Genomic DNA, 56,630 nt, shown 5'->3' with positions numbered 1-56,630 from the left:
CGGCGGTCGGCGACCGCTATGTGCTCGAGTCCATGCGCGCAAACGGCTATGCCATCGGCGGCGAGCAGTCGGGCCACATCATCTTTGCCGAACACGCGACGACGGGCGACGGGCTCATTACGGCACTGCAGGTACTCGCAGCACTTCGCCGCAGCGGAAAGAAGGCGTCGGAGCTGAACGCGATGATGACGACCTATCCCCAGCTGCTTGTCAATGTGCGCGTCAAGACGAAGGCGGGCTGGGAGGAGAACGCAGCGATCCGCGATGCGATTGCGGAGGGAGAGCGCATTCTCGGCAGCGAGGGGCGCGTGCTCGTGCGTCCTTCGGGCACAGAGCCGCTCATTCGCGTGATGGCGGAGGGCAGTGATCAGGCACAGCTTGAGGAGGTCTGCGGAGCGATCGTCGAGGTCGTGAAGCGGGAACAGGGAGAGGCATAAAATGTCGCACCTCTCGGCCGTCCTCTTCGTCCTCGTCGCAGGAACGGCGTGGGCGGCGAGCGGGACGGCAGCGCAGCATTTCTACACGCAGTCGGATCACATTCCGATTGAGCTGACCCAGGTGCGGCTCTTCCTTTCGAGCGCCATGTTTTTTCTGCTTGCATGGTGGACGGGAAGTCTTAGGCACGGGGTTCGTTTCGTGCGGCGCAGTCCTTGGATTCTCGTGCAGCTTGCGATCTTCGGTACGCTCGGCATCATGTTCGTGCAGTATTCCTACTTCGAGGGAATCGCGGCAGGGGATGCAGCGGCGACGACGGTCATCACGTACACGAGTCCTGCGATGATGATCCTCTATCTGGCTCTGCGTCATCGCCGTCTGCCGACAGGCGTCGAGGCGGGAACGGTCATCGTTGCTGTGGCAGGGGTGTTTCTCCTCGTGACGGGCGGGGACGTCGGACGACTCTCCGTGCCCGTAGCGTGCATTGTATGGAGCATTGTTTCGGCGATTGCCTTTGTCTTTGCAATGATCTATCCGCTGCGTCTTCTGCGTCATTTTGACCGCTTCTTTCTGCTTGCCGTCTGCATGCTGATCGGTGGGATCTCTCTGCTGCCTGTGACACGGGCAATCGCGGATGTCGGAACGTTTTTTACACCGGAGACATGGCTTGATCTCCTTGTCATCATCGGGCTCGGGACGGTGGTCGCATTCTTCGCGTTCAATGTAGGGCTGCGCTGGCTGAGTCCTGAGGAAACGGCGATCACCGCGACGATTGAGCCAGTGGCGAGCGTTATCTTTGCGTGGCTCATCTTTGACACGCATTTTGTCACCATGCAGATTGTCGGGATTGTGCTTGTTATCACTGCGATCCTGACGCCGAATCTCTTGAGGAAATGGGGGCATATATGAAGATACCCCTGCGCTATCAGATGTCGGAGTACGACTGCGGGCCGACGGCGCTGCTCAATGCGGTGAGCTATCTCTTTCCGCGCAGTGAGGTGCCGCCCGAGATCATCCGCAGCGTTATGCTCTACACACTGGACTGCTACGGGATGGATGGAACGGCGTGCAAGGCGGGGACATCACGTATGGCGATGATGTACCTCGCGAACTGGCTTGAGGGTTTTTCGCGTGCGACGAACTTTCCGCTTACCTGTCAGTATATCGCGGGGCGAGCGGTGCACATCGGTGCGCACAGCTACATCAACGATGCGCTCGTGCGCGGCGGCGTTGCCGTTGTGCGCCTCTTTTACGAGGTGGAGCACTATGCGCTGCTCACGGGCGCGTCAAAAGAGCATATCTATCTCTTTGATCCATACTATCTTGCGGAGGCAGCGTCGGAATTCGTGCATGCAGGGATTACGGTGACAGCGGATCATCCGCATGAATATAACCGCATTGTGCCCTTTGACTGCTTTAACCGTGAAACGAGGGATCTTTACGCGTTCGGCGCAATGGAGAGCCGCGAGGCGGTGCTGCTCTTTGATGAGCGGACGCGCCGCACGGCAGATGATACGATCGAATACTTTATCTAAGGACAGATGACGGGAGGTTTGTACTTGCAGGAAACGACGGATACGATCGAGTTCCGAGATCAGCAGGAGGCGTATGCAATTCTCGGAGAGCGCGACAGCCTCTTATTGGCGATGCAGGAGGCGCTTTCCTGTTCGATGGTGAGCCGTGGAAATGCACTCGTCGTGACGGGAACGGAAGAGAATGTCGCTGCCGTGCGCATCCTCGTGCAGGAGCTCCTCTTTTACCGGCGGCAGGGGGCGAATCTGACGACACATGAGGTGACCTATGGGGCGCAGCTCGTGCGTGCAGGGCGCGTGGAGGAATTGCATGCCCTCTTTGCCGATGTGCTGCTCGTGACGGCAAAGGGAAAGGAGGTACGCGCCAAGACCATCGGTCAGCGGGACTATCTCGCGAAGATTCGCCGGAATGCAGTAACGCTCGGTGTCGGTCCTGCGGGCACGGGCAAGACCTACCTCGCAGTCGTGATGGCAGTGGCGGCACTCCGAAACCGTGAGGTGAGCCGCATCATTCTCACGCGCCCCGCCGTGGAGGCGGGGGAACATCTCGGCTTTCTCCCCGGCGATCTGACGGAGAAGATCAATCCCTACCTGCGGCCGCTCTATGATGCACTGCAGGATGTCCTCGGCGCGGAGGGCTATCAAAAGCTCATGAGCCGCCAGCTCATCGAGGTGGCGCCGCTTGCCTACATTCGCGGACGCACGCTTGAGGATGCGTTCATCATTCTGGATGAGGCGCAGAATACGACGGGTGCGCAGATGAAGATGTTCCTCACGCGCCTCGGCTTCGGTTCGCGTATGGTGGTGACGGGCGATCTCGAGCAGGTCGATCTGCCGCGCGGTACGGTCTCGGGGCTGAAGCAGGCGTGTCAGATTCTGAAGAGAGTCAAGGGCGTCGGTATTGTGCGGCTTGAGCCCGTCGATATCATTCGCCACGAGGTCGTCACGCGCATTGTCGAGGCGTACGGCGCGTGGGAGAAAAAGCGGGGGCATGCGCATGGAGATTGAGATTCGGCAGGAGCCGGAAGAGCTTGCGGTGTCCGCAGAGGATATGGAGGCGGTGCGTCGTGCCGTTTTGACCGTCGGGCGCCTCTACGGTGCGGAGAATGCCGAGGTGAGCGTGACGCTGACGGATGATGCGCACATTCATGTGCTCAACCGGGAGTATCGCCATGTCGATCGACCGACGGATGTGCTCTCCTTTGCTCTCACGGAGAGTGAGGAGCCGGAGATCGTCGGCGCTGAGGGGAACGAGGTGCTTGGCGATCTCGTCATCTCGCTCGAGCGCGTGCAGGCGCAGGCAGAGGAGTATGGGCACAGCCCTCTGCGAGAGCTTTCTTTTCTGACGGTGCACGGCATGCTGCACCTTCTCGGCTATGACCATATGGAGGAGGCGGAACGGATTGAGATGGAGGTGGAGCAGCGTCATGTTATGGAGGAGCTTGGGATTGCACGATGAGTATGCATAAATCCGGATTCGCCGCCGTGATCGGGCGGCCGAATGTCGGCAAGTCCACGCTGATCAACGCGCTCATTGGACAGAAGATCGCCATCATGAGCGACAAGCCGCAGACGACGCGCAGCCGCATCCTCTGCATCCTGACCGAGGAGGATGCGCAGATCATCTTCCTCGATACGCCGGGCGTCCACAAGCCGAAGCACAAGCTCGGCGACTATATGGCAAAGGCGACGGAGGGGGCACTCCACGGCGTCGATGTCGTCATCTTTGTCGTGGACGTGACGGAGAAGCCGGGGGCGGGCGAGCAGTACATCCTAAAGCAGCTCGCGAATGTACGCGCGCCCGTCCTGCTCGCGGTCAACAAGGTGGACTGCATCCCGCGCGAGAAGGTGCTGCCCATCCTTGCAAACTACGCGAAAGTGTACGACTTTGCGGGGATTGTGCCGATCTCGGCACGCGCGGAGGAAAATCTCGAAGGTCTTCTTGCGGAGATCAAAAAATATTTGCCCGAGGGACCGCAGTACTATCCCGACGATATGGTGACCGATCAGCCCGAGCGCCTGATCGTTGCAGAACTTGTACGGGAAAAGGTGTTGGAGTTGACGCGGGACGAGATCCCGCACGCGGTCGCCGTCGATATCGAGGAGATGACGACGCGCCCGAAGGGCGATGTCTATATCCGCGCCGTGATCTACGTGGAGCGCGAATCGCAGAAGGGCATCGTCATCGGCGCGCGCGGCGCACTCCTCCGAACGATTGGGCAGCGTGCCCGTGCAGATGTGGAGACACTGCTCGGGACAAAGGTCTATCTCGACCTCTGGGTCAAGACGCGCAAGGACTGGCGCAATCGGGCGACTGCCCTGCGGGAATTCGGCTTTCAGGAGGATGACTGAGGAAGGGGGGACATGAGATCATGCTGCGGTTGAAGCGCGTCTATCGGCGCACGATGAAGCATGCCTCGCGCAGCTTTGTAAACGGACTGCTGGTTTTGGTGCCCGTCATCATCACTCTGCTCGTCATTGAGTGGACCCTGCGCTTCACCGAGGGCGTGCTCGGACAGTATCTGCCGTTTTACTTCCCTGGTATGGGCATTGTCACACTGCTCCTCGTCATCTATGTCGTCGGATGGGCGTCGACAAATTGGGCGCTTGCAAAGCTCATCTCACTCGGCGAGACGATGATCGGAACGATACCGTTCGTGAAGTTCATCTACACAAGCGTCAAACGTCTCTCGGAGGCGGTGCTTGACTCAAGCAGCAACTTCAAGCGCGTCGTGCATGTGCCCTATCAGGGGGCACGTGCCCTCGGCTTTGTCATGGCGGATCTGCCGCCGCGCTTTCAAGCGGTGATGGGTGGGGGCTATGTCTGTGTCTTTATCCCGTGGAGTCTCAATATGACCTCGGGGACGACGCTCCTTGTGAGGGAGGAGGATGTGGTCACGATCGATATCCCGAAGGAGGAGGCGCTCCAATATATGCTGACGGCAGGTGCCGTGATGCCGCTCGCCGAGGTGAAGAAAAAGGTCGTGCAAAAAAATATTCGAAAGTTCCCCTCCACGGAAGGGGAGGCGGAGACGTAGATGGCACTCTACGGAGCGGAGGGCATTGTGCTCGGCGCACGAAGCTGGGGTGAGGCGGATAAGGTCATGACGATATTTACGCGTGAGCGCGGGCTGCTGCGTGCCGCAGCGTTCGGCTGTCGGCGACCGCGAAGCCCCTTGGCGGGCGCCATGCAGATGTTCGTGCACGCCGATCTGCAGTTTGCCGAGGGCGGGCGTCTGGAAACCGTTAAGACGGCGTCGGTGCGCGCTCATCATGCAAAACTTTCGCTGGATCTTTCGGCACTCGCCTATGCGACCTTTGTGGCAGAGGTCATCCGCGAATTCCTGCCCGAAGGCGTTGTGGATGAGGAGTTTTTTGATCGACTTTCTGCCATCCTGACGGCGTTCGAAACGCGCAATCCGCGTGTGACGGCGCTTGCCGCCGTGCTACAGACACTCGCGGCGGCAGGGCTGCAGCAGAGTTACGGACGCTGTCTGCACTGCGGCACGGAGATTGAGGAGGATGCGTTCTTCCTCGCACGCGAGGGCGGTGCTCTCTGTCAGGACTGTCGTACGGTGGAGGCTGTGCCCTTTCCGGCGCAGGTGCGGGAGCTGCTCGTTGCCCTCGAAAATGTCGACTGGGCGCATCCTGTTCCGTTGCAGCTGCGCGGTGGGACCCTTATGGCAGCAGAGTCTGTCGTGCTTGCACACGTGCAGGATCTCGCCGGTCATCCCTTGCGCTCGCTTGCATTTTTATCCCAGCTCGGATAACTTTTTGAGAAAAATTTAAGACGTGATGAAAAAATACTCCTCGAAAAAAAAGGAAAAGTGAGGATGACGGCGAAAGTATATCAAGTAATGATTTGTACGCAGCTCTTTCTGTGTGCGAAAAATGAGAGAGGGAATGGAGGGGGAGCCTGTCATGATCATGCTGACGAAGTTCAACTCCAAGACGAACAAAAAAGGTGAGTTTGTCCTCAACGCAGAGATCATTGAGAGCATTGAGGAAACACCTGATACCGTGGTTACTCTGACCAACGGGAAAAAACTAATCGTCGAGGAGCCGATGGAGGAAATTGTGCGACGCACGATAAAGTATCGCCGTGCTCTTCATCAAAATTAGTTGGCGAATTTCCATTCCTTTGGTATAATGGAGGGAACAGTGTTCCTCTACGCGGCAAGGGAGTGCCCCGGTGTGGAGCCGCTATGGCTTCGTAGTCATTTTTAGGGAGGGAATTAACTCATGGCGGAGGAAAAGGAAGAACAGGTTGCAGAGCAGCCAAAACAGAAATCACCCATGCTGATGATGATCGTTGTGGTGATTGTGGCGGTTCTTGTCGCGGTGGCGGCTGCCGGCGGCATCTCGTACTACATCTTCTCGCAGGCGGAATCACCGTCGCGCTCGGAAGATGGAGGCGGTAGCACCTCACATCGTGATCCCGGTGTGTTCTACAAACTTGGCGATCCGAAGGAAGGCGTTCTCGTCAATGTCGGCGGGGGGCGCTCCGGGAAGTTCCTCAAGGCAGGCATTGTCTTGGAGCTTAACCCCGGGAAGTCCGAGAATGTGGTCGACGGCAAGGTCGGCTCCGTTGCGGAGACGAAGATCCTCGATACGACGATGCAGTTCCTGCGTGCGGCACCACTCGAGGAGTTTGATGCATCCAAACAGGATGCACTCAAGAAGCAGCTGAAGGATGCGCTCAATGAGCGCCTGGGTCAGGGCTCTGTTTATGATGTTTACATCACGAGCTTCCTGCTGCAGTAAGTAATATGAATCACTGCATAGAGGGAAGGGGGAAGAGTCTTGGCTGAGGACGTACTGTCTCAATCCGAAATAGATAAGCTGCTTTCGGCTCTTTCGGATGGCTCGGTTTCCGCCGAGGAAGTCAAGGCGGAAGAAGAGGAGCGCAAGGTCAAGGTCTATGATTTCAAGCGGCCGGATAGATTCTCCAAGGATCAGATCCGTACGCTCTTCATGCTCCATGAGAGTTTTTCGCGTCTTGTAAATACCTATCTGTCGGCAAGCCTGCGGGCAATGGTCGATATCGAGGTTATGTCGGTCGAGCAGATGACCTATCAGGAGTTTGTCCAGTCGATGGGAAATCCGTCCGTGATTGGCATTCTCGGATTGCCGCCGCTCAAGGGCAATATCGTCATGGAGATCGGTACGGATTTGGCGTTTGCCTACATCGATCGCGTCTTTGGCGGGGAAGGGAAGCCCGGCGTCAAGTCGCGTGCACTGACGGATATTGAAACGGCGGTCATGCGTCGCTTCATCGATACGGTCACCAAGTATTTCAAAGAGGCATGGAGCAACGTGATAGAGTTCCGTCCGAACTTTGAGACGATGGAAACGAACCCACAGTTTGCACAGCTTGTTCCGCCTAGCGACATGGTCGTGCTCGTCACAATTCATACGAGGATTGGCGATGTCGAGGGCATGATAAACATCTGCATTCCCTATCTGGTGCTCGAGCCGGTCATGTCAAAACTCACCACGTCGTTCTGGGTGGCGGCCTCTGCCGACAAGGAGAGTACGCCTGAACAGGTGGCCGAGCTCCAGCGCAAGATTGAACGCACACGGGTGCCGTTTAAGGTAGAGCTTGGCACGGTCAATATTACGATCCATGAGTTCCTTACGCTCGGCTTTGGCGATGTGCTTCAGCTCGATACGCAAACGCAGGATGAACTCATCTGCTATGTTGGCTCGAATGCAAAATTCCGCGCGCGTCCGGGTACTGCCGGGAAGCGTATGGCTGTTCAAATATCCGGCATTATAGAAGGAGATGACGACGCGAATGAGTGATGAAATGATCTCACAGGAGGAGATTGATGCCCTCCTAAGTGGTGGAGAGGCAAGCGACCCGTTTGCCGACGATGCTGCAGCCGACTCGTCTCCCGGCGATGATGATGCCGGCATCACCGATCTGGAGCGCGATGCGCTCGGCGAGATTGGCAATATCTCGATGGGCGGAGCAGCAACGACACTCTCCGTCCTCCTCGGTCGCAAGGTTTCCATCACCACACCGACCGTTTCCGTGTCGAACCTGCGTAAGCTGAAGGAGAAATACCCCGTTCCTTTTCTTGTGGTTGAGGTCGGGTACAGCGTCGGGATTGAGGGCAATAACGTCCTGTGTATTCAGGCGAAGGATGCTGCTATCATTGCCGATCTGATGATGGGCAATGACGGCACAAATCCGGATTTAGAGCTGAATGAAATTCACATGAGCGCAGTCAGCGAGTCCATGAATCAGATGATGGGCAGTGTTGCGACATCGCTCTCGTCCATGTTTAATAAAAAAGTGGACATCACACCTCCCGTGGTCACGCTTGTCGACCTTGGGACGGAGGAAGTTGTATCCAAGTTGCTGGACAAGGTCGATCCAATTATTCAGGCGTCCTTCCGCATGGAGGTGGACGGTCTCATTGACAGTGAGATTATGCAGCTCCTGCCGGTTGATGTCGCGAAGGATATGGTCGACGCACTGATAAATCAGCAACCGGATGTTGATGATGAGGAGGCGGCAATGGAGGCTGCACAGGCAGCACCGGCGCCGCAGGCACCAGCCGCAGCACCGGCGTCTGCGCCGGCAGCGGCTGCTGCTGCACCTGCAAACTATGGATATGGAGCATCGCCTATGCAACCACATGTAGCATCTAATGTGCCGGTACAGTCGGCTCAGTTCACCCCGCTCAGTTCTACGCCGGTGCAGGTGAATGATGCCAATATCGGTCTTATTCTCGACGTACCTCTTCAGGTCAATGTCGAACTCGGCCGGACGAAAAAGTCAATCAAAGATATTCTTGATCTGACAAAGGGATCCATTGTAGAACTGGATAAGCTTGCCGGTGAGCCCGTGGACATTATGGTCAACGGCAAGTATCTGGCGAAGGGCGAAGTTGTCGTCATCGATGAGAACTTCGGCGTTCGCATCACGGAGATTGTCAGCCCGCTGGAGCGCGCTGCACGCCTCCAGTAGCGGAAGGAATAGGTTCTTTGGGGACTGGTGTAGAAAACCCTTGTCACAGACAGCACTTTTCGTTATAATGAGTAACGTTAAAAAGGACGCATACAATATGTGTGCGTTTGGTACCCTTTGTGATGGGGATGTTCTGACGGAGTAAGGAGAGATGAGAAAATGGCAACTCGCGTTCTGATCGTTGATGATGCAGCCTTTATGCGAATGATGGTAAAGGACATCCTGTCGAAGAACGGTTATGAAATTGTCGGTGAAGCGGAGAACGGCATGAAGGCCTTGGAGAAGTATCAGGAGCTCAAGCCGGATCTCGTGACGATGGATATTACGATGCCTGAAATGGATGGTATCACTGCTGTCAAGGAGATCAAGAAAGTCGATCCTGCGGCAAAGGTCGTTATGTGCAGTGCAATGGGTCAGCAGGCGATGGTTATCGAGGCCATTCAGGCGGGTGCGCGCGACTTCATCGTGAAGCCGTTCCAAGCGGATCGCGTGTTGGAGGCCATTCGCAAAGCCGTCGGCTGATGAACGAACGGATATTTTCTCTGTCCTTGCTGCTCGGATGCGTTCTCTATGCACTTTGTACAGGGGATGTGTCTGCTGCAGGTGAGACGGGCGGCGGATATTTAGCCGGATACGAGGAGGCTGACCCGCGCCCGTCGGCCGTGTCATGGTGGTCGACGGTCGCTTATATGGTCAGCCTTTTTGCTGTCTTTGCGTTTGTCATTATCCTCGCCTATTTTGTGGCGCGTGCGTTTGGAAAGAGTTCCATGCAGCGTCTTGCAGCACGTGGGGGACAGATCTATTTGCAGCTGCCGCTCGGGCCAAACCGCTCGCTCTGTGTTGTGGAGCTTTTCGGGCGTGTCTTTGTGCTCGGTGTCACGGATGCGAGCATTCGGCTGATCACGGAGATTGACGATCCGGAGACTGTGGAGGAGATTCGCGCCGCAGAACCTGTAGCGGGCGGAGTCTTTCAGGAACAGTTCGGCTCTCTGTCGGACTTTGTTCAAAAAATACCGCCTCTCTTTCGAAAGTGAAGGCGGCAGAGAGAAATGGGGGGACGGGATTGGGGCGCAAATTGCTTGTATTGGGAGGCGCGGCGCTCCTCCTGCTGGGCGTGGGACATGCAAGTGCTGCCCCACTGATTCCTACCGTCAGTGTCGGTGTAGGGACATCGGAGAATCCGCAGGATGTGGCGACCAGCATGCAGATCCTGGCGGTTCTGACGGTTATTTCGCTGGCACCTGCGATTCTCGTAATGACGACATCCTTTATCCGCATTGTTGTAGTCATCGGATTTTTACGCAATGCGCTGTCGACGCAGAATGTACCGCCGAATCAGGTTGTCATTGCACTCTCGCTCTTTTTGTCATTCTACATTATGGCGCCCTATTGGGGGCAGGCAAACGAGAATGGGATTCAGCCCTATCTTGCGGGGCAGATTTCGCAGGAACAGGCGCTTGAGAATATTGTCGATCCGATGCGTGAGTTCATGTTCCGCCAGACACGGGAATCCGATCTCGCGCTCTTTGTCAATCTTTCGGATGCCCCCCGACCGGAGGGGCCCGAGGATGTGTCTACGTTTACACTCATTCCTGCGTTTATCATCAGCGAACTCAAGACGGCGTTTCAGATTGGTTTTATGATCTACATCCCGTTCATTGTCATCGATATGATCGTCGCAAGTACGCTCATGTCGATGGGTATGATGATGCTGCCGCCGGTCATGATTTCACTGCCGTTCAAAATTTTGCTGTTTGTTATGGTCGATGGGTGGCATCTGCTGATCCAGTCGCTCATCATGAGTTTCCGTTAGCGGGGGGCGAAGCCGATGTCCGGAGATTTGGTCATCCAGCTCGCTCAAGAGGCACTCATGATCGTCCTTCTGGTCTCTGCGCCCATGCTGGGACTTGGTCTGATTGTGGGCCTTTTGGTGGCGGTGTTTCAGGCGACGACCTCGATTCAGGAGCAGACACTCGCATTCATTCCAAAGATTATTGCGGTCTTTGTCGCCATTCTGATCTTTGGACCGTGGATGTTGCGCATCATGGTCGAGTATGTGTCGAATGTGTTTATCAATCTGCCGATGTATTTGCGCTGAAAGGGGCGGCCGTGCATGGATTTGTATGAGCTGCTGCAAGGGCATATTGCTGTTTTTTTGCTGACACTCACGCGCATCAGCGGCATCTTTGTCGTATCGCCCTTCTTTGGCAGTATGAATATTTCCATATATTTTCGCGTGGGCATGGCTCTGGCGATGACTGTCGTGCTCTTTCCCGTTATCGACGGATTGGGAGCGGTGGCTGCACCCGAGACCATCATCATGTTTGCTGTCACTGCAATCGGTGAACTCTTCATTGGCTGGCTGATCGGCTTTGTGGCATATATCTCCTTCGCGGCCATTACCATGGCAGGCAAGGTCATGGACATGCAGGTGGGGTTTGCCATTGTCAATGTCGTGGATCCGACTTCCGGTCAGCAGATACCGCTCATCGGAAGTTTTCTTTATAATTTGGCAGTCATCATTCTCCTGGTTACAAATGGTCACCATATGATTTTGGCGGCTCTCACCGAGAGCTTCCGCGTGGTTCCGCTTGCGGGGATGGAGCCGAATATCTCGTTTGCCCTTATCATCGCCAATTTTACGGGAGGAATCTTCCTTACGGGCATGAAGATTGCCATGCCCATTACCTTTGCCATCCTGCTCACAAATGTGGGACTCGGCATACTTGCACGTACGATGCCGCAGATGAACATCTTCGTCGTCGGTATTCCCATGCAGCTGATGATCGGTATCACTGTTCTGTCGATGATCATTCCGTTCTACGTCTTATTCTTGGATGTGCTGTTCAATGAAATGTATGGAAATATATCACTCGCAGTACGCGCCCTCCAATAGGCGCGCATTCGTCTTTGACCTCCAGCGTTTCGCAGGGGAAAAGACAGAGGAACCGACGTCGAAGAAGCGTGCGGATGCGCGCAAGAAGGGACAGGTTGCTCGCAGTCAGGAGCTCAATAGTGGGTTTGTCCTGCTTGTCGGATTTTTCGGGCTCAAACTTCTGTGGGATTCGATTTATGTCTCGATCGCGACCTATACGACGTACGTGTTTACGAATCTCAACCAGACGGTCGATACGGAAAACATCCTTCGCATCTTCATTGGCATTGTCATGATTCTTGCCAAGACCGCATTTCCGATCATGATCTTCATCATGATCATCGGTCTTGTCATCAACTTTTTCCAAGTGGGGCTGAACTTCAATACCGAGTCCATTGAGTTCAATCTGGATAAGCTCAACCCCATCAACGGATTCGGGCGCATTTTCTCAAAGCGCTCTCTGGTCGAGCTGGCGAAATCCTTTTTCAAGATCCTCGTCATCGGTTTCTTTCTCTACCGCTTTATTCACGAACAGATTCTTGCAATGCCGCAGTTCATGTTCTTCGATCTTACGACAAGCCTTACCCTCGTCGCAGAGATCATTTTCCGGATGGCATTCATCGTCATCGGGGTCATCATGATCATGGCGGTCATGGATTACGGCTATCAGAAATGGCAGACGACGCAGGATCTCAAGATGACCAAGCAGGAAGTCAAGGATGAGATGAAGCAGACGGAAGGCGATCCCCAGATCAAGGGCAAGATTCGTCAGAAGCAGCGGCAGATGGCGATGGCGCGCATGATGAAGGAAGTTCCCAAGGCCGATGTCATCATTACGAACCCGACGCACTACGCCGTGGCTCTCTCCTATGAACAGGGCATGGTTGCCCCGACGGTGATTGCGAAGGGACAGGATCTCGTGGCACAACGGATCAAGGAGATCGGGCGCGAGGCACGCGTGCCGATCATCGAGAATAAGCCGCTTGCACGAACCCTATTTGCAGCCGTGCAGGTGGGAGACTCCGTTCCGCAGGAGCTCTATCAGGCGGTCGCAGAGGTGCTCGCGTATGTCTACCGACTGAAACACGCGCGACGTGGTGCGTGAGGAAGCGGACATTTTTCTAACGCATGACGAAAGTCTTATGAAAAATTTGACGTACCTCTGATATTTGGTATAATATCTATTTAGGGGATGTATGGAATCGTCTTCAAAGGGAACGAGGGAGTGAGTGAGAGCATGGCAGCACCGCAGTCCGGCAGTGTAAATCCTCTTGTATCCGGCAATCTCATACAACGGTACAGCGATATACTGATCGCCGTCGCTATCGTAACAATCGTCATCATGATGATTATTCCGTTGCCGACAATTCTATTGGATGTTCTTATCTGCTTGAATATTACGATTGCACTTCTCGTCGTAATGTCGGCAATCTACAATGTGGAGGCACTCGATCTGTCGGTCTTCCCTTCACTGCTTCTCATTACGACGCTCTTTCGACTCGCACTGAACATCTCCTCGACGCGACTGATCCTCTTGGACGCCTATGCCGGGGAGGTTATTACTGCGTTTGGCAACTTTGTTGTCGGCGGTAATGCCGTGGTCGGTTTTATCGTGTTTGTCATCCTCGTCGTTGTCAACTTCATCGTCATTACAAAGGGCTCAGAGCGTGTCGCTGAGGTTTCGGCACGCTTTACGCTCGATGCGATGCCCGGTAAACAGATGGCGATTGACGCGGACCTCAATCAGGGCGCAATCACGGATGCGGAGGCAAAGCGCCGCCGCGAGAAGGTACAACGTGAATCGGACTTCTTTGGCGCAATGGACGGTGCTTCGAAGTTTGTCAAGGGCGATGCGATTGCCGCGATCGTTATTATGATCATCAACATTGGCGGCGGCTTTGTCATTGGTATGCTGCAGCGCGATATGGATGCGTCGCAGGCGCTCCAGACGTATACGCTGCTGACCGTCGGTGAAGGTCTTGTGGCGCAGATTCCGGCGCTCCTCATCTCGACCGCAACCGGTATCATCGTCACGCGCTCGGCGGCAGAGGGGAACCTCGGCAGCGACCTCGTGAAACAGCTCTTCCATAATGCGCGTATCTTCATGATCCTCACGGGCGTGCTCCTCTTCCTTGCAATCATGCCGGGGCTGCCGGGCGTTCCGTTCACGGCGTTGGCACTTGTTTGCGCTTTCATTGCATGGAACCTGTATCGCGGTCAGGCGGTGGAACAGGAAGTGCAGCAGGTCGAGCAGAAAGCGAAGGCGAAGAAAGAGGCAACGACGCCGGAGAATATCGTTTCGCTTCTGCAGGTCGATCCGATGGAACTCGAGATCGGGTACAGCCTTATCCCTCTTGTCGATACGGGACAGGGCGGCGATTTGCTCGACCGTATCGTTATGATTCGGCGGCAATGCGCACTTGAACTCGGACTTGTTGTGCCGACGATCCGCATTCGCGATAACATACAGATCAAGCCGAACGCCTATATTATCAAACTCAAGGGGATTGAGATTGCACGCGGGGAACTCATGCTCGACCACTATCTTGCAATGAATTCGGGGACGGTGTTCGAGGAGGTTCCGGGCATCGAGACGACGGAGCCCGCATTTGGTCTGCCCGCGCTCTGGATCTCGGAGAACGAGCGTGAGCAGGCGGAACTGAACGGCTACACTGTGGTCGACGCAGTTTCCGTGCTCGCAACCCATCTCACGGAGATCATCAAGCAGCATGCGGCTGAGATCCTCGGTCGTCAGGAGACGCAGAATCTCCTTGATAATCTGCACAAAACCAACGGTGCACTTGTGGACGAGGTCGTACCCAATCTGCTCAGCGTGGGTGAGGTGCAGAAGGTACTTGCGAATCTCCTGCATGAACGCATCTCCATCCGCGATATGAGCACAATTCTTGAGGTGCTTGCCGACTACGGTACCGCTACGAAGGATACGGATATTCTGACGGAGTACGTGCGCCATGCGATGGCACGCCACATCACACAGCAGAATGTCCAGAACGGCGTCCTGCCGTGCATTACACTCGATCCTGCAATTGAGAACAAGATTGCGGGCGGTGTCCAGCGCACGGAGCACGGTTCCTATGTCAGCCTTGATCCCGACTCCATGCAGAAGCTCTTGACGGCACTGCAGGAGGAACTGAAGAAGCTGACCGATCAGGGGTATCAGCCGATTGTTCTCACGAGTCCGACGGTGCGCCCCTATTTCCGAAATCTTGTCGAGCGCTCCATACCGGGGCTGATTGTGCTCTCCCATGCGGAGATTGAGCAGAATGTTGAAATCCAGATCCTTGGGGTGGTGAGAATCTAAGTGCAGGTCAAGACGGTACGTGCTTCCTCGGTAAAGGAGGCCATGGAACAGATTAAGGACGAACTCGGCAGTGATGCCGTGCTCCTTCACACAAAAAAATACCGGGAAGGTGGTGTCCTCGGCGGCGCGGAAATGATCGAAGTGACTGCCGCCGTCGATGAGACGCAGGCGCGGGTACCGCGCTCTGCGTCTGCCTATGTTCCGCCGGTTGCACCGATTCTTCCCTCCAACGTCCTCAATCAGTACCGGATGTCGGAACCTCCCACAGAGGGACCGTCAGCGATGCCTGCGCGTGCCGTTCTGTCGGCGTACGATACATATGGGACGGAATCATCAGCGGTGGAGCCTTATGCAGCAAATCCAGGGATGACGACATATCTGCCGGAGGCATATGCTATGCCGGCGGCACCTGTTGTGCCTTTGCCGCAGACGCCTGCGCCCTATGCTTCATCTCAGGGGGTACCAGCGCCGTTGCCCGCACAGGAAGCAGAATCGGAGCCGGCACGCGCAACCTCGGCCGAGAATGGCGCAGCAGAGCGCATTCGTCTTCTTGAAGATGAACTTGCGCAGATGAAGACGATGCTCGCCTCCATGATGGCGGCGAATCAGCCAAAGGAAATTATTTCCATTCGGGATGCCCTGCATCGTCAGGATGTTCGCGAAGATCTCTGCGAGGAGCTCTCGGGAAAGATTCCCATTGCCGACGTAAACATGGACAGTCTGGATCCTCGTGCGCCGGGCGTTCTTGCCTCCTATCTTTCCCAAATAATGAATTTTACCGATGGGCTGAGAACAGGCGGACGTTCCTCACGTGTGGCCGCCTTTATCGGGACGACGGGAGTGGGGAAGACGACAACGCTCGCAAAAGTGGCGGCGCATTTCGTTCTGGAACAGAATCTCAAGGGTGCACTCATTACGGCGGACACATACCGCATTTCTGCCGTGGAACAGCTTAAGAAATATGCGGAGATTTTGGGACTTCCCGTCGAAGTTGTCTACTCTGCTGCAGATCTTAGAAAAGCGATTGCGCGCCATCGCAGTAAGGATTTCGTTCTTGTCGATACGGCGGGGCGCAGTCAATACAATGAGTTTCAGATGGACGAGCTCAAGGAGTTGCTCGACGCGCACCCGCGCATGGAGAAGCATCTCGTCGTTAGCGCAACGACGAAGGAAGCGGATGCGGCAGAGATTATGAAGCGCTTCTCCTCGTGCAACCCGGATCACATCATCTTTACAAAGACGGATGAAACGCAAACGATCGGCATGGTACTCAACCTGCTTGCGGGGAAGGAACTTTCTCTCTCGTTTCTGTCGAATGGGCAGAGTGTTCCGGATGATATTATACCGGCGACGGCAGATCGACTTGCGGAATTGCTTTTGAGGGAATGATATGACAGATCAGGCAACGCGGCTGCGTCAAATGGTCGGCATTGACACGGCGGAGATGCCCGAAGACCTCTCTTTTATGCAGACTAGGGCGTGGGGCAATGTACGCGTGATTGCGATTACAAGCGGCAAGGGGGGCGTGGGGAAAACAAATCTTGCCGTCAATCTTGCGCTTGCGCTTCGACGCAGGGGACTTCGCGTACTTGTCATTGACGCCGATCTCGGCATGGCAAATGTGGACATCCTGCTTGGGTCAGCATCGCGTAAGTATTTGCTTGACCTGCTGCGACCGGACGTGAAGCTGGATGATGTCATTGTTGAAACGCCGCATGGCATTCAGTATATCTCCGGTGGCTCGGGCATCGAAAAGGCTCTTGCATACGATCATGCGGAAAAATTGCTGCTTCAGCAAAAACTTGCGGATTGCGCTACGCGCGCTGATCTGATCTTGGTCGATACGGGCGCAGGTCTGGGACGCAATGTGATGGATTTTATTCTCGCGGCAGATGAAGTCCTCCTCGTGACAACACCGGAGCCTACCTCGCTCACGGATGCCTATGCCGTGATGAAGGCGTACAGTATTTATGCAACACAAAAAAACCTCCGCTTGATTATCAATCGTGTTTACGAACCGAAGGAGAGCCGCGAGGTTGCCATGAAATTGCAGCGTGCTGCGGAGAAATTCCTGCATATGAAGGTGCCCTGCCTCGGTTATGTGTTTGAGGATACCGCCGTTACGAAGGCGGTACGACGACAGGCTCCGCTGCTCAAAGAAACACCCAATGCCGCAGCGGCACGCTGCATCGATGCGCTGGCACAGGCGCTGCTCACCGGTAGTGAAATGCATGTGAAACATGGGTGGAAAGGTTTTTTACAGCAAATTTTTAAGTTTTCGACGTAGCCAAGGAGGAAAATTCAGGATGGCGGGCGAATTGGTACAGGCAAGGAGTGTTTTAGCTATCGGACAACGGCTGGAAATATTCTTTGAAAACAACGAGGAGGAAATCTCCGGCTACACGAGTCGTGTAGAGGACATTGTCGGAGATGACCTCGTTGTTGCCATGCCGGTGGACGAACGCCGTGTTCCTGTGATTCCTAACGTCGGCGAAAATCTCTATGTGCTTGCGGCAGGGGACGGATGCCACTATCGCTTCTTTTGCGTGCATCGCAGTCACGGACGCCATGAGGGGCGCATTCCCGTTCTTCATCTTTCGCTTCCCGAGGTAGCAGAGCGCTTTCAAAAGCGTGGATTTTTCCGCATCAGTGTCAACCTTACCGCAACGATTCGCCTCGTTGATCGAGATGGAAAGATCGATGCCCCGAAGCGTGTGCCCCTTGTGGATCTGAGCGGCAGCGGTCTCGCATTTGCATGGCCGAAATCCGTGTCTCTCAACTCGAATGCTGCATTGGAGATCAATGATATTCCGGGGATCGGTACGATTGAACTCATGACGCGGGTCATCCGCTGTACGCGGGTGGAACGCGAGGAGGATACGCCGATCTATCATGTTGGTGTCCAGTTTCAAGGCATTTCGCGCGGCATAAGGGATAAGATCATTCGCTATCTGTTCCATGTGCAGCGCGCTCAGGTGGAGCGCGTAAAAGATGACTGACTCAGTGAGAAAGGCGTTTGTTTTCGGCGATAGAGTGTCGCCGCGCATACGTATGCGACTCGTTGTCATCGGTTCCTCCACCGGTGGACCACAGGCGCTACAGACAGTCATCACGCAGCTGCCTTCCGATTTTCCTTGTCCCGTGGTCGTTGTGCAGCATATGCCTGCGGGATTTACGGGAGCCCTTGCAGGGCGCCTGCACAGCGTTTCACAGGTGAATGTGCGGGAGGCGAGGGATGGAGACGTACTGGAAGCCGGATGTGTCTACATTGCTCCCGGGAATTATCATCTGCGTATTCTGCATAAGTCCGGTGTGCGGCGCGTTGCGCTCAGCGATGAGCCACCCGTCGGAAACCATCGCCCTGCCGTCAATGTGATGTATGACTCTGTCGCACATCTGGGGAAGGCCGTCGTCGCCGTGATCCTCACGGGGATGGGCAGCGACGGACGCGAAGGGATGCGTAAGATTAAGGAAAACGGCGGTTACTGCATTGCGCAGGATGAAGCGACTTGTGTCGTCTACGGGATGCCAAAATCCGTGATCGACGCGGGGCTGGCCGATGAGATATGCCCATTGCCGCAGATCGCGCGCGCGATTGAGGCGGCTGTGAGAAGATAGGAAATAGGGGGAATATCAATGGATAACCAGTATATGGATATGTTCCTGGATGAGTCGCACGAGCATCTGCAGTCGCTCAACGAAGGTCTTCTGCGCCTCGAAGAGAACATGGAGGAGATCGACGCCGTCAACGACATCTTCCGTAACGCACATACACTGAAGGGCATGTCAGCGACGATGGGGTTTGCCAAGATTGCGGAACTGACACATGAGATGGAGGATGTACTCGATCTTGTTCGCAAGAGCCAGCTCAAGCTCAATGAGGATATCATAGACACGCTGTTCAAGTGTTTGGACTCGCTTGAGCAGATGGTGGACAGCGTTGGCAACGGTGAGGCAGAGGATGTTGTCGACGTTTCCGATCTCGTTGCCAAGCTCAGCTCCATTTCCAAGGGGACACCCGCTCCCGCTGCGGCAACCCCCGCTGCAGCGGCCCCTGTAGCGGCAGGCGGCAACACAGGGATGGCGGAGATGGAATTCGATGACATCGATCTTGATGTCATGAAGAAGGCAAAAGAAGCCGGCATGAATCTGTTCCACGCCAAGATTACCTTGATGGAGACCTGCGTTCTCAAGGCGGCACGTTCCGTCATGGTCATGCAGGCACTGGACGAGGTCGGCGATGTGATCAAGAGCGTTCCGCCTGCAGAGGATTTGGAGCAGGAGAAGTTCGAACGCAGCTTTGAGATAATTATTGCGACAAGCGCCGATGCCCAGGCCGTGCAGAATGCTGTGGATACAGTTTCTGAGATTGAGGACGTTCACGTTGAGTCGGTTGATCCCGACAAGGTCGGCAAGGGGGCTGCGCCTGCACCGGCAGCAGCGGCTCCTGCAGCAAAGCCGGCGGCTCCGGCAGCAAAGAAAGAGGCGGCAAAGCCGGCGGCTGCTGCGCCCAAGAAGCAGCACCAGAGTCAGAGTGTCCGCGTCGATATTGAAAAACTCGATACGCTCATGAACCTCATGGGCGAGCTCGTTATCAATAAAGTTCGTCTGGAGCAGATCGGGCAGACACATCGCCTCACCGATCTGATGGAGACGCTTGAGCAGATGGATCGCGTCACGGGCGATCTGCAGAACATTGTCATGAAGGTGCGCATGGTTCCGGTCAGCGCCGTGTTCAACCGCTTCCCACGCATGGTGCGCGACGTGTCCAAGGAACTGGGCAAGGAAATCAACCTCACGATCGAGGGCGAGGAGACAGAGCTGGATCGTACCGTGATCGATGAGATCGGTGATCCGATCATGCACCTTCTGCGCAACTCGCTCGACCACGGCGTTGAGAGTCCCGATGTACGCGAGGCAAAGGGCAAATCGCGCACTGGCGAGGTCGGTCTTATCGCGCGCCACGAGGGCAATAACGTTGTCATCATGATCACGGACGACGGTGCAGGCATTGATGCGAACAAGATCCGCCGCAAGGCGGTCGAGAAGGGCATGGTCACGCAGAGTGAGGCGGACAGCCTCGACGATGCGGATGCTGTTCGACTGATCTTCCTGCCCGGCTTTTCGACGGCGGAGCAGATCACGGACATCTCCGGCCGCGGCGTCGGTATGGACGTTGTGCGCAGCAAAATCGAGGCACTCTCGGGACATGTCGATGTGGAAACCCACATCGACGAGGGATCCATCTTCAAGATCAAGCTGCCGCTCACGCTTGCCATCATTCAGGCAATGCTCGTACGCGTGCAGGAGGAGATGTACGCCATTCCGCTCACCTCCATCGACAGCACGATCAACATCGAGCCGAGCGACATTCAGACCGTTCAGAACAAGGAGGTCATTGTTCTGCGCGGAGAGATCATCCCGATCATCCGCATGGAGGAGGCTCTGCAGGTTCCTCATACGAAGGACTCCGACGAGCATTTCGTTGTCGTCGTTCACGCCGGCGAGGCGAAGGCGGGCATCGTTGTTGACAATCTGATCGGTCAGCAGGAAATCGTTATCAAAACACTCGGCAATCTCTTCGCCGGACTCAAGCTCTTCGGTGGGGCGACCGTGCTTGGCGACGGGAGGGTCGCACTGATTCTTGACGTTGCGACGATGATACAGCAGTAAAAGGGGAGGGCAAAGAAGATGGCAGAGGATATGAATCAGGGGAATGCGCTGCAGAACTCCCAGTACGTGGCGTTCAATCTGCGCGACGAAGAATATGGTGTCAGCATTCTGAACGTGCAGGAGATCCGCAACCTGACGGACATCACGCGCGTTCCGTTTGCAGCGGACTTTATCAAGGGCGTCATCAATCTGCGCGGCTCGGTGCTCCCCGTCATCGATCTCAAGCAGCGGCTCGGACTTGCCGAAACGCCTTATACGGACCGCACGCGCATCGTTACGGTTTCCGTCGAGGATGTCCATGTTGGCATGCTCGTCGATGCCGTGACTGAGGTGCTGAGTCTCGAGAATGCGCCCATCGATACGAAAAAGGCGATGAATGCGCGCGAGAGCAGCCGATTCCTCAGCGGGATTGGCAATATCAGGGGCAGACTCATTGTCCTCCTGAATCTGGAGGAGATTGTCGGGCTTCCAAAGGAAGCAAAATAAGGGGATCTGAGATCCTCGATCATTGCCCCGTGATGAGAGGTAGAGTCAATGAGCGTAGATGAGAATCTGACAGAACTGTCAGAGCTGCAGCTGGATGTACTCAGGGAGATTGGAAATGTTGGTGCGGGAAATTCTGCGACGGCACTTTCCCGTCTGATTCAGCACCGTATTGAGATGAATGTGCCCCATGTGGCACTCGTTCCAATTGAAGATGTACCGGAATTTGTCGGCGGACCGGAATTGGTTGTCGTCGGTATTTTCCTGCGCGTTTACGGCAAGGCACCCAGCAACATCCTCTTTCTCATTCCACGGGACAGTGCCTTTGCACTCGTGGATACACTGCTCGGACGTGAGCGGGGCGAAACCATCGAACTGGACTCGATGGACGAATCCGCGCTTATGGAGATCGGCAACATTCTTGCCGGGTCCTATCTGAATGCGTTCTACACATTCACAGGGATGAGTATGCTCCCGTCCATCCCTGCCCTTGCCGTGGATATGGCGGGTGCTATTCTCAATGTCGTCTTGGTCCAGCTTGGTGAGATGGGCGATCATGCACTGCTCATTGAAACGAATTTTGTCGCAGAGGATCGGAGCATCAGCGGACATTTTTTCCTTGTTCCCGATCCAGGTTCTCTCAGCACCATTATGAATGCGGTAGGAGTTGGATGATATGCCGGATTTGATTAAAGTCGGTATGGCCGACTACAAAGTCGGCTCAGCTCCGTCCACACTCATCAGCTACGGACTGGGCTCCTGTATCGGTCTTTCGCTTTACGATCCCAAGACAAAGGTGGGGGGGCTCCTTCACTATATGCTGCCGGACAGCAAACAGGCACGCCCCTCGGATACCCCCGCCAAATTTATTGATACGGGATTTCCCCTTATGCTTGCGGATGTTTTGAAACTCGGAGCCGTAAAATCACGTCTTGTGGCGAAGATTGCGGGGGGCGCTCAGATGTTTGCGTTCTCCAATACAACGAGTGTGATGCGCGTTGGAGAGCGCAATGCACAGGCGGCGAAGGAGCTTCTGGCGCAGGAGGGGATTCGTCTCATCGCGGAGGACACCGGACTCAACTACGGGCGGACCGTTGCGATTGATCTCAACGATGGTTCGTATACGGTGAAGACCGTCAGCAAGGGAGATAAAACCATATAGAGAGGGTGAAGAAGATGTTCAAACTCGGTATGTCGCTGGTGTTTTCTGTTATCGCTGCACTCATTGTGTTTATTACCGGAATTGTCGGTGATGCGCGTATCGCAACAGCACTACTGCGAAGTTTTGCCGCATTTGTGTGTGCCGGTGCATTCACCTATCTCGTGACATTTGTTCTTGAGGCAAAGGGCTGGGCGGCTTTTGACAAACTCCCAGCAGAGCGGATGCAGGATATGCAGACACAGTTCTACGACGCAGATGATATTGATTTTGATGCAGTGGAGAATGGGACGAAGGCGTCAGAGGAATTTGCGGAATCGTCAAATTTTGAGCCGCTTTCGGAGGACTCGTTCGTACATATGAGAACTCCTCCCGCAGATGTGGAAGAAACGGGAGAGGGAAGCCCGGCACCGGCAGCATAAGAGTTCCGGCACCGTCGAGAGGAGATGATGCAGATGGCAGAGCAGAGCGCCGAGGACATTGAGGCGCTGTGGCGCTCCTACGAAACGGAAAAGACCGTCGATGTGCGCAACCGCATTGCCGAGTATTATCTCCCGCTTGTCCGCCTTGTGGCAGGGCGGATTGCCATCAGCCTCCCGCAGCATGTCGACCGGGAGGATCTCCTGAGCAGTGGATTCTTCGGACTTTTGGATGCGATTGAGCGTTACGAGCTCACGCGTGGCAATAAATTCGAAACCTATGCGGGAGTGCGTGTGCGTGGAGCCATGCTCGACCATCTGCGTGCGAAGGACTGGATTCCGGTCAGTGTGCGTCAGAACATCAAGAAATATGAAAAGGCGGTCGCACGTCTGGAAGGTGAACTTGGACGCACGGCAAGTGATGAAGAGCTTGCCGAAGAGCTTGACCTCACAATCGAAGGTCTGCATCATCTGGAGGGGCAAGTCAGCGCCGCAACCATCATTCCACTTGAGGAGTATCTGCGTACCGATTCCCCGGCCTCTCTGGAGGACGGTCCCGTCGAGCACGCGGAGTGGACGGAGGTCAAGGAGACGCTCGCCGCAGCGATTGAGAAACTTCCTGAGAAAGAGCGTACAGTGATTGCGCTTTACTACTACGACGAAATGACGCTTAAGGAGATTGCGGCAATCCTGCACCTTTCGGAGGCGCGGATTTCACAGCTCCATACGAAGGCGATATTTCGCCTGCGCGGTTCCCTTTCGCGCATGAATGATGAAATATGAGGCGTTGTAAACTCGAAGGAAGAGTTATAATAAAGGCGCAATTTTGAAGGATCGGGAGTGATATTGTGGAACGCACGTATGGAGGAGAGAAGGATGGCTTTCAGCTTGTCGTCAAGGCGGATGGGAATTATCTTACCGTCTATCCGGCGACAAAGGACAGACCTGCCATCGAGCTGTCAACATTGAAGGAACGCCTTACAGAGGTACATGTCTTCAATTATGATGACATTCAACTGGCACGTATTGTTCGGAAGGCGGACGGATTTGAGGTGAAATTGAATCCTGCCTCGGACGATGAGGGGGACAATACGGTCATCCCATTTTCCATTGAGATTGCACACGACGCGATGACTGCCGCTGTGCGTTTCGATGAGAAGAAGGGAAATCTTCCGCCCGACATCTCCGATGTAGTTGCTGCACTTGAGGCAAAAAAGGTCACCTATGGCATCGATCGTGAGGCGATTGGGCGCGGCGTCGAGCGCCTGACCCCGTTTATGGCAGCACGCGGAACAGCGCCTGAGGCCGGGGAGGATGCCCGCATCGAGAAGAAATTCGATATGGGCACGAAGGGGCGACCGGCGGAGCGCGCCTATGACCGCGTGGACTATAAGGATATGAACATCTTTATCCGTGCTCAGATCGGTGATGTACTTGCCGTTCGCATTCCGGAAACTGCGGGTGTACCGGGAAAGAATGTGTTCGGTGAAGACGTTCCGGCAAAGCCCGGAAAGCCCATCGCACTGCCGCAGGGAAAAAACACCAAGATTGTCAACGACAATGAACTCGTTTCCGTCATCGACGGACAGATCGTGGATGACGGGAAGAAGATCAGCGTTGACCCGCATCTCGTCATCAATGAGAGTGTGGATGTCGGGACCGGCAACATTGATTTTGCCGGCAGCGTTGAGATCAGGGGCGATGTGGAGAGCGGCTTCACGGTCAAGGCGACCGGTGATGTCGAGATCAAAGGGATGATTGGCGGTGCACGGGTTGAGGGGCGCAATGTCATCGTGCACGGTGGAATTCGCGGCATGAACGTCGGCAGGATCTACGCTACCGAAGATGTCAGCATCTCCTTTGTCGAGAATGCAAATATTGTTGCAGAGCGCGATATCTTTGTCAACGATGTTGTTCTGCACGCGGAGATGCGCGCAGGGCACCACGTTCGCGTCGAGGGGCGGCGCGGCTTTATCACCGGCGGGAGTATCGGTGCAGGCGAGTCCATCCGTGCCAAGATGCTCGGCAACAACTTCTACGTACAGACCAATCTGAATGTGGGCGTCGACCCGAATCTCAAGCACCGCCGTGACGCGCTGTTCAAGGAGTGTCAGGAGGCGATTAAGCGCTTGACACAAGTGCGTCTGTCGTTGGAAACGCTCAAAAAGCAGCCGCTTATGAGTCTTTCCGAACGACGACGGGAGCAGCTTGTCGAGTTGACTCATGCACAGTTCCCCCTCGCGACTGAAATTAAAAAAATGCAGGAAAAACTCGCGGAGATGGACGAAGAACTGGAGCAGATGAAGCGCGGTGTGATTCTGGCCTCGGATACGATCTATCCAGGTGTCAATGCCACGATCAACGGTGTGAAAAAGACCGTGGAAGAAGAGCTGAAGCACGCACGCTTGCAGATGCTCGACGGTAAGATCGTTGTAGGCGTCTATTAAGGAGAGGCAGGTGTCGTCATGAATGTCACGCCAATCAGCATGCAGATGATGTTTCCTCAGTCCAATGAGGCGGGAAATGTCCAAAGCAACATGCAGAATCAGGTCAACATCCAGCAGAGTTTTGAGTCCATTCGTCAGAAACAGGATGCGGAACTCGCACGTCAGCAGGTTCGTGCAAAGGAAGAGGCCAGTGAGGACGCGCGCGTAAAGGACGATCCGGAGCGTGAGCGCCGTCAGGGCAGAGGGCAAGGAGGTCAGGGCAGACGCGAACGCTCAGAGGATCAGGGCGCGGAGCTTCTGCAGCGGCTGGCAGCCGACCCCAATCGAGGCGTCCATCTCGACATCAGCTTATAACAGTAAGGGAGGCATCCTGCCATTATTTCCATCACCGAAATTTTGGGTGCACTCATCATTCTCGGCGCCGTTTTGTTGCTCATTGTTCGTTATATCCTTCATCGGCGTCAGCACAGCGAGGAGGAAGATGAGGATCTCGCAGAATCCATTGAAAAGCTGAAAAAGGAGCTTCAGCAGTCTGCCGATACCATCATCAAGCGCCTCGGCAGCCATGTTACGAAACTCGAGGGGCTCCTGCGCGAGGCGGACGATCGGCGTATGCGCCTTGAGACGCGCGTAGCGGATGCACAGCGCCTTGAGTGGGCACTGCGTCAGCGCATTGAGGAGCTTGAGCGGCGTCTCCGCGACCTCGGGCAGTTGCCTTCCGGTTCTCCGCCTGCTGTACAGGCAGAGAGCCCTGTCCACACTTCGGCGCCGGAGGCGAGGCGTACGGACGGCGATGAGTTTGCTACCGTCCTGCACCAGTCCATTCTGCGCGAGCAGGCACGCGCTGCGGCAGAGCCTTCGGCACAGATCTATGCACCACCGCCGCCTGCGCCGCGTGTTGCGGTTCCGCAGGAACGTCCGTATGTTCCGCTCTCCGCGCAGGGGATTCCGATGCAGCAGCCGATGCGTACATCGGCACCGATGTCGCCGCCGCCCGCCTCGCCTGTGGCGCCTCCCGTGCAGGTCGAACCGACGGTAGAAGAGCCTGTGCACGAGGATGAGGCGATGGTCAAGGCACGCGCACTTCTGCGCGCAGGACGCAGCATCGAACAGGTTGCACGTGAGACCGGCGTCGAGATCGGCGCGCTCCGACTCATGAAGCAGATGACGCAGAGGGATTGACAAACGAAGAAAAGCTCGGTATAATACCATTTGTTCGGGACGTAGCTCAGCTTGGTAGAGCGCTTCCTTGGGGTGGAAGAGGTCGTGAGTTCAAATCTCGTCGTTCCGACCATTTTTCAGCATAGGAACCTCCGCGCGAGAGCGTGGAGGTTTTTTCGCGTAAGGAGGAGGGTGTCTGTGAACTTTATCGTAGATAACGGTGTTTTGCAAGTCCTGCTGCTTGCCGTCATGTTTCTCTCCATCATGGTGGAGGTCAAGACGGGCGGTCTCGGTGTGGGCGTCCTGCTCGGCATTGTCGCGGCGGCAGTATTCTGGGGGGGGCAGTACACGCGCGGGCTCGTGGAGCTCTATCACATTGCTGTCTTTCTTGCGGGCGTCCTGATGATTATTGTGGAGATCCTGCTGCCGACGGTGGGACTCCTCGCGGGACTCGGCGTCGCGGCGATGCTCTACAGCATCGTACTCGCACTTGGCGGCGACATCGGAGCGCTTACTGCGCTTGGCATCGCCCTCATCATCTCGGTTGTCCTGTTCCTGCTGATCGTCTCGCGTCTGCCGTCGAACAAACTGTGGAATAAGGTCGTCCTTCAAAATCGTTCGCGTACGGAGGAGGGCTTTGTCAGCGCCGTCGGGAAGCCGGAACTTGTAGGGAAATCGGGCGAGGTCCTCACGGAATTGCGTCCCTCGGGGACAGCACGCATCGACGGCCGTCCTGTGGATGTGATCTCCGAGGGCGCATATATTCAAAAGGGAAAACATATTGTTGTTCTGTCCGTGAACGGCAGCCGCGTCGTTGTACGCGAGGTATAGCCGGAGAGTTGCGGAAAGTGTAAGGAGGTTCGTATGGGAACACTGTTCGGAGGAGCATTCCTCATTATCATCGTCATTCTTGCAATATCCATTTTTTTGCATTTTGTACCGCTCGGGCTCTGGGTGTCCGCGATCTCGGCGAACGTGTCGGTCAGCATCGTCTCACTGATCGGTATGCGTCTGCGCCGTGTGCCGCCCAGCCGCATTGTGCTGCCGCTCATCAAGGCGAACAAGGCGGGGCTCGACGTGAGCGTCAACCAGCTCGAGGCGCACTACCTTGCAGGCGGCAACGTGGACAAGGTGGTCGACGCACTCATCGCCTCACACCGCGCGCAGATCAATCTGCCCTTTGAGCGTGCGGCGGCCATCGACCTTGCGGGACGCGACGTGCTTGACGCCGTGCAGATGAGCGTCAACCCGAAGGTCATCGAGACACCGATCGTCTCCGCCGTTGCGGCAAACGGCATTGAGCTCAAGATCAAGGCGCGTGTCACCGTACGTGCGAATATCGACCGCCTCGTGGGCGGTGCAGGTGAACCGACCATCATTGCGCGTGTTGGAGAGGGCATCGTCACGACCGTCGGCTCCTCGGAGAACCACAAGGACGTGCTCGCAAACCCGGACGACATCTCCAAGACCGTTCTCGGCAAGGGGCTCGATGCGGGTACGGCGTTTGAGATCCTCTCCATTGATATCGCGGATGTCGATGTCGGGCGCAACATCGGTGCGGAGCTGCAGACCGATCAGGCGGAGGCAGACAAGCGCATCGCGCAGGCAAAGGCGGAGGAGCGCCGCGCCATGGCGGTGGCACGTGAGCAGGAGATGAAGGCGTACACGCAGGAGATGGAGGCGAAGGTCGTCGAGGCGCAGTCCGAGGTGCCGCACGCGATGGCGCAGGCGCTGCGCGAGGGCAAGCTCGGTGTCATGGACTACTATCAGCTCAACAACATCCAGTCCGACACCGATATGCGTCATGCAATCAGCGCGTCGGGAAAGGTGGACGAGAAGCATCCGGCACCGCCCGTAAAGTGAGGAATGCGGTATGGAATATCTCATTGTCATTGCCGTCGCAGTAGCGATTGCCGTCTTCGATGACCGCGTGCGCGGCAGGAAGAAGGTACCGCCGCCGACCGTGCCGCAGGATATTCCGCGCCCGAAAAAGCGTGCGGAGCAGAATGCGACGTTCGATATCCCGCCGATGCGCGGGATTCCTAGGGATATACAGGTCACGGTCGACGCAGAGGTGCTGCGTGAACAGGAGCTGCGCACGAAGTGGGAAGAGGCGCGCAAGGAGGCGCAGCGCGCAAAGCGTGCGCACGAGCGGGAGGAACGTGCGGCGCGCCTTGCGGCGGAGGAGGTACAGGCGGCTGTCGTCCTTCCGCGCGCTGCTGTTCGGGGGACTGCAATGATGTTTCCGCAGCTGACGCCGGACACGATGAAGCAGGCGGTTGTGCTTGCCGAGGTGCTCGGCAAACCGCGCGCACTGCGCAGATTTCCTCGGCGATAGAACAATCAAAAACAAGGGGCTGTTGCACGAAGTTTTTTAGCTTCGTGCGGCAGCCCTAATTTGTTTCTCTTCCACAGTGGAACACACGCATTCGGAATAGACGAATTTTTATGTGATTTTGAAGTGGTTCTTTCGTCTTGGTATTTATTCTGTAGGGGAACTACGTTTTTCTTTACAGAACGACATGGGGTGAATATAATATGGAAAATACGGGAAAGGAGTGTATGGAACATCTGTGTTGTTTTAGGAAAAGGGAGGGCTTTATTATTATGGGCTTGAAGCTGAAGTCGATTTTGTTCGTGGATGTCTGTATCATCGTGGTCTGTGCCTGTCTTGCATTCATTGGGTGGCGCAGTGCAGATGAGGGATTTGATCAGGCGCTACAGATGCAGGCGGAATCAAATGCGGAGATGGTCGTGGAAGACATGAATGCACTCTTTCCGGGCGAATGGCATGTGAATGACGGCGCGCTCTACAAGGGCGATCATCGCTTTGGCGACAATCAGGAGGTTGCCGACCGACTTGGTGAAATATGCAAGGGCTATGTCACCTTCTTTGCAGGGGACACGCGTATCTCGACGAATCTCAAGAATGATAAAGGACAGCGCAATGTCGGGACAAAGGCGGATCCCAAGATCGCGGAATCCGTACTCACGGGCAACGACCGCTATACGGGGCGCGCAGAAATCCTCGGCAAGGCGTATATGAGCGCTTATCTGCCCCTTCACGATGCAAACGGGCAGGCGGTCGGCATGATTTTTGTCGGTGTCGACCGTGGCGTTATGGACAACGTGCGGAGTGATTTCCTGTTCGGGATCTGTATTGCGGCCGTGGCGGTTATCGTCATCATGAGTCTGCTTTCCTATGTTGTCCTCGGACGTGCACTGGCACCGATTAGCGATCTGACCGAGGGGCTTGGAAAAATTGCAGAGGGTGATCTTCGCATGGATGATCTCGACGATTCCAATGCGGATGAGATCGGGCAGCTTGCACGGAGCGCCAATCGCATGAAGAACCGTCTGCATGAGGTCATGTCGAATGTCTCGCGGTCTGCCGAGACGGTGGCGGCTGCCTCGGAGGAACTTACGGCGAGCTCGCACCAGACACTCGAATCCATCACGCAGGTTGCGGATAATACCGTACATATGGCGGAGGGATCTGCCAAGCAGCAGGATATGGTCGAACAGCTGTCCGGAAACACAGATGCTATGGCGGAAAAGATGGAGCAGCTCTCCGCGCGTCAGAACCGTGTGTATCAGCTGGCAGAGGAGAGCCGCGAAAAGGCGGAGGAGGGACAGCAGCAGATAGAGAGCGCTGTTACCCGGATGCAGAACATTGCGGAGCAGGTCAGAGCCGCTGCTGCACTTGTGGAGGCGCTTGGCAGACGCTCGGATGAAATCGGTTCGATCGTGGACACGATCTCGGGCATTTCCGAACAGACAAACCTCCTCGCACTGAATGCCGCCATTGAGGCGGCACGTGCAGGTGAGGCTGGGCGTGGATTTGCCGTTGTTGCCGAGGAGGTGCGAAAACTGGCGGAGCAGTCGGGGGCTTCAGCGAAGGACATTGCCGATCGCATTGCTCTCATTCAGCGTGATACCGCAGAGGCTGTGACTGCGATACAGCAGGGAAATGAGAACGTCGAAGATGGCGCGGCTGTCGTGGCGCTCTCGGGAGAGGCGTTCCGTGCCGTTGCCCTTCGCATCGATGACCTTGCGCACCAGATCCGTCGTGCCTCGGAAGCCGTTACATCCGTAGATACGACGAAGAATGAGATGGTTGCTTCGCTCAAGCATGTTGAGGACATCACGCATCGTACAGCGGAAGAGACGCAGACTATTTCGGCATCGACAGAGGAACAGGCTGCAGCGATGAACGAAATGGCTGATGCGAGCAATACGCTTGCCGAACTTGCACAGCAACTGCAAAACGAGGTGCATAAGTTCCGCTTATAAAACCGGTATATAAAAAGGACGCATGAAGCCGATTGCGCTTCATGCGTCCTTTTTATGGTTGCTGAACAGCCCCGTTCATTGCGGCTATTTGATCTGATTGAGCAACGATGCAATCTCGGACGGACGCGCATCATTGCCCGTACAACTCACGATGGGCTGTGCGCCGAGCATAACGGTGTTCCCGCTTACATACGCATCCGAGGCGGCATGCCCGTTCTTGTACGCCGCCGCGAGGTTGCCCATGACGAAGTAGGCGCGCTCGGCAGAGCTCATGCCGTTTGCTGCGACGGGCGTCACAAGTTTCTTCTTGTTTACATAGACCGTGCCGTCCTTTACCGTGACCTTGCCGCCGCTCATCTCTGTGAGTTTCTTTGCATAGTTGTCGCGGCGGGCGGCGTTGGACGGATGGTCGGCAGCGCCGGACATGATGTCGAGTGCACTCGCGGGGTTGTTGCCGGAGAGATCGATGACGCGCTGCCAAACAGCGGCGGTTGCGCCGGGGTTGTAGGGAGAGCGGGAGATGTACTCGAACGCGAGGTTGTCCGCCTCCCATTCCATCGGTTTCGTGAGCCCCTGTCCGCTCCAGACGTTTGCTGCGATTGCGCCGAGTACTGTGCCCGTGGCATTTGCAAGAATGGCAGGGCCGAGGGAGCTCTTCATACCCTTGGCAGGGTGATCCTTCTGACCGTGCCCCATCTCATGCGCGAGCACGACGGCGATCTCGTCTTCGTTCGTGAGGTAGCTGTAGAGTCCGACGTTGACGCTCATGTTGTGGCCGAGGGTACAGAACGCATTGAAGCTGTCCTGCTGATTGATAAAATAATTGTAGGGACGGTCATAGATGGAGGCATCCATGGAGCCGATCGCCGCCGTGAGATTTGTAAAGATGCGGTCCAGCTGGCTGTTCAGATCCCAGCGATAGTAGACGCCGTATTTTTCCTGAAGTTCCGCAAAGAGCTGCTGACGCCCTTCCTCGGTCGTATTGTAATACTTGATCTGCGCGTTCATCTCGTTTGCCGCGACTGCGCCGCCGATGACTGCACCGATGATGCGCTCCGTACTGCTTGCTGCGTCAGCGGAGGGCGGCAGAGCAATGCCGGATGTGATTGTCGCGGAGAGTACGAGGGCAATGCACCTGCGCATCCATTTTTTCTTCTTCATAAATCCTCCTCATTTTGTGAAGTTATGAATACATTATATAAAGCAAAATCATTTTCGTCTATGGGGTTGAGGTTATAAAATGTCCGCAAAAATAAGACGAATTCGTCAACACCACTCTCGTCGGGACATATAGAATTCTTGACACTATAGGGAAAAAACATTAAAATGAATAGAAGTATTTTATTACTGATTTTGAACTGTGAAAAAGGAGGTGGCCGTTATTATTACTGAATTACTAACGGTAATTATTGCTGTTGCCGTCGGTGCTCTTGCGGGCTATGTCGCAAGGAGGCGTACGGCGGAGGCTCAGATAGGATCCGCTGAGGACGAAGCGAAGCGCATCGTCGAAGCGGCCGGCAAGAAGGCAGAGACGAAGCAGAAGGAAGCCCTGCTCGAGGCGAAGGAGGAGATTCAGCGCCAGCGACAGGAGTTTGAACGCGACACGAAGGAACGCCGCAGTGAGATTCAGCGTCTTGAGCGGCGTACAATTCAGAAGGAGGAAAACCTCGACCGCAAGCTGGAGTCCATCGAGAAGAAGGAAGAGGGGCTCGCGCGCAAGGAGGCGCGCATCGACAAGACGCAGGCAGAGATCACGGAACTCTATGAGGCGCAGAAGCAGGAGCTCGAACGCGTGTCGCGGCTTTCGTCGGAGGAGGCACGTACGATTCTCATGGCGGAGGCCGAAGAGGAGCTGAAGCACGAGAAGGCACGCAAGATCAAAGAGTACATCCAGCAGACAAAGGATGAGGCGGATAAGGCGGCACGTGAGATCCTGAGCGTTGCAATCCAGCGTTGTGCCGCTGATCATGTGGCAGAGACGACGGTGTCCGTTGTGGCTCTGCCAAACGATGAGATGAAAGGGCGCATCATCGGGCGTGAGGGGCGCAACATCCGTACACTTGAGACGCTGACCGGCATCGACCTCATTATCGACGATACGCCGGAGGCGGTTATTCTCTCGGGCTTCGACCCTGTGCGCCGCGAGATTGCACGCATTGCGCTCGAAAAGTTGATCCAGGACGGGCGCATTCATCCAGCGCGCATCGAGGAGATGATCGAGAAAGCGCGTCGCGAAGTCGATCAGCGTATCAAGGAGGCGGGGGAGCAGGCGACGTTCGAGACGGGGGTGCACGGGATCCATCCCGAGCTCGTGCGACTCCTCGGGCGTATGCGCTACCGCACGAGCTACGGGCAGAACGTGCTTGCGCACTCCATCGAGGTGGCGCATCTTGCCGGGCTTATGGCGGCAGAGCTCGAATGCGATGTTATGCTTGCAAAGCGCGGCGGACTCCTCCACGATATCGGCAAGGCAGTCAGCCATGAGGTTGAGGGACCCCATGTGACGGTCGGCGCCGACCTTGCGCGCAAGTACCGCGAGTCCAAGGAAGTCATCAATATTATCGAATCTCATCACGGTGATGTGGAGGCGACAACGATTGAGGCGGTGCTTGTTGCGGCTGCGGATGCCGTCTCGGCGGCGCGTCCGGGCGCACGGCGTGAAAGTCTTGAGTCGTACATCAAGCGTCTCAAGGCGCTTGAGGAGATTGCCGAGTCGTTCGACGGTGTGGAGCGCTGCTTTGCGATCCAGGCGGGGCGTGAGATCCGCGTGATGGTCAAGCCGGACAAGGTGGACGATGCAGGCGCTGCCGTGCTCGTTCACGATATTGTGAAGAAGATCGAGGGGGATCTTGAGTATCCGGGGCAGATCAAGGCGACGGTGATTCGGGAAACGCGCGTTGTTGACTATGCGAAGTAATGAAGGAGCGAACAGAGGGGGCTGAGGTCCCCTCTGTTCTAGGAGCCGCGAAAAAGGGCGGCGACTCTGCAAGGAGGGCGTATGCAGCAGCTGACGTATATCGTTTCTGGCACCGCGGATGCCCAGCGCAAAGCGGAACAGGCGAAGGAAAAATTGGACCGCATTCCGCATATCGAGTCTCTGCTCATCACGATGGCAGCGCCATGTGAGATGCCGATGGAAAAGGCGATTTGCATGTGCAACGCCATACGGGAGCTGTTTCCGGATGCGCGGATTCTCACGCACACCTGTGCGCTCAAGATGGCGGATCTGCGCCTTGATACCGAGGGGATCATGCTGACCTTTACGGCGCTCGAGGCATCGCAGGTAGAATTCACCACTGTGGATGGAAATAAATCGGATGCGGATACGCAGGAGCATTTTGTTCACTTTGTCGAATCACGTCCCCATACAAAGCTCGTCGAGTTCTTTGTGGTCGGTCTGGTGGATCAGCTTGACGATCTCTTTGAGGGATTTTCAGCGATTGATGAGCACATCGAGGTGTTCGGTGCCTTCGTTGACGCGGCGTCTATGAACACGCATGGCTACATCATCGCGGACGATGCGGAGATGCAGGTCGGGGTGCTCGCGCTGGTGTTTCATGGCAAGTCACTGGAGGTTCATGTCGCCCGTAATTTCGGTTGGAACGCGCTCGGCCGCGAGATTGTTGCGACGCGCGTGGACGGCTGTACGATCAAGGAACTCGACGGAGATGTGCCGCTGAAGGTCTATGAGCGCTATTTTGGCATCAAGGGGGATGGCGACTTCAGCACGGACGCGGCGCTTTTTCCGCTCTGCTTTGAGGAGGAGGACGGCTCCGTTTCGGCGCGCGTTCCCATCAAGATCGAGGAGGAGAGCGGGGATCTCACATTCGGCATTCCGATACAGCAGGGCACAAAGTTCCGCCTTGCATACGGCGATCCTTACGGGATTCTCTCCAAAGCGGCAGAGAATGCACGTGATATGTCGGCGTTCTCGCCGCAGGCAATCCTTGGAGCCTCCTGTGTCGGGCATTATCTCCTGCTCGGTGAAGACGTGGCGACGGAGATGACGCCCTGCGCGGACTTTCCCTCCTCGGTGGTGTTTGCGTTTGGTGAGGTGCGGCGCGTGGGGCGGCGTATCTCTCCGGCAAATCTGAATGTCCTGCTCGTTGGGTTGAAAGAGGATCCCGGCTACGTCAAAAACATTCATCTGCAGACGAAGCGTGTGGCACATCTCTCCTACAATCGAAAGATGCTGGCGTTCATGTCGCACTTCATTCGCGTCTCGGAGGAGGAACTTCATACGGCGAACCAGCGTCTGACACAGCTTGCGAGCCGCGATGCGCTGACCAACCTCCTGAATCGCCGCGAGATGGAGCGCCTTCTGAAGGAGGCTGTTGTCGAGGCGCAGGAGCATAAGACACCACTCTCGGTCATTCTGATGGATATTGACCACTTTAAGGGAGTCAATGACACCTATGGACATGATATGGGCGACAAGGTTCTTCTGACGGTCGCGGATGCTATTTCCCACACGATTCGCGGCTCGGATGCGGGGTGCCGATGGGGCGGGGATGAGTTCTTCATCATCCTCCAAGGCGCATCGCTGAGCGTTGCGGGCAGAGTCGGAGAACGTATCCGCCGCACGGTGGAGGCGGCTGAGATGCCGTTCGGTCAGCATGTTACGGTCAGTGTCGGGGCAGCTACCTTTGACCCAGAGCGGGACAATGAGCTTCAGCTCTTTAAGAACGCCGACGAGGCGCTCTATCAGGCAAAGAAGGCGGGGCGCAATGTTGCCTATGCACTCGGGCTTGGCCGCGTGAGCAATATTGACTAGACTCTTTGGGAGGGACGTTATGTTTGACTTTCTGCGCAGGAAGATTTTGGGACAGCGGATTACCCGCAGCAAAAGTGAACAGGCACGTCCCGGCGTGCAGCTGCTCGCCTCCGTCCTCGTCTGTTTCCCTGAGATCGAGGCGGTCTCCTATGAGCCGTCCCAAGGACTGCTGACGATGGATTTTGTTGTCCGCGCACAGCTTTCCCCGGCGGAGCTCGAGGAGTTTGCGGCGTTTCTGGCGGAGAGCATAGAGACCTATCATGTGCTTGAGGACAGTGTGGCAAGTGAACTGAATTTCTCCTTTGAACAACACGACGCGCTTATGATGATTCATCTTGCGCGTCGGATGGATGAACTGTCCGAGCAGGAACTGAGTCTGATCGTGCAACTCCTGACGGATCGTTTCGGTGAGGCGTTGCTCATCGATCCGCACGGTGCGGAGGTGCTCGATGCGGAGTTCCGCATGGTCCAACATGAGACCTTGGAACGGATGCTGATGGCGGTGCGGGAGCTTCCGCTGCGCGAGCGCTTGGTCGGCATCCGTGAATGCGATCAGGTCGTCGTCTACAATCGGTGAGGAAGATAGGAGGACGTGCCGTGCGCATCATGCTGGTCGGTGACGTGGTCGGGCGCGCGGGACGGCGTGCCTTTCGCAAGATTACCCCGCAGCTTCGTTTGGAGCGAAAGATTGATGTCGTCATTGTCAATGGAGAGAATGTTGCCGGTGGCAAGGGGTTCACACGCAAGGCGCTCGATGAGCTCTATGCGGGCGGCGCGGATGTCGTGACCTCGGGCAATCACGTCTGGGATAAGAAGGATGTCTTTGCCTTTGTGGACGAGGAGCCCTTCCTTGTGCGCCCGGCGAATTATCCGGAGGGGACGCCGGGAAAGGGGTACTGCATCTTCCCGTTCAAGGCGGCGAACATCGCCGTCCTGAATCTCTCGGGGCGCTCGTTTATGCCGACGCTTGACTGTCCTTTTCAAAAGGCGGATGAAGTGCTTGCAGAGATCGAGGGACGGGCGGATATCATTGTGCTGGACTTTCACGCGGAGACAACCTCGGAGAAGCTCGCGATGGGGCACTATCTGGATGGGCGCGTGGGCATCGTGGTCGGCACACACACGCATGTGCAGACGGCAGATGCGCAGATCCTGCCCGAAGGTACGGCGTATATCACGGATCTCGGTATGGTGGGGCCCCATGATTCGATTCTCGGCGTGCGTACGGATATTGTGATCCAAAAATTCCGGACAGGCATGCCCGTGCGCTTTGAAATGGCTGAGGGGGCAGCGGAATACGCCGCCGTGATCGTGGACATCGATCCCTCTCTGGGGCGTGCGGAAAAGATTGAGCGCATACTGATCCGCGAACAGGATTGATCGAGGAGAAATCTATGCCAAGTGATTTGCATATTCATTCGACCTTTTCCGACGGCAAGGATACGCCGGAGGAGATTGTTGAGGCGGCAAAGGCTGCGGGGCTGCACTACATTGCCATCACGGATCACGACACCGTCGAGGGTGTCACGGAACTCTATGAGAGTGGGCATTACAGATCCGGCAGCCTTCGCATCATCCCCGGTGTCGGGTTCAGCACGGGGGATGCGCAGCACGAAGTGCATATTCTGGGGTATAATATCGATATCTATGACGCGGGGCTCCAAGAAAAGCTTGAGGAGATCAGTGAGGCACGGTGGACGCGTTTTACGGAGATTGTGGAACTCCTCCGAGGTCTCGGCTACGAGATTGGTGAAACCGAAGTGCTGACGGACGAGGGGCTCTGCAAGGCGGTCGGGCGCTCCCATGTGGCGCGTGTGCTTGTCAAAAAAGGCTATTTTGACTCCATACGCGCCTGCTTTGACCGGCTCCTGAAGCGTGGTCAGCCCGCCTATGTGCCGCACTTTTACCTTCCACCTGAGGAGATCACCAGGCTCATCAAGCAGGCAGGCGGTGTTCCTGTTCTGGCGAACCCCAAGGCAATCGGCGATGAAGCGGTGATTGATCGCCTCATAGAGCAGGGAATTGAGGGCATTGAGGCGTTCTATCCGACCTATGATCGTGCAGATACGCAACACTATCTGGACATTGCACAGAAGCACAGGCTCTTGGTATCCGGCGGTTCGGACTATCGTGGCTATGTGGGGCGAGAACCGGATGCAATCGGGCAGTTTACCATTGAGGACATCTATGCGGAGAATTTTTATCGTCCGCCGCGCCATATGTAAGATGAAAAGAGGAGAGACACAATGGACGTTATCGCACTTGTCGGTCCGAGCGGCACCGGCAAAAGCCACCGCGCCCTATGGGTTGCTCAGAAAAATGGGGCGGATGCCATCATTGACGATGGCATTCTGATCAAGGATGGAAAGGTGATCGGCGGATATTCGGCAAAAAAGGAAAAGAACCGCATCATGGCGGTGCGCCGTGCGATCTTTGTGTTGCCGGGGCATGCCTCCGATGTGCGGCGTGCGATTGCCGAATCTCTCCCGCGCCGCATCCTCATCCTCGGCACATCGGAAAATATGGTACAGAAGATTGCCAAGGCGCTGAAGATCGGTCCTGTGAGCAAGATCATCCGCATCGAGGACATTGCCTCAAAGAGGGATATGGAGCTTGCACAATACCATCGGCTCAAAAAAGGAGAACATATCATCCCTGTGCCAAGCATCGAGCTTAAGCCGCATTTTTCGGGCTATCTCATTGATCCCATCAAGAGCTTCTTCAAGACATCCTCGTCAAAGCGCCGTCGCCTGGGGGAACGCTCGATTGTGCGTCCCGTATTCAGCTACTACGGCAAACTGGTTATCGACGACTCGGTGATTAAGAGTATCGTACACATTGTTGCAGAGAAACTGGAAGAGGTCTATCGCGTCGGCACGACCCGTGTAAAGCATATCATCAACGGGGATGATGATCTGGGAATTATGGTTTCGCTTGAGGTGGTCTTTGCCTATGGGCATACGATCGCAGAGACGATGGTGGCACTGCGGAAGGAACTGCAGAAGGAGATTGAGCACATGACGGGCATGGTGGTGCATGAGATTGATATCCTCGTGAAGAGTCTCCACGTCGAGACAAGTCGTGCTGCACATGCCTGATTTGCATAATTTCAGCACACAGATATATTTCCTAAAATCTGTGCTTCATTTTTTTTGAGAAAAATGTTAGAATGAAAAGGATTTTTTTTAGGAATGTAGAACTAAATATATATCTGTTTCGCATGCAGTTTTTCTGTGTGCAAAAAATGGGGAAAGGAATGTGACGTTTCATGCTTGAGCAGGTGGTAAACACTTCGACGATTGACATCGGTGGCCGTGCGATGGCTGCGGCATCCCTTCGGCATGAGGTGCTCAGCAATAACATTGCCAACGTGAACACACCGAATTTCAAGCGGAGTCATGTCCGCTTTGAAGATTTGTTAAAACAGGAATTGGGGCTTGACGACGATCTGCTGATGAAGGTTGTACGTACACATGACCGACATCTTCCCATTGCCTTTCATGGAAAGGCGCGTGCTGTGATTGAACAGGATGCGACGACGAATATGCGTCTGGACGGGAACAACGTCGACATCGACATAGAGATGGCCGAAGTCGCAAAGAACCAACTCTACTACAATGCATTGGCCAATGCCGTGGGTGGACACATCAGCAGACTGAAGAGTGTCATCACAAGCGGTCAGGGCGGCTGATAGACGGGAGGGCACGATATGGGAATGTTTCTGGGAATTGATGCAGCAGCTTCGGGGCTTACGGCAGAGCGCCTGCGCATGGACGTGATCTCCAACAATATTGCAAATGCCAATACAACGCGTGCACAGGGCGGCGGGGCCTATCACCGACGCTATGTGGTTTTTCAGCCGCGTGAAAAGGGGGCAGGGATCGGCTTCGAGTCGTTCCTTGCACGTGCCTCGAATCGCATGCGTCCCGGTGATGGTGTGCGCGCGGTCTCCATTCAGACAGACCGTACGCAGGGACCTCTTGTCTACGAGCCCGGGCATCCGGATGCGAATGCGGACGGCTATGTGGAGCGTCCGAATGTCAACATTGTCGCGGAGATGGTGGACATGATCTCGGCATCCCGCGCCTATGAAGCAAATACCACGACCATCAATGCAGCGAAGTCCATGGTATCGGCTGCTCTCCGCATCGGCGGCGGCAACTGATTTTTGTGCACGTTTTAAGGGAGATCAATGTATATGGAGATACAAGCACTGCAAATGACCCCCGTCACGATGCGCGCCACCAGCCATCTGGGGGAAACGATTAAAAAAGAGCCACCGAAGAGCTTTGGCACCTATCTGAAGGATGCCCTCTCCGAGGTGAATAAACTCCAACTGGCCTCAGACGAGCAGAACAAGCTGCTCGCTGCCGGAGAGATTTCGGATATCTCTCAAGTTGTCGTGGCAGGGCAGAAGGCTGAGATTGCGCTCCAGCTCACGTTGCAGATGCGCAATCGTGCCATGTCTGCCTATCAGGAAATCATGCGGATGCAGGTATAAGGACTGCCTGCCGTTTTTGTACGCCCCTTGGGCGGCGTTGCATAACCGTGATGACTTGAAGGGAAAGAGATTATGGGAGAGTGGAAAGAGCGCGGTCTTGCCTTGTGGGAACGCTTTGACAAGCGCCAGCGCTATATCATGCTCGGTTCAGCGCTCGCGATCCTCGTCCTCATCTTTGGTGTGAGCTTTTGGTATGGCAGCAAGCCCGATATGGTGCCGCTGTTCACCGACATGGAGACCAAGGACGCAGGCGAGGTTGCCAATCAGCTGCGCGAATCGAAGATCACCTACGAGGTACAGGAAAATAAAACAGGCACGACAATCCTCGTTCCAACGAAAAATGTTCATGAGGCGCGCCTGAATCTCGCAACACAAGGATTGCCGCGCGGGAACAAGGGCTTTGAGATCTTCGATGACAGCAAACTGGGCGTCACCGAGTTCCAGAACCGCGTCAACTATCTGCAGGCCCTCCAAGGGGAGCTGACCCGTACGATTGAGCAGATTGAGGCGGTCGAGAAGGCGCGTGTCCACATTGTACTGCCCGAGGACAGCCTCTATAAGAAAGAGGAGAAGCCCGCAACGGCATCGATTATGCTGCGCCTCAAACCCCATGCGGAGCTGACCAAGAAGGAAATCAAGGGCATTGTCAACCTCGCCGCGCACAGCGTGAAGGGGCTGACGCCTGAGAATATCACGATTGTCGACGATACGGGCAAGATCCTCAACGATCCGGACGATCAAGACGAAAACTCCATCGGCGTCAAGACGCTCACTCAGCTCGATATGACGCGCAAGGTGCAGGATAATATCGAGAAGAAGGTTCAGTCCCTCCTCGATCAGACCCTTGGTGAGGGGCGTGCGTTCGCACGCGTCAGCGTGGAGCTTGACTTTGACGACCGCCTGACCGATCGCCAGACCTTTACGCCGGTTGTGGATGATGCGGGTATCATCCGCAGTCAGCAGGATATCTCCGAGAGCTATGTCGGCAGCTCGACGAATCCCGGCGGTCCCGCAGGTGTGCAGAGCAATGTCCCCGGCTATGTGGAGCAGGAGGCAAATGCCAATGCCGAATATGAGAAGAAAGAGTCCACCAAGAACTACGAGATCAACGAGGAGCGTCAGCACGTCATTGCCTCGCCGGGATCCATCCGGCGTCTGACGGTCGCCGTCCTCGTCAACGACGATGTGACCCAGCCGCAGCAGGAGAGCATCCTGCGCACGGTGAGCAGCGCAGCGGGCATCAATCCGCAGCGCGGCGATACGATTTCCGTCGAGCCACTGCCGTTCAGCACGGAGGCGGCCGAGCGCCGCGCAGCCGAGGAGCAGGCGGAGAAGGATCGCCAGGATCGCATCTTCTACACACAGGTCGGACTTGCACTGCTCGTCATCGCCCTCATCATCGGCGGCATTCTCATGTATCGCCGCAAGAAGCGTCTTGAGCGCGAGGCTGCCGAGGAGGCACAGCGCCTCGAAGAGGAGCGTATTGCAGAGGAGCGTGCCGCAGCGATCGCGGCAGGAGAGGTCGAGGAAGAAGATCTCTCCGAGGAGGAGCAGCATCAGATGAATCAGAAACTCGCGCTGCTCGCCCTCATCGACAGCAAGCCGGAAGAGGTTGCACTCCTCGTTAAGACGTGGCTTATGGAGGAGGACTGATCATGGCGGATATGTTGTATTCCAGCGATAATCTGACCAACCAGCAGAAAGCGGCGATCCTCTTCATCGCCATTGGTCCTGAGTACTCGGCAAAGCTGTTCCAACATATGGATGATGATGAGATCGAGCATTTGACGCTTGAGATCGCGAACCAGAAGCAGGTTTCCGCAGCGCTGAAGGCAGAGGTTATTGCCGAATTCTACTCCATGTGCATGGCACAGGACTACATCTCCTCGGGCGGTCTGCAGTATGCACAGAATGTGTTGGAGAAGGCACTCGGTCCCGACAAGGCGCTCGAGATTATCAATCGCCTTACGACGAGTCTGCAGGTACGTCCCTTCGACTTCCTGCGCAAGACGGATCCCGCGCAGCTGCTCAACTTTATTCAGAACGAGCATCCGCAGACCATCGCGCTCATTTTGGCCTACCTCGATCCCGATCAGGCGGCGACCGTCCTCGGGGCGCTCCCGCCGGAGGCTCAGGTCGAGGTCACAAAGCGCGTGGCGATCATGGATCGCACATCCCCGGACTTCATTCGTGAGGTCGAGCGTGTGCTGGAGAGGAAGCTGTCGTCGATGGTGACACAGGACTTCACCTCCGCAGGCGGCATCAAGGCGATCGTCGAGGTGCTCAACCGCGTCGACCGCACGACAGAGAAGGCGATTGTCGAGACACTTGAGGTCGACAACCCGGAGCTTGCCGAGGAGATCAAAAAGCTCATGTTCGTCTTCGAGGACATCGTTCAGATCGACGATCGCTCGCTGCAGCTTGTCCTGCGCCAAGTGGAGACAAAGGATCTCTCGCTCGCGCTCAAGGCAACGCCGCAGGAGGTCGCAGAGAAGGTGTTCAAGAACATGTCGACGCGTGCTGCCGATATGTTGCGTGAGGAGATCGAGTTCATGGGACCGGTCAAAATTCGCGACGTGGAAGAGGCACAGCAGAAGGTTGTCGGTGTCATCCGCGTGCTCGAGGACAAGGGCGAGATTGTGATTTCGCGTGGCAAGGGAGACGAGATGATTGTCTAGAGTTATCAAGGCAGCCGTCTGGGAAGAGAACCCGCATCTCATCGACGTGCCCCCCCCGCCGCCGCCGCCACGTGCAGACGACGAGGAGGAAGGCCTCAGCGAAGAGGCCGCACAGAGCCTCCTCGCGCGTATTGCCGAGCGTGAGCAGGCGATGGATGAGCGCGTCAAAGAGGCGGAGATCCATGTTGCAGTCCTTCGCGGGGAAGCCGAGGAGGAACGTGACCGGCTTCTCAGTGAGGCGCAGAAACAGATTGAACAGGATCGCGAAGAGGCACGCGCGCAAGGGCATGACGAGGGATTTGCCGCCGGCAGAGAGGCGGGAGAAGCAGCCGTCCGCGAGGAGATGGCAGAGCTTATCCGCCAGACGAATGCGCGGGCGGAGAAAACTCTGCGCGATGCGCATGATGCCATGCGGGACTATGTGATCCATGCGGAGCAGGATATTGTTTCCATTGCCATGACGGCGGTGGAGCGCGTTCTGCCGCAGCACTTCATCGATGTGCCGCAGATGGTTTTGCCTGTTGTGCGCGATGCCATCCTGCGTGTGAAGGATCAGAAAGAGATCATTGTTCACGTCCCGCCGGACAGCTATGATTTTGTTCTGATGGCACGCGATGAGCTTCGAAGCCTACTGACTGCGGGGGATACGAATCTCACGATCACTTCCGATGAGGGGCTGAAGCCGGGTGATTGTCTTGTGGAAACCCCGAACGGCAGTGTGGACGCGCGTCTTCAGACGCAGATCGAACAGCTGAAAAAGGCTGTGCGGGAAGTTATGCTATGAATAAGAGTGAAACGGGGGGGAATCCCCCATTTTCCATAGATATCCAAAAATTTCAGGATGCACTCCGTAAGGCTTCCCCGATGAAACTGACGGGCAAGGTGACACAGATCATCGGGCTTGTCATCGAGTCGCAGGGACCGACGGTCACGGTTGGGGAACTCTGTTATGTGAGTTCACATTTTTCCGGCATGCCGCCTGTGCCTGCCGAGGTGGTGGGCTTCCGTGAGGGAAGTGTGCTCCTCATGCCGGTCGGCGAGATGCAGGGCATCGGCCCCGGCTGTGAGGTTGTCGCGACCGGTCGTCGTCTGCGTGTCAAGGTCGGGCCGGAGCTGCTCGGGCGTGTGCTCGACGGTCTCGGCAATCCGATTGACGGCAAGGGACCGATTCTGGCAACGGAGGAATATCCCTTGCAGGCACCGCCACCACCGCCGTTGACACGTCCGCGCATCCACGACAATCTCTATGTCGGCGTGCGTGCGATCGACGGGCTGATCACGCTCGGTGACGGACAGCGCATCGGTATTATGGCGGGCTCGGGGGTTGGAAAGTCCACCCTCCTCTCGATGGTTGCACGCAATACGGAGGCAGATATCAGCGTCATCACTCTCGTAGGGGAGCGCGGACGCGAGGTGCGTGACTTTATCGAACGCGATTTAGGTGAGGAGGGGCTCAAGCGATCCGTGGTGGTCGTTGCAACCTCCGATCAGCCTGCGCTTGTCCGCATCAAGGGAGCCATGACCGGCACTGCGATCGCCGAATACTTCCGCGATCAGGGGCATAAGGTCGTCCTTATGATGGATTCTGTCACGCGCTTTGCGATGGCACAGCGCGAGGTCGGTCTCACCATTGGCGAGCCGCCCGCGACGCGCGGTTATACGCCGTCCGTCTTTGCCATGTTGCCGCGCCTGCTTGAGCGTGCGGGAACGAGTGAAAAGGGCTCGATCACAGGAATCTACACTGTCCTCGTAGATGGTGATGATATGAATGAGCCGATTGCAGATGCTGTTCGCTCCATTCTCGACGGTCATATCGTGCTCTCGCGCAGGATCGCGGCGCAGAATCATTTTCCCGCGATTGATGTGCTCGGAAGTGTCAGCCGCGTCATGTACGAGGTGGTGGACAAGAGTCATCTGGAGGCAGCACAGGACATGCGCCAACTCATGGCCGTCTATGCCGAGGCAGAGGATCTCATTCACATCGGAGCATACGTCAAGGGCTCGAGTCCGAAGATCGACGCAGCCATCCAAAAGATTGAGGGCATCAATGAATTCCTGCGGCAGGACATCTATGAGGTGACCTCCTACGAGGAGACGGAGCAGCGCTTGCTCGCAGCCGTGGGCAAGACTGCGGCACCCGCCGCTGAGGCAGCATCATGAAAAAATTTCGATTTCAGCTCGAAACACTGCTCAAGGTGACGCGGATGAAGAAGGAGGAGGCAGAGGTTGCCTTTGCCGAAGCCGTGCGTCGTCTTGAGGATGCACGTGCTTATCAGCGCCAGCTCCTCGAGGAGATGCACCGAGGACAGATGGACTACGAGAATCTTTCGAAAGAGGGAACGCGCATCAAGATCGGGACACTGATGAGCTTCAATCAGTTCTTTGGTTGGAAGCGTCAACAGATCGAGGATCAGCAGCAGGTGATCCTGCAGGCGAATGCCGAGCGACAAAAGCGGCTCAAAGTGCTGATGGAGCAGATGAGTGCTCTTAAGAGCATCGAAAAACTGAGAGAAAAGCGCCTTGCGGAATACAAGGCGGCGGTCTTGCAGGAGGAGCAGAAAATGCTCGATGAGATCGGCCTGCAGCTGACCATGCGAAATAGGGAATTGGAGGAAGCAGTATGATGGATCTTTCCGGCGTAAAGCAGATACAGGCGCGTATCGCAGAGATCGAGGGACAGTTCTCCATTCAAAACCAACAGCTGCCGGGGATGGATTTTGCCGCGAAGCTCCAGCAGGAGATCAATAAGAACACCGCGTCTGCGGCAACCAAGGCACATGCTGCGCAGCGTGTGCAGGAGACCGCCGCTGCTCATCCGGTGACGGCGGCAGAGCGTGCGAACTATGCGAATCCGGATCTTGCGCGCGTGATTCATTCTGCGGCCCAGAGATATGCAGTGGATCCGAAACTGGTCTCAGCGGTCGCAGAGGTGGAATCCGGCGGCAATCAGAATGCTGTTTCACCTGCGGGGGCAGTCGGCGTTATGCAGCTGATGCCGGAGACGGCAGCGAGCCTCGGCGTCAATCCCTATGATATGAAGAGCAATGTCGAGGGCGGTGCAAAGTATCTGCGTGAGATGCTGGATACCTTTGACGGTGACGTGAAGAAGGCGGTTGCCGCTTACAATGCGGGACCGGATGCGGTAAAGGCGTATGGCGGCGTTCCACCCTACGCGGAGACGCAGAATTATGTGACGAACGTTCTGGACATCTATCGGTGACCGTGCAGCCGGAATTCGTTAGGGGAAGAGAAAGAGGGCAGGGAATTCCATGCGGAAGAAATTGAAAATCCTATTTGGACTGATCTTACTCCTCGTACTGGTCGCAGGAGGCTTTGCACTCGGTGTCTATCTGCGGCTCTTTGATACGCAGGCACTGAACGAGGAATACGGTCTGCATGAGCTCCCAATCATTGGCGAGTACTTTGTTCCGCCGACGGCGGGAGGGTCGCAGACGGCACAGTCGTCCTCGTCAGGTGCTCCTGCATCGCCTGGAAGTACAGCAGCGGCAGCTCCCAAGAAGGCTCCCGAGAGCGTGAAGATCTCGAAAGCAGAGATTGAAAAGCAGCAAAAGGAGCGCGAGGCTGCCGAGAAGAAGCGCGTGACAAAGCTGGCACGTCTCTACAACGATATGAAGCCGGCGGATGCGGCAAAGGTCATGGAAACGCTCGACATTGATCTCTGCATTGCCATCCTTCAGCGTATGGATGAGAGCAATGCGGCGAAGGTCTTGACGGCATTTGAGCCGGAGCGTGCCGCACAGATCACACGGATTATCTACGAAGGGGTACCGCGTCGGACGATGAATGCGCGGAACGCGGCAGCGAATGCTTCTGTGCCGGGTACAGAGCCGGCGGAGGCTGCCGCAGAGGCACAGTAAAAGGGAATCAGTATATCGGATGGAGAGAACCTGCGAAGCAGCTGAAAAGCATACTTCGCAGGTTTTTAGGAATCACTGATAAAATGAAGTCTGTCAGATTGGCGCAGATTTTTTGGTCCTGTCAAGGAAACAAACCGGACACAGAGGAATGCTCTGTGGAGGATTTGCTGACGCAGGCAGGGCGAAAAAGATGCGTCAAGATGGCATGGCTGAATTTATCAGTGATTCCTTTATCCGTTTATTTTTTGGGAGGGTAGATTCTTGCGCCGTATATTTTTACTGCTCATTGCGCTCATCATCGCTGTACTCGGAACCGTTGCGCCTGCGTCCTCCGCTGAGGCTGCATTTAGTGACCGCGCGAAGGACATGGCGAAGATTACGGGGGTCCGTATCGGAAAGACGGACGGGAATGTTCGTGTTGTCGTGGATTCTGACCGCCCCGTCTCCTACAGGCAGAGCGTGCTGTCGAACCCAACCCGTATTGTTCTGGATGTGCAGAATGCGTGGATTGCGCCGGAGTCAAAGAAGAATGTCTCTGTGGATTCGCCGCTCGTCTCCTCTGTGCGTGTGGCGCAGTTCGATGCGTCCACCGTGCGCATTGTCGTGGAGACAACGGTAGAAAAGGGCGGATGGAAGATCTTCGCGCTCGAGGGAGACAAGCCGCGCATTGTCATGGACTTTGGCAAGTCACCCGCAGAAAATATGTCGAGGCCTGCGTGGGAGAACAAGCCCGCTGTGACGCCGATTCAGCCGCCCGCGCAGGATGATGAGGAAGCAGATGGGACGTATGATCGGGATCAACTGGATCGTGATCTCTCAGCGATTACCGGCATGAAGGGGCGCAGAATTGCAATTGATCCCGGACATGGAGGAAGCGACTCGGGCGCGATCGGACCGACAGGCATTATGGAGAAGTCCGTGACGATGCGTGTCAGTCGTGAGCTCAAGCGCCTCCTTGAGGCGGAGGGAGCAACGGTGATCCTTACGCGTACGGGCGATACCGAGGTCTCGCCGAAGGGCGCGAGCGCGACGTCGGTCGAGGAGCTTCAGGCGCGCTGCGACATTGCCAACGAGGCAAAGGCGGACATCTTCCTCTCCATTCATGCGGATGCGTTCACGAACCGCGAGGTGAAGGGGACGACGGCGTACTACTACACGAATGGGTCAAAACGGTCGAAAAAACTTGCCGACAGCGTGCGTACGGCGCTCGTCGACTCCCTAGGGACGGTTGATCGCGGGACGCAGACGTGCAATTTCTATGTGGTGAAGCATACGGATATGCCCGCGATCCTCGTGGAGATTTCCTTCATTTCGAATCCGGATGAGGAGCAGATGATGAACAGCGAGTCGGGGGTCAAGAAGACTGCACAGGGGATTGCGGACGGCATTGCCGATTACTTTGGATGACCTTTTGGGAAGGAGGAGGAACTGATTGCAGGAAGTCCATGGCTATCCGGCGCGCGCGCGTCAGTTCTTCATCGTGCTCCTCCCGATCCTTGTCACGCAGATTTCGCTTATGGCGCCCGGCTTTTTCAATACAGTTATGGCGGGACATATCAGCAAGGAGGATCTCGCAGGCATTGCCGTCGGGGCGAGCATTTTCTTTCCCGTATTCGGAGCCTTTATGGGGCTCATCTCCGGGCTGACACCCGTCATCGCCCAGCACTACGGTGCACGGCGGAGGCGGGAGATTCGGAGCGTCGTTCAGCAGAGCTTCTACTGGGCGACACTCCTTGCCGTGCTCCTGCTCGTGATCGGTGTCCTCACAGTTCCCTATCTCGTGCGTGCTCTCGCGCTTGAGCCGGTCGTTGAGGGGATCACGATGGAGTATCTGTCCTACATCGCTGTCGGTCTTATTCCCGTTGCCCCCGCGATTGTTCTCAGGAACTTCATCGACGCGCATGGGCGGACGCGGCTCACCATGTATATCACAATGACGACGATTCCGATCAACATTGTGCTGAACTACATCTTCATGTACGGCACTTTTGGGATGCCGGCGCTCGGCGGGCCGGGTGCGGGGCTTGGCGCCGCACTGAGTTACTGCGTTTTTCTCGTGCTGAACAGCATCGTTGTTCTGCGTATGAAAGAGTTCGCGCGTTACCATGTCTTCGCGCGCCTGCCAAAACCGATTCTTGGCGACTGGTGGGCGCTGCTTGCCATCTGCGTACCAATCGGGCTCACGGTGTTCTGCGAGCAGAGCATTTTCGGCGCGGTCGGGCTCCTCATGGCGGCGTACGGTACGACCGTGCTCGCTGCGCACCAGGCGGCGATGAACTTCACCACGATCGTCTACATGCTGCCGCTCTCCGTTTCCATGGCGATCACGATTCTCGTCGGCTTCGAGGTCGGCGGTGGGCGCGAGAATGGCGCACGCGCCTACATCCGCCTCAGCCGTGTACTGACACTCCTCTTCGTCGGTGTCGTTGCGCTCGCACTCGCGGCGATGCGCGACTCTGTTGCTGCGCTCTACACGACGAATCCGGAGGTGCAGGAACTCCTGCGCGTATTCCTGCTCTATGCGCTCGTCATGCAGTTCTGCGACTGTGTGAATGCACCTCTGCAGGGAGCCTTGCGCGGCTATAAGGATGTCACCGTCACATTCTGGCTCGCCGTGCTCTCGTTCTGGGGGATCGGGCTGCCGAGCGGCTATGTGCTCGCGGGCTGGACGGAGCTTGGTCCCTATGGCTACTGGGTGGGACTGAACGGCGGTATCATCGTCGGTGCTGTACTGCTTATGATCCGCCTGCGTGTGATCGAAAATCGGATGCGACAGGCGAAGCTTCACGCGCGTTCATGAAATCCCGTGAAACTGGAATTATTTTGTGCGCTCTGTGAAAAAAATCCTATTGAATTTCCTATGAAACGTGGTATTATGTACCACATGAGAGGAGCTAACTCATAAAAAGTTTTCTCATAAGGGGGAAATGACCCGACTATGTGATTTTTTTCACTATTGCAATAAGGAGTGGGGTATTATTATGGCAGATCAGAAGCATATTGTCATTGTCGGCGCCGGATTTGGGGGCGTACGTCTCGCAAAGGAACTTGTCAAGGAAAATGTGCGTGTCACACTTGTGGATCGGCACAACTATCATCTGTTTCAGCCGCTCCTCTATCAGGTGAGTACGGCTGTGCTTTCGTCCTCGGAGATTGCCTACCCCACGCGTCAGTTCTTCAAGAACAATCCGAATGTGAACTTCTACATGTCCAAAGCGCTCGGTGTTGATCAGGATCGCCGCGTGCTCATCACGAAGCACGGCGAGATTTCCTATGACTATCTCGTGCTTGCGGCAGGCGCGACAACGAACTTCTTTGGCAACAAGAGTGTGGAGCGCAACTCCTATGCGATGAAAACCTTGCAGGAGGCGATTTCACTGCGCGGGCATATTATCCACGAGTTCGAACGCGCTTCGCGTAAGAGCGGTCCCGATCAGCGTGAGGCGCGTCAGCGTCACCTCAATTTCGTCATCGTCGGCGGCGGCGCGACGGGCATTGAGATGGCGGGAGCGCTCATGGAGCTGATCGACATCTTCAAGAAGGAATTCCACACGATTGATTTCAGCGAGGTTCACGTCACCCTCCTCGAAGCGATGGGGAGCGTGCTCCCGATGGTGCCGCCCGACCTGCAGCAGCATACGATCGATGTCCTGCGCAAGAAGGGCGTGGACGTGCGACTCAATACGGCGGTTACGGAGTACGACGGCAATGATCTGACGCTCAATAATGGCGAAGTTATCCCGACCAAGACGGTGATCTGGGCGGCAGGTGTGCGCGCGCAGGACTTCATCAAGGACTGCGGCGGCGAGGTGGACCGCGCGGGACGCATCATCGTCGAGGAGAACCTGCTCGTGAAGGGGAGCGACCGCGTCTTTGCAATCGGTGACTGCGCGAACTTCCAGCACGGCGATATGCAGCGTCCGCTCCCGACAGTGGCACCTGTGGCGACGCAGGAGGCACTTCAAGTCAAGGAGAACATCATGGCGCTGATCGCGGGCAAGACACCCGATCAGCTTGGCAAATTCGTCTACAAAGATCTCGGGGCGATGGCGACCATCGGCAAGGGCGAGGCGGTCATGAACGGTCCCATGCCCGTGCTTGGGTTCAACCTCAAGATGAGCGGCTTCTTTGCATGGTTCGCGTGGATGCTCGTCCATCTCATCCGCCTTGCGGGAAAATACGCAGACTTTACGGTTTCCGTCAAGTGGATCTGGAATTTCTTCTTTGGCACGCGTCTCGCGCGCATCATTCACAGTAAGATGGAGTAATTATGAGAAGAAAAGATAGAGAGATCTCTAAGCTCAGTGAAATAAAAAGCATTTTGGAAAAAGCAGATGTCATGCGGATCGCCCTAAATAACGGAGTATATCCCTATGTCGTTCCGGTTAATTTCGGATTTGAAATGAACGGAGCTGACCTTGTGCTGTTCTTTCATGGCGCCAAGGTCGGAACAAAGCATGATGTGATCCTCAGAGACAACCATACAACGTTTGAAATTGACTGCGGACATATGCTGATGCCGCCTGTTGGCGAGGAATCCTGCACAGCCAGTTTTGCCTATGAAAGCATTGTCGGACAGGGGCTTGTTGAACAAGTGGATGATTCCGAAAAAGAAGCGCTGCTTGTTCAACTTGTGGAACAGTATGGAATTGCGGCGAACGCCTTTCATCCGGCGCAGCTTGCCAATACCGCAGTCTATAAGATCAAGGTGGAGACATTTACAGCAAAACGCCGAATCAATGATCGCATCTAGTGGAATGGACTGTACGTGAGGAATCACTTGCACAACGCACGCATTTGTGCTATACTTGCGCGGTAATGAACGCAGGGCGTTCGTTTCCATGACTCGTTCTCGATCCAGACAGGTCGAGTTCAACCAAGCGTGCACAAGCATGCTTGTATCCGACAAAAGAAACGAGGTGTATCTACATGAAAGAGGGCATTCATCCCGAATTCTTCGAGGCGACGGTGACGTGCGGCTGCGGCAATACGTTCACGACCGGCTCGACGAAGAAGGATCTGCGCATCGACGTCTGCTCGAAGTGCCATCCGTTCTTCACGGGGCGTCAGCGCGACGTTCAGGCGGGCGGACGCATCGAGAAGTTCCAGAAGCGTTACGCGCGGAAATAGCAGCGCGGGTAAGGTGCACAGCGCCTTGCCTGTTTCGTGACTGCACAACAACAGGGAGGGACTATTGCACGAGAGATCGTGTGATAGTCTCTTTTTTGATACAGTAAGGAAATCCTATGCCAAAGAAAATAACCGATCTTGCAGTCGGTGGGCAGGCGGTGATCGAGGGCGTCATGATGCGCGACGCGAATAAGACCGCGACCGCCGTGCGTCTTCCAAATGGGGAAATCGAAGTGGAGACGCATCCCGTTACCTCGATCCGCGACCGCTACCCCGTGCTCAATCTGCCGCTCATCCGCGGCTCTGTCATCATGGTGGAGTCCCTCGTCATCGGCATGCGTGCTCTCTCGTTCTCTGCGCAGGCGGCGGGTGAGGAGGATGAGCAGATGACGAAGAAGGAGATCGCGATGACGATCCTCTTCGCGCTTGTCCTCGCAAGTGTGCTCTTTATCGTCATTCCGACGGGGGCGGCGCATCTTGCGGCGGCATATACGGACGATCCCATCGTGTTCAACCTGATCGAGGGCGGCATCCGCCTCGCGGTATTCCTCCTCTACATCTGGGGCATCTCGTTCATGGGCGGGATTCGCCGCGTATTCCAGTATCACGGCGCAGAGCACAAGACGATCCACTGCTATGAGGCAGGCGAGGCGCTGACGGTGGAGAACGTGCAAAAATTCCCAAGGCTGCACCCGCGCTGCGGGACAAATTTTTTGCTCATCGTTATGGTCGTCGCCATCGTCTTTCATGTGTTCTTCGGCTGGCCCGATCTCTGGCTGCGCATCCTGAGCCGCCTCGCCGTGCTGCCCGTGGTTGCAGGCGTCTCCTATGAGATCATCCGCTTTGCGGGGCGCAGCGAAAACAGGATTGTGCATATCCTGATTACGCCGGGGCTGTGGCTGCAGTATCTGACAACGCGCCCGCCCGCCGATGAGATGATCGAGGTCGCGATCGAAAGCCTCAAGGCGGTGCTACCGGCGGAGGACATCCCCGCAGGAAGCGGGAACTATCGAAAGGAGACAACGTGCTCAGCAAACTGAACGCCGTTGCGGATAAATATCATGAACTTGAGGCACTGCTGAGCGATCCGGACGTGATGGCGGATATGGAGAAGTGGCAGCGCTATACACGTGAGCATGCGGCGCTGACCCCCATTATTGAGGCGTATGATGCGTACAAGCAGGCGCTCCGCACCATCGAAGAGGACAAGGAGATGCTCGCCGAGGCAGATGTCGAGATGAAGGAGATGCTCGTCGAGGAAATCGCCGAGGCAGAGGCGCGCCGCGATCAGCTCGCGGAGGAGCTTCCTATCCTACTTCTGCCGCGCGATCCGAACGATGACAAGAATGTCATTGTCGAGATTCGCGGCGGCGTCGGTGGGGAGGAGGCGGCGCTCTTTGCTGCGAGCCTCTTTCGCATGTATGCGCGCTACGCCGAGCGGCAGGGCTGGCGGACGGAGATCCTCAGCAGCAATCCGACGGAGATCGGGGGCTTTAAGGAAATTTCCTTTCTCGTCAGCGGTGCAGGCGCGTACAGTCGTCTGAAATACGAGAGCGGCACGCATCGCGTGCAGCGCATCCCCGTCACCGAGTCGGGCGGGCGTATCCATACCTCAGCGGTCACGGTCGCCGTTCTGCCCGAGGCGGAGGAGGTCGAGGTTACGATCGATCCGAACGAGCTGCGCATTGACACCTACTGCGCCTCAGGCGCGGGCGGTCAGTACGTCAATCGCACGGAGACCGCGATTCGCATCACGCACATACCGACGGGCATTGTCGTGCAGTGTCAGGATGAGAAGTCGCAGCTCAAGAACCGCGAAAAGGCAATGAAGGTCTTGCGTGCGCGCCTCTATGACCGCGCACAACAGGAGCAGGCGGATGCCGTCGCCGCTGACCGCCGCAGTCAGGTCGGCTCGGGCGACCGCAGCGAGCGCATCCGCACGTACAATTTTCCGCAGGGACGTGTGACCGATCACCGCATCGGTCTGACGCTTTACAAGATCGACGCCGTGCTTGACGGCGAGCTGGATGAGATTCTCGCGGGACTCATCACGGCGGATCAGGCAGAGCGCCTGAAACAGGTGAACTGATGGCAGATGCTGTTTGGACGATAGCGCGACTCCTTACGTGGACGACTGATTTCTTTCACGAGCATGGCATTGAGAGTCCGCGCCTCGACGCGGAGGTACTGCTCTCCGCTGTGCTCGGCAGAGATCGAATGTATCTCTATGTGCACTTTGATGAGCCGCTCGAACCGGATGAACTCGCGCGGTTTCGTGCCTATGTAAAAGAGCGAGCGGCGCATGTGCCGCTCGCCTATGTGCTCGGACGACGCGAATTTATGGGGCTCGACTTTCGTGTCACGCGCGATACGCTCATCCCGCGCCCCGATACCGAGGTGCTCGTACAGTGTGCTCTGGACTTTCTGCGCGCACGTACGGACGGAGGTGCGAATGATCTTCGGATTGCCGATATCGGGACGGGCACAGGTGCGATTGCGCTCTCCGTGATTCATTATACGGAGGGGGCATGTGCGGATGTCGTCGATATCTCACCCGCAGCCGCTGCGGTCGCACGGGAAAATGCAGAGAAACTCGGGCTGACGGAGCGCCTCGACGTTCATGTGGGCGATCTGCTCGCACCGCTCGCGGGGCGCAGCTACGATATGATCCTCTCGAATCCGCCCTATATTCCAACGGCGGATATTGCGGGACTGATGCCGGAGGTATGCCGCTATGAGCCGCATCTCGCGCTCGACGGCGGCGCCGACGGGCTGGACATCTATCGTCGACTGATGGCAGACGCGCCTACACTTCTCAAAGATGGCGGTGCGATCGCCGTCGAGGTCGGGATGGACGAGGCGGAAGCCGTCGCGGTACTTGCAATCGCGCATCCGCGCATCGTGCGAACGGAGATATTGAAGGATCTTGCGGGCATTGAGAGAGTTGTTGTGGGGTATACACAATAGAAGCCCATATGCTGTAAAAAGCCTCCTCCGTTTCGACGGGGGAGGAGGACCACGCGAAGCGTGGTGGAAGGGGCGTCTCTGCCTAAAGGCATAGAATTTTCATTAAGGAACCACTGATAAAATAGACCCTCAGATTGGCGCAGATTTTTTCGTCCGATTGAGGCAGCAAACCGGACGCATAGCCAAAGCTATGTGGAGGATTTGCTAACGAAAAGCGGACAAAAAAGATGTGCTAAGATGGCGGTGCTGAATTTATCAGTGATTCCTTAAAGGAGGGACACGATGGATACGGAGATTCTTCGTCCGACTGCGCCCGCAGATTTCGAGCGTGCCGCCGGTCTCATTCGCAGCGGTGCGCTCGTCGCGTTTCCGACGGAAACCGTGTACGGACTCGGCGCGAACGGGCTCGATGCGGCGGCGTGCACGCGTATCTACGAGGCGAAGGGACGCCCCTCTGACAATCCGCTCATCCTTCACATTGCCGATCTTACAATGGCATATGAGATTGCCTCCGACGTTCCGCCAATTGCCGCACATCTCCTCACCGCATTTGCCCCGGGCCCCCTCACCGTCATCCTGCCGAAAGCCGCGCACATCCCCGACATCGTGACGGGCGGGCTCGCAACCGTCGGCGTACGTTGTCCCGACAACATCATCGCGCGCCACTTGATCCGTGCGGCGGGCGTGCCGATCGCCGCGCCATCCGCGAATACCTCGGGGCGTCCGAGTCCGACGACGGCAGCGATGGTTTACGAGGATATGGCAGGGCGTATCCCGCTCATCCTCGACGGTGGGAGCTGTCGCCTCGGCGTGGAGTCGACCATCGTTGACTGCACGGAGGAGGGGGCTCTTACGATCCTCCGCCCCGGTGCCGTTACGCGCGAGATGATCGCGATGGAACTGCCTCACGTTATTGTGCGAATGGATAACGCACTCACAGCGGAGGATGAAGCACCGCGTGCACCGGGGATGAAATACACGCACTACGCGCCGCGTGCCCCTCTCACGGTCTATGTGGGGGCGGGGGCGGCAGTCGAAAATGCTCTGCGCGATGAAGTTCTTCGGCGCAGAGCGGCGGGGGAGAGCCCCGCGCTGATCGCAAGCAATGAGACCCTGACGGCGCTCCGTGCGATTGTCCCTGCAGAGCATACGTATCACTGCGGCGCACGCGGCAATCACAGTGCCTTTGCCGCCTGTCTCTATGACGCGCTCCGCCGCTTCGACGATCTGCCCGTCACCTCACTCCTCGCCGAGGGAACGGGTGCGGTCGGTCTCGGGCTTGCCATCATGAACCGTCTGCGCAAGGCAAGCGGCGGAGATATTATATATGTGTGAAAGCAATGCTACAGAAGCGCTGATAAATTCAGCACCATCATCTTGGTGCATCTTTTTTGCCCGCACATCGCCCTCGATCCTCCACAGAGCCCCACTCTGCGTCCGGTTTATCTCCGCAATCGAACGAAAAAATCTGCGCCAATCGGAAGGTCTATTTTATCAGCGATTCCCTAAATGGTGAAAAAGTTTATATTAAATGTGAAAGCACAAAAAATAAAGTACGATATATTTGGCGACTTATAATACATTTTTATGAAAGGATGACTACAAATGACGGCAACATATGGTGATATTATTTATGTTCAGCGTATTGGATACAGACATTTTGGCGTCTATGTTGGTAATGATAAAGTCATTCATTATACAAAAGCATCTGGAAGTAGTTGCGATGGAATTATAAGAGAAACATCTATAGAATTTTTTCTTGATGGAAGTCAAGAATATGTTGTCTACGAGTTTGAAAAAGAAAAATTGGTTAATCTTGTAAAAACTCTTTCTGGTGGTTTGTCATTGATGAGTCCGTTTTCACTGATGAACGCAATTGGGCGACTAGGTAAAAGTTTTTTTTCTGATTTAAAAATATATGGTT

General features: G+C 56.0%; 64 protein-coding genes and 1 tRNA gene (1 of these 65 running past the window's edge). 64 read left to right on the top strand and 1 reads right to left on the bottom strand.

Features of this window, described 5'->3' with window-relative positions; genetic code table 11:
- The 37 genes from glmM to HMPREF9081_RS10985 all read left to right on the top strand — a co-directional run.
- A protein-coding gene (gene glmM / locus HMPREF9081_RS11165) for a phosphoglucosamine mutase (protein WP_006307458.1) crosses the window boundary here: on the top strand, positions 1 to 437 show its end. Its footprint begins 919 nt before the window's first position; 437 of the gene's 1,356 nt are visible here — the last part of the coding sequence; its start codon lies beyond the left edge, outside the window; the stop codon is at positions 435 to 437.
- Position 438: 1 nt separating this feature from the next.
- Entirely contained in the window at positions 439 to 1,344 is a 906-nt protein-coding gene (locus HMPREF9081_RS11160; RefSeq protein ID WP_006307456.1) for a DMT family transporter, read from the top strand.
- Complete coding sequence (locus HMPREF9081_RS11155) at positions 1,341 to 1,970, top strand: hypothetical protein (protein ID WP_006307454.1); 630 nt, start codon at positions 1,341 to 1,343, stop codon at positions 1,968 to 1,970. The genes HMPREF9081_RS11160 and HMPREF9081_RS11155 overlap by 4 nt, the downstream gene beginning before the upstream one ends.
- 24 nt (positions 1,971 to 1,994) lie before the next feature.
- Positions 1,995 to 2,975, top strand: coding sequence for a PhoH family protein (locus HMPREF9081_RS11150; RefSeq protein WP_040395145.1), 981 nt, complete (start codon positions 1,995 to 1,997; stop codon positions 2,973 to 2,975).
- Positions 2,965 to 3,426 (top strand): rRNA maturation RNase YbeY, encoded by a 462-nt coding sequence (ybeY, locus tag HMPREF9081_RS11145; protein ID WP_040395636.1) that lies wholly within the window; start codon positions 2,965 to 2,967, stop codon positions 3,424 to 3,426. Before HMPREF9081_RS11150 ends, ybeY begins: the two co-directional genes overlap by 11 nt.
- Complete coding sequence (gene era, locus HMPREF9081_RS11140; RefSeq protein ID WP_006307449.1) at positions 3,423 to 4,319, top strand: GTPase Era; 897 nt, start codon at positions 3,423 to 3,425, stop codon at positions 4,317 to 4,319. Before ybeY ends, era begins: the two co-directional genes overlap by 4 nt.
- 20 nt (positions 4,320 to 4,339) lie before the next feature.
- Positions 4,340 to 5,005, top strand: a complete 666-nt coding sequence (locus HMPREF9081_RS11135) for a DUF502 domain-containing protein (protein ID WP_006307448.1) — start codon at positions 4,340 to 4,342, stop codon at positions 5,003 to 5,005.
- Positions 5,006 to 5,737: a DNA repair protein RecO gene (gene recO / locus HMPREF9081_RS11130; protein ID WP_006307447.1), complete on the top strand. Its 732-nt coding sequence runs from the start codon at positions 5,006 to 5,008 to the stop codon at positions 5,735 to 5,737. It abuts the gene before it with no gap.
- A 151-nt stretch (positions 5,738 to 5,888) separates the two neighbouring features.
- Positions 5,889 to 6,089, top strand: coding sequence for a flagellar FlbD family protein (locus HMPREF9081_RS11125; protein ID WP_009438920.1), 201 nt, complete (start codon positions 5,889 to 5,891; stop codon positions 6,087 to 6,089).
- Between the two features lie 120 nt (positions 6,090 to 6,209).
- Positions 6,210 to 6,731, top strand: a complete 522-nt coding sequence (locus HMPREF9081_RS11120) for a flagellar basal body-associated FliL family protein (RefSeq protein ID WP_006307438.1) — start codon at positions 6,210 to 6,212, stop codon at positions 6,729 to 6,731.
- A gap of 39 nt (positions 6,732 to 6,770) precedes the next feature.
- Positions 6,771 to 7,772, top strand: coding sequence for a flagellar motor switch protein FliM (gene fliM / locus HMPREF9081_RS11115; RefSeq protein WP_006307437.1), 1,002 nt, complete (start codon positions 6,771 to 6,773; stop codon positions 7,770 to 7,772).
- Positions 7,765 to 8,946: a flagellar motor switch phosphatase FliY gene (fliY, locus tag HMPREF9081_RS11110; protein ID WP_006307433.1), complete on the top strand. Its 1,182-nt coding sequence runs from the start codon at positions 7,765 to 7,767 to the stop codon at positions 8,944 to 8,946. Before fliM ends, fliY begins: the two co-directional genes overlap by 8 nt.
- A 159-nt stretch (positions 8,947 to 9,105) precedes the next feature.
- Complete coding sequence (locus tag HMPREF9081_RS11105) at positions 9,106 to 9,468, top strand: response regulator (protein ID WP_006307432.1); 363 nt, start codon at positions 9,106 to 9,108, stop codon at positions 9,466 to 9,468.
- Complete coding sequence (locus tag HMPREF9081_RS11100; protein ID WP_006307430.1) at positions 9,468 to 9,980, top strand: FliO/MopB family protein; 513 nt, start codon at positions 9,468 to 9,470, stop codon at positions 9,978 to 9,980. The genes HMPREF9081_RS11105 and HMPREF9081_RS11100 overlap by 1 nt, the downstream gene beginning before the upstream one ends.
- Positions 9,981 to 10,009: 29 nt before the next feature.
- On the top strand, positions 10,010 to 10,759 hold the full coding sequence (gene fliP, locus HMPREF9081_RS11095; RefSeq protein WP_040395138.1) for a flagellar type III secretion system pore protein FliP: 750 nt from the start codon (positions 10,010 to 10,012) through the stop codon (positions 10,757 to 10,759).
- A 15-nt stretch (positions 10,760 to 10,774) separates the two neighbouring features.
- Positions 10,775 to 11,044 (top strand): flagellar biosynthesis protein FliQ, encoded by a 270-nt coding sequence (fliQ, locus tag HMPREF9081_RS11090; RefSeq protein ID WP_006307428.1) that lies wholly within the window; start codon positions 10,775 to 10,777, stop codon positions 11,042 to 11,044.
- 15 nt (positions 11,045 to 11,059) lie between these two features.
- On the top strand, positions 11,060 to 11,842 hold the full coding sequence (gene fliR / locus HMPREF9081_RS11085) for a flagellar biosynthetic protein FliR (protein WP_006307427.1): 783 nt from the start codon (positions 11,060 to 11,062) through the stop codon (positions 11,840 to 11,842).
- Positions 11,805 to 12,926, top strand: coding sequence for a flagellar biosynthesis protein FlhB (gene flhB, locus HMPREF9081_RS11080; protein WP_006307426.1), 1,122 nt, complete (start codon positions 11,805 to 11,807; stop codon positions 12,924 to 12,926). Before fliR ends, flhB begins: the two co-directional genes overlap by 38 nt.
- Before the next feature lie 132 nt (positions 12,927 to 13,058).
- The gene (gene flhA / locus HMPREF9081_RS11075; protein ID WP_040395135.1) at positions 13,059 to 15,143 is read left to right on the top strand and encodes a flagellar biosynthesis protein FlhA; all 2,085 of its coding nucleotides are present in this window, start codon (positions 13,059 to 13,061) and stop codon (positions 15,141 to 15,143) included.
- The gene (gene flhF, locus HMPREF9081_RS11070; protein WP_006307424.1) at positions 15,144 to 16,532 is read left to right on the top strand and encodes a flagellar biosynthesis GTPase FlhF; all 1,389 of its coding nucleotides are present in this window, start codon (positions 15,144 to 15,146) and stop codon (positions 16,530 to 16,532) included.
- Position 16,533: 1 nt separating this feature from the next.
- A complete protein-coding gene (locus HMPREF9081_RS11065; protein WP_006307423.1) occupies positions 16,534 to 17,430 on the top strand; it encodes a MinD/ParA family protein in 897 nt (298 codons plus the stop codon).
- Between the two features lie 19 nt (positions 17,431 to 17,449).
- The gene (locus tag HMPREF9081_RS11060; protein ID WP_040395133.1) at positions 17,450 to 18,142 is read left to right on the top strand and encodes a flagellar brake protein; all 693 of its coding nucleotides are present in this window, start codon (positions 17,450 to 17,452) and stop codon (positions 18,140 to 18,142) included.
- Positions 18,135 to 18,761: a CheB methylesterase domain-containing protein gene (locus tag HMPREF9081_RS11055; RefSeq protein WP_050795036.1), complete on the top strand. Its 627-nt coding sequence runs from the start codon at positions 18,135 to 18,137 to the stop codon at positions 18,759 to 18,761. The genes HMPREF9081_RS11060 and HMPREF9081_RS11055 overlap by 8 nt, the downstream gene beginning before the upstream one ends.
- 18 nt (positions 18,762 to 18,779) lie before the next feature.
- Positions 18,780 to 20,816 (top strand): chemotaxis protein CheA, encoded by a 2,037-nt coding sequence (locus HMPREF9081_RS11050; RefSeq protein ID WP_006307420.1) that lies wholly within the window; start codon positions 18,780 to 18,782, stop codon positions 20,814 to 20,816.
- A gap of 18 nt (positions 20,817 to 20,834) precedes the next feature.
- A complete protein-coding gene (locus tag HMPREF9081_RS11045) occupies positions 20,835 to 21,302 on the top strand; it encodes a chemotaxis protein CheW (RefSeq protein WP_006307419.1) in 468 nt (155 codons plus the stop codon).
- A gap of 48 nt (positions 21,303 to 21,350) precedes the next feature.
- A complete protein-coding gene (locus HMPREF9081_RS11040; RefSeq protein WP_006307418.1) occupies positions 21,351 to 21,974 on the top strand; it encodes a chemotaxis protein CheC in 624 nt (207 codons plus the stop codon).
- Between the two features lies 1 nt (position 21,975).
- Positions 21,976 to 22,461 (top strand): chemotaxis protein CheD, encoded by a 486-nt coding sequence (locus tag HMPREF9081_RS11035; RefSeq protein ID WP_006307417.1) that lies wholly within the window; start codon positions 21,976 to 21,978, stop codon positions 22,459 to 22,461.
- Between the two features lie 14 nt (positions 22,462 to 22,475).
- Positions 22,476 to 22,880: a hypothetical protein gene (locus HMPREF9081_RS11030; protein ID WP_006307416.1), complete on the top strand. Its 405-nt coding sequence runs from the start codon at positions 22,476 to 22,478 to the stop codon at positions 22,878 to 22,880.
- Between the two features lie 24 nt (positions 22,881 to 22,904).
- Positions 22,905 to 23,660 carry a FliA/WhiG family RNA polymerase sigma factor gene (locus HMPREF9081_RS11025; protein ID WP_006307415.1) on the top strand — a complete coding sequence of 252 codons (756 nt, stop codon included), beginning with the start codon at positions 22,905 to 22,907 and terminating at the stop codon, positions 23,658 to 23,660.
- 65 nt (positions 23,661 to 23,725) lie between these two features.
- Positions 23,726 to 25,324 carry a flagellar assembly protein A gene (locus tag HMPREF9081_RS11020; protein WP_006307414.1) on the top strand — a complete coding sequence of 533 codons (1,599 nt, stop codon included), beginning with the start codon at positions 23,726 to 23,728 and terminating at the stop codon, positions 25,322 to 25,324.
- Between the two features lie 18 nt (positions 25,325 to 25,342).
- Entirely contained in the window at positions 25,343 to 25,678 is a 336-nt protein-coding gene (locus tag HMPREF9081_RS11015; RefSeq protein WP_006307413.1) for a hypothetical protein, read from the top strand.
- Between the two features lie 42 nt (positions 25,679 to 25,720).
- Positions 25,721 to 26,506: a hypothetical protein gene (locus HMPREF9081_RS11010; protein WP_006307412.1), complete on the top strand. Its 786-nt coding sequence runs from the start codon at positions 25,721 to 25,723 to the stop codon at positions 26,504 to 26,506.
- 35 nt (positions 26,507 to 26,541) lie between these two features.
- Positions 26,542 to 26,618, top strand: a tRNA-Pro gene (locus HMPREF9081_RS11005).
- Positions 26,619 to 26,683: 65 nt separating this feature from the next.
- A complete protein-coding gene (locus HMPREF9081_RS11000; RefSeq protein ID WP_006307411.1) occupies positions 26,684 to 27,316 on the top strand; it encodes an NfeD family protein in 633 nt (210 codons plus the stop codon).
- 33 nt (positions 27,317 to 27,349) lie between these two features.
- Positions 27,350 to 28,348, top strand: a complete 999-nt coding sequence (gene floA / locus HMPREF9081_RS10995) for a flotillin-like protein FloA (protein WP_006307410.1) — start codon at positions 27,350 to 27,352, stop codon at positions 28,346 to 28,348.
- 10 nt (positions 28,349 to 28,358) lie between these two features.
- Complete coding sequence (locus tag HMPREF9081_RS10990) at positions 28,359 to 28,823, top strand: hypothetical protein (protein ID WP_006307409.1); 465 nt, start codon at positions 28,359 to 28,361, stop codon at positions 28,821 to 28,823.
- A 269-nt stretch (positions 28,824 to 29,092) separates the two neighbouring features.
- A complete protein-coding gene (locus HMPREF9081_RS10985; RefSeq protein ID WP_040395126.1) occupies positions 29,093 to 30,778 on the top strand; it encodes a methyl-accepting chemotaxis protein in 1,686 nt (561 codons plus the stop codon).
- An 84-nt stretch (positions 30,779 to 30,862) separates the two neighbouring features.
- Here the strand turns inward: HMPREF9081_RS10985 and HMPREF9081_RS10980 are convergent, their stop codons facing one another.
- Positions 30,863 to 31,939, bottom strand: coding sequence for a M48 family metallopeptidase (locus HMPREF9081_RS10980; RefSeq protein ID WP_006307407.1), 1,077 nt, complete (start codon positions 31,937 to 31,939; stop codon positions 30,863 to 30,865).
- Between the two features lie 211 nt (positions 31,940 to 32,150).
- Between HMPREF9081_RS10980 and rny the strand changes: the two genes are divergently transcribed.
- From rny to HMPREF9081_RS13465, 27 genes are all read left to right on the top strand, one after another.
- Positions 32,151 to 33,695, top strand: coding sequence for a ribonuclease Y (gene rny, locus HMPREF9081_RS10975; protein ID WP_040395631.1), 1,545 nt, complete (start codon positions 32,151 to 32,153; stop codon positions 33,693 to 33,695).
- Between the two features lie 81 nt (positions 33,696 to 33,776).
- Positions 33,777 to 35,552 (top strand): sensor domain-containing diguanylate cyclase, encoded by a 1,776-nt coding sequence (locus HMPREF9081_RS10970; protein ID WP_006307404.1) that lies wholly within the window; start codon positions 33,777 to 33,779, stop codon positions 35,550 to 35,552.
- Between the two features lie 19 nt (positions 35,553 to 35,571).
- Entirely contained in the window at positions 35,572 to 36,129 is a 558-nt protein-coding gene (locus HMPREF9081_RS10965; protein ID WP_006307403.1) for a hypothetical protein, read from the top strand.
- Positions 36,130 to 36,149: 20 nt separating this feature from the next.
- Positions 36,150 to 36,932, top strand: coding sequence for a TIGR00282 family metallophosphoesterase (locus HMPREF9081_RS10960; protein ID WP_040395124.1), 783 nt, complete (start codon positions 36,150 to 36,152; stop codon positions 36,930 to 36,932).
- Positions 36,933 to 36,946: 14 nt separating this feature from the next.
- A complete protein-coding gene (locus HMPREF9081_RS10955) occupies positions 36,947 to 37,777 on the top strand; it encodes a PHP domain-containing protein (protein ID WP_040395121.1) in 831 nt (276 codons plus the stop codon).
- A 21-nt stretch (positions 37,778 to 37,798) separates the two neighbouring features.
- Positions 37,799 to 38,650, top strand: coding sequence for an Asp23/Gls24 family envelope stress response protein (locus HMPREF9081_RS10950; RefSeq protein ID WP_006307396.1), 852 nt, complete (start codon positions 37,799 to 37,801; stop codon positions 38,648 to 38,650).
- A gap of 170 nt (positions 38,651 to 38,820) precedes the next feature.
- Positions 38,821 to 39,243: a flagellar basal body rod protein FlgB gene (gene flgB / locus HMPREF9081_RS10945; RefSeq protein ID WP_006307394.1), complete on the top strand. Its 423-nt coding sequence runs from the start codon at positions 38,821 to 38,823 to the stop codon at positions 39,241 to 39,243.
- 18 nt (positions 39,244 to 39,261) lie between these two features.
- Positions 39,262 to 39,717 carry a flagellar basal body rod protein FlgC gene (gene flgC / locus HMPREF9081_RS10940; protein WP_006307393.1) on the top strand — a complete coding sequence of 152 codons (456 nt, stop codon included), beginning with the start codon at positions 39,262 to 39,264 and terminating at the stop codon, positions 39,715 to 39,717.
- A gap of 33 nt (positions 39,718 to 39,750) precedes the next feature.
- Entirely contained in the window at positions 39,751 to 40,053 is a 303-nt protein-coding gene (fliE, locus tag HMPREF9081_RS10935; RefSeq protein ID WP_040395112.1) for a flagellar hook-basal body complex protein FliE, read from the top strand.
- Positions 40,054 to 40,125: 72 nt separating this feature from the next.
- Entirely contained in the window at positions 40,126 to 41,706 is a 1,581-nt protein-coding gene (fliF, locus tag HMPREF9081_RS10930) for a flagellar basal-body MS-ring/collar protein FliF (protein ID WP_006307389.1), read from the top strand.
- Positions 41,707 to 41,708: 2 nt separating this feature from the next.
- A complete protein-coding gene (gene fliG, locus HMPREF9081_RS10925) occupies positions 41,709 to 42,731 on the top strand; it encodes a flagellar motor switch protein FliG (RefSeq protein WP_006307388.1) in 1,023 nt (340 codons plus the stop codon).
- Positions 42,724 to 43,515 carry a FliH/SctL family protein gene (locus HMPREF9081_RS10920; RefSeq protein ID WP_006307386.1) on the top strand — a complete coding sequence of 264 codons (792 nt, stop codon included), beginning with the start codon at positions 42,724 to 42,726 and terminating at the stop codon, positions 43,513 to 43,515. Before fliG ends, HMPREF9081_RS10920 begins: the two co-directional genes overlap by 8 nt.
- Complete coding sequence (fliI, locus tag HMPREF9081_RS10915; protein WP_006307385.1) at positions 43,512 to 44,891, top strand: flagellar protein export ATPase FliI; 1,380 nt, start codon at positions 43,512 to 43,514, stop codon at positions 44,889 to 44,891. The genes HMPREF9081_RS10920 and fliI overlap by 4 nt, the downstream gene beginning before the upstream one ends.
- Positions 44,888 to 45,355, top strand: a complete 468-nt coding sequence (gene fliJ / locus HMPREF9081_RS10910) for a flagellar export protein FliJ (protein WP_006307384.1) — start codon at positions 44,888 to 44,890, stop codon at positions 45,353 to 45,355. The genes fliI and fliJ overlap by 4 nt, the downstream gene beginning before the upstream one ends.
- Entirely contained in the window at positions 45,352 to 45,951 is a 600-nt protein-coding gene (locus HMPREF9081_RS10905; RefSeq protein ID WP_006307381.1) for a lytic transglycosylase domain-containing protein, read from the top strand. The genes fliJ and HMPREF9081_RS10905 overlap by 4 nt, the downstream gene beginning before the upstream one ends.
- Positions 45,952 to 46,000: 49 nt before the next feature.
- The gene (locus HMPREF9081_RS10900) at positions 46,001 to 46,609 is read left to right on the top strand and encodes a MotE family protein (protein WP_006307380.1); all 609 of its coding nucleotides are present in this window, start codon (positions 46,001 to 46,003) and stop codon (positions 46,607 to 46,609) included.
- Positions 46,610 to 46,870: 261 nt separating this feature from the next.
- Positions 46,871 to 48,016 carry an N-acetylmuramoyl-L-alanine amidase gene (locus HMPREF9081_RS10895; RefSeq protein ID WP_006307378.1) on the top strand — a complete coding sequence of 382 codons (1,146 nt, stop codon included), beginning with the start codon at positions 46,871 to 46,873 and terminating at the stop codon, positions 48,014 to 48,016.
- A gap of 25 nt (positions 48,017 to 48,041) precedes the next feature.
- Positions 48,042 to 49,409: an MATE family efflux transporter gene (locus tag HMPREF9081_RS10890; RefSeq protein WP_006307377.1), complete on the top strand. Its 1,368-nt coding sequence runs from the start codon at positions 48,042 to 48,044 to the stop codon at positions 49,407 to 49,409.
- A 181-nt stretch (positions 49,410 to 49,590) separates the two neighbouring features.
- Positions 49,591 to 50,877: an NAD(P)/FAD-dependent oxidoreductase gene (locus tag HMPREF9081_RS10885; RefSeq protein ID WP_040395109.1), complete on the top strand. Its 1,287-nt coding sequence runs from the start codon at positions 49,591 to 49,593 to the stop codon at positions 50,875 to 50,877.
- Positions 50,878 to 50,879: 2 nt separating this feature from the next.
- A complete protein-coding gene (locus HMPREF9081_RS10880) occupies positions 50,880 to 51,362 on the top strand; it encodes a pyridoxamine 5'-phosphate oxidase family protein (RefSeq protein WP_006307375.1) in 483 nt (160 codons plus the stop codon).
- 176 nt (positions 51,363 to 51,538) lie between these two features.
- The gene (gene rpmE / locus HMPREF9081_RS10875) at positions 51,539 to 51,739 is read left to right on the top strand and encodes a 50S ribosomal protein L31 (RefSeq protein ID WP_006307374.1); all 201 of its coding nucleotides are present in this window, start codon (positions 51,539 to 51,541) and stop codon (positions 51,737 to 51,739) included.
- A gap of 116 nt (positions 51,740 to 51,855) precedes the next feature.
- A complete protein-coding gene (locus tag HMPREF9081_RS10870) occupies positions 51,856 to 52,779 on the top strand; it encodes a DUF1385 domain-containing protein (protein WP_006307373.1) in 924 nt (307 codons plus the stop codon).
- Positions 52,764 to 53,828 carry a peptide chain release factor 1 gene (prfA, locus tag HMPREF9081_RS10865; protein ID WP_006307372.1) on the top strand — a complete coding sequence of 355 codons (1,065 nt, stop codon included), beginning with the start codon at positions 52,764 to 52,766 and terminating at the stop codon, positions 53,826 to 53,828. The genes HMPREF9081_RS10870 and prfA overlap by 16 nt, the downstream gene beginning before the upstream one ends.
- A complete protein-coding gene (prmC, locus tag HMPREF9081_RS10860) occupies positions 53,828 to 54,706 on the top strand; it encodes a peptide chain release factor N(5)-glutamine methyltransferase (RefSeq protein ID WP_006307371.1) in 879 nt (292 codons plus the stop codon). Before prfA ends, prmC begins: the two co-directional genes overlap by 1 nt.
- 156 nt (positions 54,707 to 54,862) lie before the next feature.
- A complete protein-coding gene (locus tag HMPREF9081_RS14635) occupies positions 54,863 to 54,976 on the top strand; it encodes a secretion protein HlyD (protein WP_071778232.1) in 114 nt (37 codons plus the stop codon).
- A 12-nt stretch (positions 54,977 to 54,988) separates the two neighbouring features.
- Positions 54,989 to 56,041 carry an L-threonylcarbamoyladenylate synthase gene (locus tag HMPREF9081_RS10855; RefSeq protein WP_006307370.1) on the top strand — a complete coding sequence of 351 codons (1,053 nt, stop codon included), beginning with the start codon at positions 54,989 to 54,991 and terminating at the stop codon, positions 56,039 to 56,041.
- A gap of 270 nt (positions 56,042 to 56,311) precedes the next feature.
- On the top strand, positions 56,312 to 56,630 hold a 319-nt coding region (locus HMPREF9081_RS13465), incomplete at its 3' end, for a lecithin retinol acyltransferase family protein (protein WP_174262950.1).

Source organism: Centipeda periodontii DSM 2778, from assembly GCF_000213975.1.
GTDB lineage: Bacteria > Bacillota > Negativicutes > Selenomonadales > Selenomonadaceae > Centipeda > Centipeda periodontii.
This window is presented reverse-complemented; position numbering and strand designations above follow the sequence as displayed.

Excerpts from the sequence above, each read along its gene's own strand:
- recO (WP_006307447.1), top strand. The coding sequence starts at position 5,006 with ATGGCACTCTACGGAGCGGAGGGCATTGTGCTCGGCGCACGAAGCTGG.
- fliE (WP_040395112.1), top strand. The coding sequence starts at position 39,751 with ATGGAGATACAAGCACTGCAAATGACCCCCGTCACGATGCGCGCCACC.
- fliG (WP_006307388.1), top strand. The coding sequence starts at position 41,709 with ATGGCGGATATGTTGTATTCCAGCGATAATCTGACCAACCAGCAGAAA.
- HMPREF9081_RS10900 (WP_006307380.1), top strand. The coding sequence starts at position 46,001 with ATGCGGAAGAAATTGAAAATCCTATTTGGACTGATCTTACTCCTCGTA.
- HMPREF9081_RS11045 (WP_006307419.1), top strand. The coding sequence starts at position 20,835 with ATGGCAGAGGATATGAATCAGGGGAATGCGCTGCAGAACTCCCAGTAC.
- HMPREF9081_RS11040 (WP_006307418.1), top strand. The coding sequence starts at position 21,351 with ATGAGCGTAGATGAGAATCTGACAGAACTGTCAGAGCTGCAGCTGGAT.
- HMPREF9081_RS11100 (WP_006307430.1), top strand. The coding sequence starts at position 9,468 with ATGAACGAACGGATATTTTCTCTGTCCTTGCTGCTCGGATGCGTTCTC.
- prmC (WP_006307371.1), top strand. The coding sequence starts at position 53,828 with ATGGCAGATGCTGTTTGGACGATAGCGCGACTCCTTACGTGGACGACT.
- HMPREF9081_RS11135 (WP_006307448.1), top strand. The coding sequence starts at position 4,340 with ATGCTGCGGTTGAAGCGCGTCTATCGGCGCACGATGAAGCATGCCTCG.
- HMPREF9081_RS10980 (WP_006307407.1), bottom strand. The coding sequence starts at position 31,939 with ATGAAGAAGAAAAAATGGATGCGCAGGTGCATTGCCCTCGTACTCTCC.
- HMPREF9081_RS11065 (WP_006307423.1), top strand. The coding sequence starts at position 16,534 with ATGACAGATCAGGCAACGCGGCTGCGTCAAATGGTCGGCATTGACACG.
- HMPREF9081_RS10870 (WP_006307373.1), top strand. The coding sequence starts at position 51,856 with ATGCCAAAGAAAATAACCGATCTTGCAGTCGGTGGGCAGGCGGTGATC.
- HMPREF9081_RS11050 (WP_006307420.1), top strand. The coding sequence starts at position 18,780 with ATGGATAACCAGTATATGGATATGTTCCTGGATGAGTCGCACGAGCAT.
- fliJ (WP_006307384.1), top strand. The coding sequence starts at position 44,888 with ATGAAAAAATTTCGATTTCAGCTCGAAACACTGCTCAAGGTGACGCGG.
- HMPREF9081_RS10955 (WP_040395121.1), top strand. The coding sequence starts at position 36,947 with ATGCCAAGTGATTTGCATATTCATTCGACCTTTTCCGACGGCAAGGAT.
- HMPREF9081_RS11155 (WP_006307454.1), top strand. The coding sequence starts at position 1,341 with ATGAAGATACCCCTGCGCTATCAGATGTCGGAGTACGACTGCGGGCCG.
- HMPREF9081_RS10905 (WP_006307381.1), top strand. The coding sequence starts at position 45,352 with ATGATGGATCTTTCCGGCGTAAAGCAGATACAGGCGCGTATCGCAGAG.
- HMPREF9081_RS10970 (WP_006307404.1), top strand. The coding sequence starts at position 33,777 with ATGCAGCAGCTGACGTATATCGTTTCTGGCACCGCGGATGCCCAGCGC.
- fliQ (WP_006307428.1), top strand. The coding sequence starts at position 10,775 with ATGTCCGGAGATTTGGTCATCCAGCTCGCTCAAGAGGCACTCATGATC.
- HMPREF9081_RS10985 (WP_040395126.1), top strand. The coding sequence starts at position 29,093 with ATGGGCTTGAAGCTGAAGTCGATTTTGTTCGTGGATGTCTGTATCATC.
- flgB (WP_006307394.1), top strand. The coding sequence starts at position 38,821 with ATGCTTGAGCAGGTGGTAAACACTTCGACGATTGACATCGGTGGCCGT.
- flhB (WP_006307426.1), top strand. The coding sequence starts at position 11,805 with ATGGAAATATATCACTCGCAGTACGCGCCCTCCAATAGGCGCGCATTC.
- fliY (WP_006307433.1), top strand. The coding sequence starts at position 7,765 with ATGAGTGATGAAATGATCTCACAGGAGGAGATTGATGCCCTCCTAAGT.
- HMPREF9081_RS11030 (WP_006307416.1), top strand. The coding sequence starts at position 22,476 with ATGTTCAAACTCGGTATGTCGCTGGTGTTTTCTGTTATCGCTGCACTC.
- flgC (WP_006307393.1), top strand. The coding sequence starts at position 39,262 with ATGGGAATGTTTCTGGGAATTGATGCAGCAGCTTCGGGGCTTACGGCA.
- HMPREF9081_RS11060 (WP_040395133.1), top strand. The coding sequence starts at position 17,450 with ATGGCGGGCGAATTGGTACAGGCAAGGAGTGTTTTAGCTATCGGACAA.
- HMPREF9081_RS10965 (WP_006307403.1), top strand. The coding sequence starts at position 35,572 with ATGTTTGACTTTCTGCGCAGGAAGATTTTGGGACAGCGGATTACCCGC.
- HMPREF9081_RS11055 (WP_050795036.1), top strand. The coding sequence starts at position 18,135 with ATGACTGACTCAGTGAGAAAGGCGTTTGTTTTCGGCGATAGAGTGTCG.
- HMPREF9081_RS11015 (WP_006307413.1), top strand. The coding sequence starts at position 25,343 with ATGAATGTCACGCCAATCAGCATGCAGATGATGTTTCCTCAGTCCAAT.
- floA (WP_006307410.1), top strand. The coding sequence starts at position 27,350 with ATGGGAACACTGTTCGGAGGAGCATTCCTCATTATCATCGTCATTCTT.
- HMPREF9081_RS10880 (WP_006307375.1), top strand. The coding sequence starts at position 50,880 with ATGAGAAGAAAAGATAGAGAGATCTCTAAGCTCAGTGAAATAAAAAGC.
- fliF (WP_006307389.1), top strand. The coding sequence starts at position 40,126 with ATGGGAGAGTGGAAAGAGCGCGGTCTTGCCTTGTGGGAACGCTTTGAC.
- HMPREF9081_RS11120 (WP_006307438.1), top strand. The coding sequence starts at position 6,210 with ATGGCGGAGGAAAAGGAAGAACAGGTTGCAGAGCAGCCAAAACAGAAA.
- HMPREF9081_RS11125 (WP_009438920.1), top strand. The coding sequence starts at position 5,889 with ATGATCATGCTGACGAAGTTCAACTCCAAGACGAACAAAAAAGGTGAG.
- HMPREF9081_RS10885 (WP_040395109.1), top strand. The coding sequence starts at position 49,591 with ATGGCAGATCAGAAGCATATTGTCATTGTCGGCGCCGGATTTGGGGGC.
- ybeY (WP_040395636.1), top strand. The coding sequence starts at position 2,965 with ATGGAGATTGAGATTCGGCAGGAGCCGGAAGAGCTTGCGGTGTCCGCA.
- HMPREF9081_RS11160 (WP_006307456.1), top strand. The coding sequence starts at position 439 with ATGTCGCACCTCTCGGCCGTCCTCTTCGTCCTCGTCGCAGGAACGGCG.
- HMPREF9081_RS10950 (WP_006307396.1), top strand. The coding sequence starts at position 37,799 with ATGGACGTTATCGCACTTGTCGGTCCGAGCGGCACCGGCAAAAGCCAC.
- HMPREF9081_RS10855 (WP_006307370.1), top strand. The coding sequence starts at position 54,989 with ATGGATACGGAGATTCTTCGTCCGACTGCGCCCGCAGATTTCGAGCGT.
- HMPREF9081_RS11025 (WP_006307415.1), top strand. The coding sequence starts at position 22,905 with ATGATGCAGATGGCAGAGCAGAGCGCCGAGGACATTGAGGCGCTGTGG.
- flhA (WP_040395135.1), top strand. The coding sequence starts at position 13,059 with ATGGCAGCACCGCAGTCCGGCAGTGTAAATCCTCTTGTATCCGGCAAT.
- fliI (WP_006307385.1), top strand. The coding sequence starts at position 43,512 with ATGAATAAGAGTGAAACGGGGGGGAATCCCCCATTTTCCATAGATATC.
- HMPREF9081_RS10990 (WP_006307409.1), top strand. The coding sequence starts at position 28,359 with ATGGAATATCTCATTGTCATTGCCGTCGCAGTAGCGATTGCCGTCTTC.
- rpmE (WP_006307374.1), top strand. The coding sequence starts at position 51,539 with ATGAAAGAGGGCATTCATCCCGAATTCTTCGAGGCGACGGTGACGTGC.
- HMPREF9081_RS11035 (WP_006307417.1), top strand. The coding sequence starts at position 21,976 with ATGCCGGATTTGATTAAAGTCGGTATGGCCGACTACAAAGTCGGCTCA.
- era (WP_006307449.1), top strand. The coding sequence starts at position 3,423 with ATGAGTATGCATAAATCCGGATTCGCCGCCGTGATCGGGCGGCCGAAT.
- HMPREF9081_RS11105 (WP_006307432.1), top strand. The coding sequence starts at position 9,106 with ATGGCAACTCGCGTTCTGATCGTTGATGATGCAGCCTTTATGCGAATG.
- fliR (WP_006307427.1), top strand. The coding sequence starts at position 11,060 with ATGGATTTGTATGAGCTGCTGCAAGGGCATATTGCTGTTTTTTTGCTG.